The sequence below is a fragment of the Variovorax jilinensis genome (assembly GCF_030316885.1).
In the GTDB taxonomy this organism is placed as follows: domain Bacteria; phylum Pseudomonadota; class Gammaproteobacteria; order Burkholderiales; family Burkholderiaceae_C; genus Variovorax; species Variovorax jilinensis.
The window spans coordinates 1-57671 of sequence record NZ_JASZYQ010000008.1 but is presented as its reverse complement, the minus strand read 5'-3'; the positions used below and the strand labels follow the sequence as shown (position 1 = coordinate 57671).

The following is a 57671-nucleotide window of genomic DNA, read 5'->3' as shown; positions in this document are numbered from 1 at the left end:
GTCACCAGCCCGCCACCCGGGTTCAGCCTTGCCTGCGGCACGAGGTAAGCGCCTGGATGCATCAATCGATCGGCGCGCGCCAGGCCTGGCTTCAGCGGAGTCGCAAGGTCGCCGACATAGAGCGCCGCAAGGCGCGTCGCGTGCTGCGTCGGAACGGTGAATCCGGTGTCCGTCATGCCTGCAGGCCGGAACACATGGCGCTCGAAGTAGCGGTCCAGTGCCGATCCCGAGAGAACCTCGACCAGTCGCCCGACCACGTCGGTTGCGACGGAGTAATTCCAGCGGGTTCCTGGCTGGAACAACAAAGGGAGGTGCGCGAGTCGCGCGATCTGCTCTTCCAGGGAAACCGTCGGGTCGGCCATCCCGGCTTGAGCGTAGGCTTTCGCGATCGGCGCCGTTGGGTCGAGAAAGCCGTAAGTGAAGCCGGCTGTGTGCGTGAGAAGGTGCCGGATGCGAACAGGTTCACGGGCCGGCTCCGTGTCGTCCAGTGACACAGCGCCGGGTTTCAGCACCCGGAGTTCTTGCAGCGCCGGTAAGTAGTCGCCCACCGGATCGTCAAAGTCGAAGAGGCCCTGTTCGTGCAACTGCAATGCCGCGATGCTGGTCACGAGCTTGGTGTTCGAGAACGCGCGGAACAGGTGGTCCGAGCGAAGCAAGACGCCGGCTTCGCGGTCCGCATGGCCCACCCAATGGCGTGCTATGACCTTGCCTTCGAGAATTACTGCATACGATGCGCCCACCAGCGCCTGCGCATCAACGGCCTGCTGCAACACTGAATCCAGGACTTTGCAGTTCAAGAGGGTGTCTCCTTTTTTTTGGGGCATCAGTCCAACTTCCTTGAAGTTGCCTGACGGTCCTGATATGCGGCTGCCGTCATCGTATCGAACTGTCCTTGATGTCTGCCTCAGGACGAGCTCAGATCTCGCAACCCGAAGCTGGTGCACACCCCCTCAGCGTCAGGCAGGATTCGCATTCTGACCTAGGCGAAGGCTCGCGACGCTTTGGTCAACTCCTCCCGCCGAGCACCCGCCCGTTCCGCGCCTTGCGGCGGATTTGCCAAGCCGCAGGTTGGCCACCTGCATGCCGACCGCCGCCCTTGAAGTCGAAGGCGGCTTGAGAGAAGATGCCGAGGCGAAGCTGTCGAAAGGAGGCAGAAGCGTGGAATCCACACCGGCGCACGAAGCGGCTCGCCGAGCAACACTCATCGCGGACTCAATACGAGCCGGGACGCTCGTTGTACATGGAGCAGACCATGCGTGGGCAAAGGAGCTCGTCTCAGCTCCGCGAGGTCCGACGGGTCTGGTGCTGGTTTGGGCCCTGACTGCGCCTACTGCCAGAGCCGCCGCGGCCGCCTACGAGTATGTTGACACTCAACAAGCGAGCACCCCATCAGCCTCCGAGCCTCCAGCGAACGAGTCGTTTGACGCGCTTGCCGCGCAGACGGAACTCTTTCACCTTTTCGGTCGGCTGTTTTCCGCATTGACTGGCACCGCTCCTGAGTACACGACATTCGAGCAAATCGACCGACGAATGAGGGAGCTCAGCATTTCGGACCACGTGACCCTCGCTCGAGCTGTAAACAAGGCAGTTGACGAGCTCCTAGCCTTTTACAAGGGGAACGACCTTAACTTGGTGCGCGCCGCCACTTCGTTTGGAGGAATGAAGTCGGTGGTGGGGGGGCAGAGGCAGTTCAGCGCAGCGAGCCTTTCGGGTGTTCGCACTGCGGGTCTTTATGTGGATACGCAGCTAATTGCTGACCCGGTACATTCGATATTGACGGAAAGTCGCGACTTGATTGCACCTCATGTGCAGCTTGCCCACACCCTATACCATCTCCTTGCGCTAGAACCTTTGGTCAATGCCGGGCTGAAGACTCCCGTCGTTTTCGTCTTTCCTAGTTTTGAGAAGTCCTTCGAGCGCCACGATGTCGTCACGAAAGTTTGGCTCGCAGAACTCGGCCTGAAGGTTCTGGCGCCCGCTTGCGCTGGGACCATGGGATCCATCGACGATGTCGCGAGCTATGTCAGGGGGCACGAGGAGGCCTTCTTGCAGGCTGCCATGCAGAAGCGTCTATTCGTGCCTCTAGGAGGTGACCCTTCGGCAACGTACAGATGGCAGGACGCGATTAGCCTCCACCTGGCCAATTTGAAAGGCCATGAACACCCCGACCGTTGGACGGAAATGACCCGGATGCCGCCGGCAGCGTTGGTCCTGATGGACACCATCTCTCGGATTCGTCCGGTGTTTCACCTATTGGCGAACGCGCAAGGTCGCCAAGCGCAACCACTTTTGGTGTCACCCGTCCAATGGCACTACTTTGATATGTGCTCGAAAGCTCTCGCTCGCGACTTGGTCAACGAACAGGTGTTGCCGAAGCACGCCTTGTCGACCCTTCGTGCCTTGCAGGATGACAGCCTGGGCTGGCTGAGCAATATCCCGGTGGCTGGATTAGTTGAGCTTCGAACCAACATGGAACACACCATGTTCCGTGAAGAGCTCAAGAAGTTCACGGCCCAATTGGCCGCAGCTGACCTTATGAGCCTCGACGCAGTAGTCCGCGAACTAAATCATGGGCTCAAAACCATGGTTGACCGGCAGAAGAAGGCCATCCGGGACCTCCAGGACAAGTACGCGCCAAAGACCTGGGGCGCCGGTGTCGGCATGCTGGGGGGAGCAGCCGCTGGCGCCGCACTATTGTTCATGCCAACTCTCGCCGCAGCGCTTGGTCAATCGGCTTCCGTAGTGCCCCTTGTGGCCGCAGTGGGGGCAGGGGGTCTGGCGCTGGCCAAGGAAAAGACCGAGGAGCGTGTTGAGCAACGCAGAGCAAATCGGACTATGTTGGGCATGCTTGCAACGGCCTACGGAACTCGAATCCGCTGAGGCTCTGCGCCAGCCTCGCATGGGGTTCATGAAAGCGTCTTCGACCGGCAGTAGACCGTGGTGGCTATCCACGTCAACATCCTGGCCCCATCCTCGAATGACCAGTCCTGGCCGGGATCGCCATTTTTGAGGTGTCGCCAGGAAGCTGCCGTTCGGGTGCATCGCCAGGGGCCTTGCCAGGGGGCCGTACCATCCAACGGCTTTGAGATCCGCGATCGACCGGTACGTCCGATCGACCGCGGGGCGGATCAGATTTCAGTTTGCTCGGAGATCTCCAACGCATCATCCACTTCGATGCCGAGGTACCTCACCGTCGACTCGAGCTTGGCATGGCCGAGCAGCAACTGCACAGCGCGCAGGTTTTTGGTGCGTCGATAGATCAAGGTCGCCTTCGTTCGCCGCATCGATTGCGTACCGTACTCAGCTGGATCAAGACCCAGCTCCTCAACCCACCCCTCGAGAATACGAGCGTACTGGCGTGTGCCGAGATGTGGAGAAGCGTGGACACGGCTTGGGAACAGAAAATCTTCTGACTTCCGCTCCGATTGCTTGATCCACTTCTGCACAGCATCGCGCGTTACTGGCGTGATCTCGAACTGCACAGGACGCTGGGTCTTGTGCTGCATCACCACGGCGCGTGTCGCCACTTGGTCCCCGTGACAGATGTCCCGCACTTTGAGGCCGACTAGGTCGCAGCCGCGTAGCTTGCTGTCGATCCCGAGGTTGAAGAGCGCAAGCTCGCGCACCCGGTGCTCCATCTGAAGGCGAACCCGAAGCGCCCAGATGTCCTTAACCTTGAACGGCGCTTTTTGCCCGACGATCTTTCCCTTGTTTCCATGGCTCGCGATGAACGGCGCTGTGAGTAGCTTCCATGATGGACTCCCATCAAGTTGAGGGAGACAACCATGCGCCGACCAGCAATCAACCACCCTGACCGCGGTCAAAGCAGACGAAGCGGCTCCGACCGCCCCGAGGGCTGCTCTCGGACAACGACGCCACCGGGCGGTCCCGGCCAAAAGCGGTCACTCGTGCACAGCTCGTAATTCGCGCGCCGAGGCCCCCGGAGCCTCATCGGTTTGGCCGACCATTCGATCGCGTTTGTCACAGCTCCGGTGTTTTCCCCAGCGCGCGGCACGGCACTTGTGAGCAACGCCAGCGCCTGATTCGGGGCGGTATTGCGGGCCCAGCTGACTTTAGACGCTAGAGAACAGAACTGCCGTCAGGAATGCCTGGGGGAGTAGGCCACATGCGTTCAGAGCGAGCCATGGAGCTGCTCGACCACCTCGTTTACCTCACCGTGCTGATCAACGCGTACGCGGTGTGCATACTGTTGATGCTGCTGGTCACGACTCGTGCGCTGGCTCAGTGGTGCACGAGATGGCAGCGCCGGCGTCCATCTGGGGTTGAGGGGCCGGGCAGACGGGCGGGCGCCAGGTTGCCGAGCCAGTGCCCCAAGGCCTATCATTCGCCCCGGGCCACGCGACGAGCGCTGGAGAATTGCCCGCCTTGCTGCGCCGATCGGCTCGTGGTCTGCCCAGTCCTCTTTCCAAGGGGGTGCTTCATGTCGCATGCCTATCGAGGCGTGGCCTTCGCACTGGTAGCCCTCTGCGCGCATGCGATGCCTGCCCTGACCATGGCGCAAGGCGCCACGCCTGCATCCGCTCACCTCCCGCGCATCGGATTCGCCTCCGGCTACGGACGACCAGGCGCCATGGCCGGCGTAGAGCAGGAGCTCAACCGCCTCGGATGGGTCGATGGCAAGTCCGCCCGCTTCGAAGGGCGGTACTCCGCCAATGGCTCCGCGGATGCCTTGCCGACGATGGTTCAGGAGCTCGTCGACGCCAAGGTCGATGTGATGGTCGTGTTGGGAAACACCGCCGCGGTTGCCGCCAAGGCGGCAACCAAGTCGATACCCATCGTGGTCTACGCGTCGCATGACGGCGTGAAAGTCGGATTGTTCGAAAGCCTCGCTCGCCCCGGCGCAAATCTCACGGGATCCGAGAGCTTGGCCCCGCTGCTGGACGCCAAACGTCTTGAGACCTTCAAGGAGTTCGTCCCTACGCTCACTCGCGTAGCGGTGCTCTACAACCCCACCAACCCCGGCGCCGACCTGCATCTCCAATCGCTCAAGGATGCGGCGCGCAAGCACGCTGACGACAGTGGTGGTGAGGACGTCCAAGGACTTCGCGCCGGCGTTCGCGACGTTGGACGCGGCCGCGCTCGACGGCATCATCTTCTACACGGACGAGACCACGTTCACGATGCCGACCTCCGCCTACCAACTGCAACGGCGGCTGCCCGTCATCTGCGAGTTCGAGTTCCAAGTTGCACGAGGCTGCCTCTTTTCCTACGGGCCGCGACTGTCCGAGATTGCGACCGCCACAGCCGTGCAGGTTGACAAGATCTTACGCGGCGCCAAAGTGGCCGAACTACCAGTTCATCAGATGACTCGTTTCGAGTTGGTGGTGAACAAGAAGACAGCCGCAGCGCTCGGGATCCCCATTCTCAGTTCGATCCTTCTTCGCGCAGACAAGGCGATCGACTAGAGCCTAGACGCGCTCCGTCTTCCAAAGATCATCCGCATCAGCATCGGCGCAGGCCGCTGGCACGTGTCGTTCTGCAACGAGTATGGCGCCATCGCCCCCGAGGTGGAGGACACGCTGGCCTACCTGCTGTTGATTTCCATCTAGAAGTGACCCCCTGGGGATGCGGACGAAAACTTGGACTGGTTCTACGCCGCAAGTCCGAGGCTCTGCCGGTATTCGATTGGGCTGAACGAACCAAGAGAGATCTTGATCCGCCTTTCGTTGTACCAGCGGATGTAGGAATTAACTGCCTCAACGAACTGCTCGATGGTCGTTGCCTGCCAATCCCGGGATAAAACAGTTCCGTTTTCAGCCTACCGAAGAAGCTTTCGCAGGCTGCGTTGTCGGGTGAGTTGACGCCCGCCAAGGTCCGCTTCGTTCCAGTCTGGCTGACAGCACCGGGCCCTGACCACCATCTCGCGACGTTGAGAAGCGGCCGTTCAAAAAGCTGAGTGGCTCTGGTCCTTGGCAGCACCTAACAGCGAAGGGCAAGTTTCCGAGTAGACCGGCCGGTCGCACACAAAAGTGCGACCGTCAGGTATGCGCGACCTCCGACGCTCGCCGGCGGCAATCGACTGGCTGCAACCAGTCTATTTGAGACATTGTTCGACTGCCTCGACGTCGAGCGCAAGAAGCCAGCACGCGACCAATTCCGCTCAGCAGGCCCCTGCCGGAGAGCGAGAAGGTTGCAACACGCCCTTCGACAGTAAAGATCATGCACTCATGGCCTCTCGCCCCCTCAAACTACCACGCATGCGATTTGCGCATCGTGGGCGCGATGCAACTCCACGCCGTGCGGATTGTCTCGGTCGCCGCCATCGACGGCGTTCACAGAAATTAATTCAATCCCGCGCGCCGATGCGCGCGTGTCGAGCTTGTGCATCGATGTAGCAGATTCAGCGCCAATTCGAAATCGCCGCTTCGCGGCAGCCGTCGCGCGAGACAAGCCTACCTGCGAACTAAGAATATCGTAGCGGCGCGCAACGAGACTTAGCTCTCCGCTATCAACCAACTTCCCGGCAGCGTGGACGCGTGTTGTCTCGAGCAACCGAAAGACAAAAATGTTGGTTGAAACCATAGTGGAGACTAGAGATTTATCGACCAGGCTTGCAAGGGTGCTGGCCACGGTCGAAGGGGAAGTAGCGTCATCGCACACCACTGACTGTGCGTCCTCCAATGTGAAATGGCCCACGAAGACTGAAAGTCTTGCAAAGATTCGCCTTTCCATTGCTGACATGAGGTTGTAACTCCAGTCCACCATGGCGTGCAATGTCTGGTGTCGTGGAGGCGCGCTTCTTCTGCCACGCAACAGAAGCTTGAACCGGTCGTCCAGAAGCTTCGCGGCTCCGTGTACACCGTAAGTTCCGACGCAACCACCTGCCAGTTCAAGCGCTAGGGGGATGCCGTCAAGTCTCTCGCACAGCAAGGCGACGACTAGCGCATCTTGATCGAGCAGGCCAGAATGAAAGCCCCCTGCTTCGGCTCTGTCCATGAACAACTGCGCGGCGGGTGATTCAAGAACGAGCGAGGCCGTGAGTTCCCGATCGAGTGTTGGCGTTTCCAGCGGCGGCAGCAGGTAAACATGCTCGCCCTCGACCCGAAGCGGCTCTCGGCTTGTAGCAAGGATGTGTAGTCCCGGAAGAGCCGCATGCAGTTGCTCGACCAGCAAGGCAACGGAATCGATCTGGCGCTCGCAGTTATCCAGGACAAGAAGAGCCCTGTTACCTTCCAGGCGCGCGCGAAGACTCAATATCGGATCCTGCAAACCTGCAGTCATGCCGGTGGCAGAGCAAACTGCATCTACGACAAGTGAAGGGTCCTCGATCACGCTAAGGTCCACGAAATGCACGCCGCCATCGAAACGATTGAGCACTTCGTAGGTCACGGACACCGCGACCGTCGTCTTGCCTACACCCCCAACGCCTACAAGGCTTACAAATCGGCGCGACCGAAGTAGGCTCGACAGTACCTCCACCACCTCATCGCGGCCTACCATCCGGGAGAGCCGTTTGGGCAGGCCATTCGGCGTACGCGGCGACACGACGGGTGCCGAAGTGAACGAATCAACTTTGCTGCTCAGGCGACTGACCGGCACAACAAAGCAGTAGCCACGTCCAGCCACGTTCGTTATGTAGCGGTCGCCACTTCTGCCCTCACCCAGTGTCTTCCGCAAGCTTCCGATGTGAACCCTCAGATTAGCCTCCTCTACGACAAGGTCAGGCCAAGCGCGCCGCATGAGATCTCGCCGCGAAACCACTTCGCCCACGCGTTCCACGAGTGCAATGAGCAGGTCCATCGCCCGGCCGCCCAGAGCGACCGATTCTTCGCCACGCTGCAAGTGCCTAGTCGATGCACTGAGACGATAGGGGCCAAATACAGCAATCTCGTGGTCATCGTCCATGGGAGTCCTTTCTAGTCGCGAGATTCTCGAGAGCCACCGATGGGAACCGATACCTGCGGCGGTGAGGCGTGCGCCCGCAACTTGACCGGGCCGCTGGCAGACAGTGCGAGGGCAACTGAAGCGATAGCGAGCCCAGTGCCGAGTAGTATTGGGTTCTTGCTCATTGGATGCGCTCTCGTCAATGGCTTGGCATGCTCAAGGATCGCAACTGCCTGCATCACCACCATTGCATCCTGAGCCGGATGCATTGCACCTGTAACTTGCCGAGACTTGCTGGTCGCCCCAAAAGCCCGCAATATTCCTCCTCGCGTCCGTCGATACCGGCAAGCGTGCTCGCCCGGCCTCCCGGCCCGCCTCGTTCCGGCCGCAGGCGATGCATCCCAACGGCTCGTCGCCCGTCAGTTCGCACGAGTTGCACTCTCGTGACGCCCAGTTCCACTCCAGGCCAACCGTGAACTATTGCGTCCCGCGCGGTGCCAGCCTGCAGAATGACAGCCGATGGGGCCAGCGAGCGAACTTTGGCGAACCCAGTTGGCTCGTCGAGACCCCTGGAGGCAGAGACGCAACGCAGAAGTGGAGTTCGGTGCGTTCTATCACTCTACAATTCGAGGGGCAATGACCCAAATGGTCTTGATTGCGAAGGAGCTTGGCTGTTGGTCGCACGCGTTCGTACAAGGGCAAAGGCGAAAGCAGAATCCTCTGGCGGGACGGATGCCGACTTTGGTGAATTGATACACGGCCTGCCGGCGCTCGTCTGGACCGCCGGTCCCGATGGCCGTATCGACTTCCTAAACCAGCATTGGGTGGAATACACGGGCCTATCCGCCGACGCCGGGATCGGCACCGGGTGGGAAGCGACGATCCATCCCGACGACCGGCCCAGCCTGCTCGGACGACTGAGCGCCTCGATCGGAGCCGGGACGGCTTGCGACGCGCAGGCCCGGGTCCGCAGATTCGACGGCGCGTTCCGGTGGTTCCAATTTCGCGCGTCACCCCGGGTCAGCCGGTCGGGGAAGATCGTGAAATGGTTCGGAATCACCACCGACATCGACGATTTGAAGCGTTCTGGGGATGCGGCGGCTCAGAGTGAGCAGGATCTGGTCGACAGGATTCCGGCCTCGATCACGGTCGCCAGCGCGACTGGCGAGCACATCTACACGAGCAGTTGGGGCGTGACACGGCCGATTGCCCCACCGAGCGTCCTGCGCGGTCTCGGCTTCATGTCGCAGCTCCATTCCGACGAGCAGGATTGGGTCAATGCCGAATGGCTTCGGTGCGTGCGGACGGGCGAGACGATGGAACTGGAACACCGACTGCAGCGCGCCGACGGGACGTACCGGTGGCTCCATGTGCGGGTCGCGCCGTACCGGGACGACAGCGGCGCGATCGTGCGCTGGTACGGTCTGATCAGCGACATCGACGATCAGCGCAAGGCAGAGGAGGCGCTGCGTCGCAGCGAGCAGGGATTTCGCCTGCTGGTGGAAATGATCCCGGCGCTGGTCGCGCGCTGGACGCCCGACGGACAGCTTGACTACGTCAACCGGCGCCTTCTCGACTACTTCAGTGCGCCGTCTCTTGAGGCCGGGCTCAGCGCGAGCACCGACAGCTTCCGCCGACAGCGTCTTCGAATCGCCTCCGTACATCCGGAAGACTGGGACTCATGGCTTAGGAAACGCATCCGTTCGCTGGAAACCGGCGAGCCTCTGGAGAGCACGCACCGCGTGCGCCGCGCCGACGGTACTTACCGATGGTTCCACGAACGTGTGGAACCGATGCGGGACGAATCCGGAAAAATCTCCGGCTGGTATGCGGTAGGCATCGACATTCACGACGGCCGGGTGCTGGAAGACGCGTTGCGGGCAGCCAGGCACCGGCTGGACGTCGCTACCCAGATGGCGGCTATCGCCGAGTTGTCGGCCTCTATCGCGCACGAAGTCAACCAGCCGCTGACCAGCGTCATCACCAATGCCACCATGGGGCTGGAGATGCTCGATGCGGTTCCTCCGAACGTCAAGGGCGCGCGCGAGACCGCAAGGCGCACGGTGCGTGACGGGACTAGGGCGGCCGATGTGCTGCTTCGCTTACGTGCGCTGTTCATGAAGGAGAAGGACACCGGCACAGAACTTGTGGACCTGAACGACGCGGCGCGAGACGTGGTCGCGCTGTCGCGCGGCGAGCTCCAGCGCACTGGTGCGATCGTGCAGACCCTGTTCTCGTACGACTTGAGCCTTGTCAGAGGCGACAGGGTGCAGTTCCAGCAGGTGATCCTGAACCTTGTGCGCAACGCCGCGCAGGCCATGGAAGGCGTCCATGACCGGCCTCGCCGGCTGACGATTACGACGGAGCGGCAAGATGACAATTTCGTCTACCTGAGCGTCCAGGATGCGGGGACCGGTATTGCTCCGCAGTCCATTGAAAAGATCTTCGAGGCCTTCTACACGACCAAGAACTCAGGCATGGGCATCGGCCTGTCGGTGAGCCGCTCCATCATCGAAAAACATGGGGGCCGGCTATGGGCTGAAGCCAACCAAGGGCCGGGCTCAACGTTCCTGATCGCGTTGCCGGCGGGACCGAAGGCGTCGGACGCCGGCTAGAGGGCCGTAGCCGGGGAGCTTGGCAAACTAGTCCCGCGCGACCCTTGGTCCCGCAGCCGCGCACTCTCCAGAGCGCCGCCCAGCAGGGCGCCCACGATCTCCAGCGTGCGCAGGGCCGACGCGTCGATCGCATATTCGCGCTCGTCGTCTTCGGCTATCACCAAACCCAGGACACGCTGCACGCCAACGATGGGCGCCGACGCAATCGTTCGACTGCGCACGGTGCCGGGCATGCACGTGAGGCCGAGCGCTTCGTGCTCTGCCCAGTTGCTGGCTACGAACGACTTTTGGTCTACCAGCACCATGGGCGCGCACGGCCCCATGTCGGACACCGGGTAAGCCATTCCCGGATTCCCGTACTCCCCGCCGAAGTTCCAGTAGGCCAGGCGAATCTGGTCCTGATCCTGGTCCTGATTCCACCACCAGATGTGCAGCAAGGGCACGCCCAGCCCTTCCCACAAGCTGTCGCCGGCGACGCGGGTGATGCCTTCGATGTCCGGCTCTGTCGCCATCGCCCGCTGGATCTTGCTCACCAGGGCAAGTTCTGCGCTCCGGCGCCGCACCATCTCCTGTAGGCGGTCGTTTTCGTCCCGCAGCCGCGCGGTCTGCACCGCGACGCCCATCGCACCGGCGACCACGCGAAGGAGCCGCACGTCGGTGTCGCCGAAAGCATCTGCCCGCTCGAAGTTGTCGATGCTGATCAGTCCGATCACCCGCTCGCCGGCCAGCACCGGCGTGCGCAAGTACGATCGCGGCAGCCTCGTGCCGGGCACGGCGCCTTGCTTGCCCGGATCGACCCGGTTGACTAGGACAGGTGCGCGCTCGCGCAACATGCGCGCGTTGGCTTCTGTCGGCTGCGCGGTGAAAGGCGCGATGGCGGGCATCCGGACCCCGCTCTCGCACACGTAGACCGGCCGGACCTGCATGGTCTCCTCGTCGAACCAGGCGACAGCAACTCCGTCCGCATCGAACACCTCGGCCAGCTTCGCCCCGACCAACTCGACGATCGCGCCCAGGCCGAGATTCGCGTCCAGCCCTTGCTGTATGCCTGTGATGAGGTCGAGCTCTGCGTCGCGCTGCCCGGATCCCTGGCGATACTCCCTTGCGTCCCCAGCCAGGCGGCCTTTGTGGAGTGCAACGCCAAGACTGGCGGCGATGGCCTGCACGAGCCGCAGATCGTGCGGCCGAAAAGCCCCCGCGGGCATGCTGGCGACCGCGATGAACCCGATCGCTTCCATGCCGGACAAAACCGGCGCGCACAGTATGGACCGGGGCTGCGGCCCCTCGCCCGTCGGGCGCGCCCCGGCGGGGGTGCCAAAACGCGCCGCCTTGCCGGTGCGCAGCACTTGCGCGCCCAGGCCCATCGGAGCCCAAGGGGCCGGACTGGACCGTTGCCCATGCTCGACCAGATAAGGGGCGCTCAGCAGCTGCCGGTCCGGCTCCAGCAACGCGATGCCGACCAAGTCAGCCGACAGCAGCTCGCGCAGCCTGTCACCGGCGAGATCCACAAGCGCCTGAAACGCCCGCTCCTCGGCGAGCTCGAGCTGAAGGCGCTTGACTAGCGCCAAGTCGAACGCTCGGCGGACGGAGGGCGACGATGCCATTGAATCTCCATGTCAGACGTGACTTTCAATGCGAATTGAAACACGAATGCAACGTCCGCTGCCGAAAGTACCGGCGCGAAGGAGCGGCGGGCGCGGTAACCACTTCACGGACCGAGTTCAGTGACGGGCCAGCAACGCAGCGTCCATGAACAGCGTGTGCGAAGTGATCGTCGAGTAACCCATGCGCTCGTAGATAGGGCGGCCCGCTTCAGTTGCGTGCAGGACGCTGGGGCGTGGCCCCACCGCGGCCGCGGCGTTTTCAAGTGCCTGACGCATCGCTGCCTCGGCGTAGCCCTGGCGCCGATATGCCGGGAGTGTCGCGACCAGCGCGACGTAGCGGCAACCGTCCACGACCAGCACCGCCGAGCTGCTCGCCGGCGTCCCGTCCACCGTCCCCAGCACTGGGAACTGGTCGTTCCAGAACGTCTGCCGGCCGAGCATCGCGTTGGCCGGACCGAGATTCAAGTCGTACGCCGCCGAATTGATGTCCACTATCGACGCACACGCGGTATCGTCCGCGGGCACTGTGAGGCGCAGACCGGGAGGCGCGGCGGCGAGCGGGGCCACCTCCGTGGCAACCATGCCGGTAAGCGGAAACGCCGGCCCCAGTCCGAACTCGCCGAGAATCGCGGCGGCATCGACGCCTGACTCGAGCGCCTCGCCCGTGACCAGGAAGGACCACGGGTCGGTCGTGTTCTCGGTCCAGGCCCGCGCTTCCTCTGCAAACGATCGCAATGCCGCTGCCGAGATCGACGGCTGAGTTAGCACCACGAGGTTGAAGAAGGCGACCGGCAGGCCGCTGAAAATGTAAGTGACGCCGGCGGTGTCGCTGACCCGTCGCCCCGGCGCGTCGCGGCACATCAGCCGCCAAGCTCCGCAGATCTGGCGAATGCTGAGGTCAGCTTCGGCTTCTCGGGACTTTGTCACGGACTTCCCCTCGTCCCGGCATTTTAAGTCACATCTGTGACCCGGGCTGTCTTCGCCTGCCTGGACTTCAAAGTCAAACTTGGAAGCTTGAGCAGCCCCCCGGAGCACCGTGAACTTTTTGCCTTGCGAATCTCCAGCGGCATTGCCGCATGTCTTGGCAGTCGACGACGACCCGTCGATTCGCGAAGCCGTTGGCGACTATCTACGCGGGCATGACCTACGCGTCACGACCGTCGCCGACGGCGGGGAAATGCGGATGATTCTTGCCCGCGAGGTCGTAGACCTCGTGCTGCTGGACGTGAAGCTGCAAACGGAGGACGGGTTGGCCCTCGCGCGCCAATTGCGCGACGAGTCGGCGATCCCCATCGTCATGCTCACGGCGCGCGACGACGTAGCTGATCGGGTCATGGGCCTAGAGATGGGCGCAGACGACTACCTGACCAAGCCCTTCAGCCCGCGCGAGCTACTGGCGCGGATTCGCGCAGTGCTGCGCCGCCGCCAGCCGGAGCTCCCGCGGGGCCGGCCCGAAGGAATCCGCGCCTATCGCTTCGACGGTTGGGAACTCAACCTCAACACGCGGCGACTGAAGAACCGAGCCGGCGAAACCGTACCTCTGAGCAACGGGGAATTCAGCCTTTTGGTCGTGCTGCTCGGGGCGCCGCAACGGACGCTCGGGCGGGACCAGTTGCTGGACCTGTCCCGGCTGCATGGCGACGACGTCTTTAACCGGTCGGTCAACACGCAGATCATGCGGCTGCGCCGCAAGCTAGAAGACGATAGGCAGGAACACAAGTACATCCTCACCGAACGCGGCGCCGGGTACGCATTCGGCGTGCCGGTCGAGACCGTGCATTGACAGCCAGCTCGGCCGCCTGCCAGGTTTCAACCGTGACCCCGGCGAATCGGCCCAAAGCCATCCGGGGACCCATCGCGGAAAGATGCGGCATCAACTGGACCGCGCAGCCAATGCCGCTCTACCCGATCATCATCCGGGGCGGGACTCGGTCTATTGTGCGCGGCCCAACATGCTGTGCTGACGCACGTCGGCGCGCGCTCGTGCGATGAATAACGCCCCCTTCTCGGCGCCGGCCGACCGCGCGGATGAGGCCGCGACGGTCTCACTGCGCGCGTACATCACTGGGCTGATCTGGCTCTGCATGGGACCGCTCATCCTGCTCGCCGCCTACTTGGCCATCGATCGCGTGCGCGATCTTCGGGCGGAGCGCGACGCCGAGGCAACCAAGCTATCCCAGACGATCATGGGGCTGGTTGACAGCGAGCTCAATGCACGGATCATCGCGCTGCAGTTCCTGGGGACATCGCCTCTGGTCGATGACCCCACGCGCTGGGGGGAACTCTATGCCGACGCACAACGCTTCCGCCAGATCTTCGATTGTCACGTGATCTTCGGCGACCGGCGCATGGCGATGCTCTGGAATACCCGCGTGCCGTTCGGTACGGCCTTACCTCCGCTGCCTCGGCCGAAAGGGCGCAAGTCGGCGCCGCTGGCACTCGAAACCGGTCGACCGGCTGTAGGCGACATGTTCCAGGGTCCGGTGATCAATCAGCCCCTGGTCGCCATCACCGTCCCGGTGCTTCGCCCGGCGGGAACGAACTTTCTTCTGATCACGACTTTCGAATCGGCACGCTTTCGCAGGGAACTCGACAAGGTGGCTCTGCCACCCGGTTGGACGGTCGCCCTGCGCGATGGGCAGGGGGACTTAATCGCACGCTCGTCGGGGCATCGAGAGGCCATGGCCAACGGCGATAGCGACAGCGAGCAATTCGTTGCGCATTCGGCACTATCGCAATGGTCTGTCGCGATCGAGATTCCCACCGGCGATGACCGAGACTCCTTGCTGGGCGCGGCCGCCGTGCTCCTGGTCGCCATTGCCGGCGCGACGCTTGCCGGTTTCCTCGGCGGCAAGCGCGCCAGCCGCCGCATCGGTCCGCTCATCACCTCGATCGGCCAGACATTGCATCTGGAAGCCTCGTCCCGCGACATGGCCGAGTTCGCGCAAGTCCGGCGTCTGCTGGACGAAGCGGCAAAGCAACGTGGTGCGACGGAGGCCACGTTGCGGACCAGCGAGGCCCGCTTTCGACGGCTGTTCGACGAAGCGCCCATGCCTATGGCGCTGGTCGGCGAGGACGGTACCGTGGCGAGCCTTAACGCGCGGTTCATCGAAGTCCTCGGCTACACGAAAGCGGACGTGCCGACGATGGAGGCCTGGTGGCCGCTGGCCTATCCGGATGGTGAAAGACAGGCTGCGCTGCAAGGCGAATGGCACGCCGCCACCATCGCTGGCAACCTGGGCACCGCCGTCCCGTTTGAACGGCGGGTCATGTGCAAGGACGGAACCCCGCGCGACCTTGTGATCTCACGCATCCGGATCGACGAGGAGATGCTCTTCTCCTTCTTCGACGTCACCGAACGCAACCGCGCGCAGGCACGCCTGCATGCGCAGCTGGAGCGGCTGAGCCTCCTCGACCAGATCACGTCGGCGGTAGGGCAACGCCAGGAGATGCAGAGCATTTACCAGGTCGTGCTAGCGAGCGTCGAGGCCCGGCTGCCGATGGATTTTTGTTGCGTGTGCGAGCATGACCCCGCCGCTTCCTTATTGCGGGTCGCGTGCATCGGCCCGGACAGCGAGGGCCTGGCTGCCGAACTGGGATTGTCCGGTCACTCGACCATCGACATCGACGCCAATGGGCTGTCGCACTGCCTTCAAGGCGAGCTGGTCCACGAGCCCGACATCTCGGACAGCCCGTTTGCGTTTCCAGCGCGCTTGGCGGCCGTCGGGCTCCGCTCGCTGGTGTTGGCGCCGCTGCGCTCGGAAAGCCGCGTGTTCGGCCTACTGGTTACCGCTCGCCGACACGCCCATTCCGTGAGCAGCGGCGAATGCGAGTTTCTGCGTCAGCTCAGCGCCCATGTCGGGCTCGCCGTCCAGCAGGCCCGGCTCTATGGCGCGCTCCAGCTCGCCTACGACGAGCTGCGCCAAACCCAGCAGGCCGTCATGCAGCAGGAGCGCCTGCGCGCGCTCGGCGAGATGGCGAGCGGCATTGCACACGACATCAACAACGCGATCTCGCCTGTGCTGCTGTACGTCGAGACCCTGATCGAGGATGAAGCAGGCCTCAGCGCGAAGGGGCGCGGTCATCTGAGGACCATCGCCCGCTCGATCGACGACGTGGCAGCGTCTGTGGCGCGCCTGCGCGAGTTCTACCAGCAGCGCGAGCCGCAACTTAGTCTCTCGCGGCTGCGGCTGAACCTGCTGGCGGACCAAGTGGCTGAGATGACCCGTGCGCGCTGGAGTGACATGCCGCAGCGCAATGGCATCGTGATCCGCCTGGACCGAGCCTTCGAGGAAGGATTGCCCGACATCCGTGGCATCGAGAGCGAGGTTCGGGAAGCGCTCACCAACCTGGTCTTCAATGCAGTGGATGCCATGCCGGAAGGCGGAGTGTTGACCCTGCGCACCTGCAGCGAGCTCACTGCAGCTTCAGCGAAGAGCCCGTCGGCGACCCTGGTCCATCTAGAGGTGGTCGACACAGGCCTCGGCATGGACGAAGACACCTTGCGCCGCTGCCGCGAACCATTCTTCACCACCAAGGGACAGCGCGGCACCGGGCTCGGCCTCGCCATGGTCTACGGCTTCGCCCAACGACACGGTGCTGACCTACAGATCGCCAGCGCGCCCGGGCGCGGTACGACCGTGCGCATGAGCTTCCCTGTGCAAGCAGAGTCGTCCGCGGCGCTCAGCGCCCCCGGGGTGGCGGCGCCTGGACGAGCCCCCCGACTGCGCATCCTGATCGTCGACGACGATCCAATCGTCCTCACCTCTCTGCACGACGTGCTCGTGGGCGATGGTCACCATGTCATTTCCCGCGGGGGCGGCCGGGAAGGCATCGACGCCTTTCGGCAGACACACGGGACCCCGGATGCGTTCGACTTAGTGATCACCGACCTGGGCATGCCGCACACCGATGGTCGCCAAGTCGCGGGGGCCATCAAGCAGCTGAGCCCCTCCACACCGGTGATCATGCTGACAGGCTGGGGCCAGCGGCTGATCGCCGACAGCGAAATCCCGCCCAGCGTGGATCGGGTCCTGAGCAAGCCGCCGCGGCTGCCCGAGCTACGCCTCGTGCTGGCCCAACTGGCGTCGGCCCGCCGGGTCGATGCTTGAGGGCAGTTCAGGAACGCGGGAGCACTCTGCGAGCCGAGACCCTTCAGACGGGTAACGACCTTGCCTGAGCAGCGGGTCGAGAAGCCTGGTCACCGGGTCACAGTTGTAACCCGGCGATGGCGGCGCGCAACACGAACGGCTCCCGGGCGACGCATAGTGCGAGCTCACCAAGCCACAGGGGAAGCATCATGGCCATGACCTCAGTGTTCAACGACCTGTCGCGTCCGATTCATCCGCCCCACATCCTGGTGGTCGACGACGACCCCAACATCCGCGTTGCGCTGCAGGACTATCTGGCTCGCAACGGCATGCGCGTCACGACGCTGGCCAGCGGACACGCTCTGCTCGAAACCGTCGATCGAGAGGCAGCCGACCTGGTGCTCCTTGACGTGCGCATGCCTGGCGAGAACGGGATGATGCTTGTGCAGGCACTGCGGTCCCGCGCGAACGTGCCGGTGATGTTCGTCACCGGCATCGGCGAGGAAGCCGACCGAGTGATGGGCCTTGAACTGGGGGCGGACGACTACGTCACCAAGCCCTTCAACCCTAGCGAACTGCTGGCGCGCATCCACTCCGTGCTGCGCCGCTACCGCAAGCCGCTGGACCGCACGGGGCGCGCCGACGAGCGACGCGCCTACCGCTTCTCGGGTTGGGAGCTCAATATGCGCACCCGCAAGCTCTCTAGTCCCGACGGCCGAAAGGTCGAGCTGGCCAACCTCGAATTCAGCCTGCTGGCAGCGCTTTGCAGTGCGGCGCAGCGCGTCCTCTCTCGCTCCCAACTGATCAGCCTGTCCCGGCTGCACGACGTCGAGATCTACGACCGCGCCGTGGATGTCCAGATTCTGCGCCTGCGGCGCAAGATCGAATCGGATGCGACACGACCCCAATTGATCGTGACCGAGCGCGGGGCCGGGTACATCTTCGTGCCGGTGGTCGAAACGCTCTACTAGCACCGCGCGGCGGCGCAAGCCCTGCGCGGCGCTGAGGGCAGCGCGGCCACTGCCGACTGCCGCGCCCCCGGGCCATGTTGAACAGCGCGCTGGCCAGGGAGGCAGAGAACAATCATGTCGCGACTCCCGGCAATAGCAGTATGGCCAAACCCCAACCAGGAGATCTCATGGCCGCTCCACCGAACTGGCCCCGGTGCTGACACGATCACCGCTGCTGACAAAGCCGAACGTCTGCTCCTCGTGCTGGTAGTCGCGCCCGACGATCGAAAGCTTCTTCCACAAGAGGCTACGCCTGGTAGTCGAAACTTCGCACACGCCGGGACTAGTCAGGCGCAACCAATCGGGCAGGTGCACCGACACGGATGCGAACCCTTCCGCCTGAGCATCGCGCCGATACGTCAGCGGCTCAGCACACGATTTCAACCGGCATGCAAAAGACATAGCCTGCACCCCGCTCGGTGCGGATGTAGGCCGGCTGGCGCGAATCTCTCGTCAGCTTGCACCGCAGACGGTGGATCTGCGTGTTCACCGAACGGTTGTAGACGTCGTCTCCATGGAGGCGGGAAAGGTCGAGCAGCTGATCCCGCGACAGCACGCGGTTCGAAGCGCCGAGAAAGACGACCAGCAGGCTAAATTCACCATTGCTCAAGGGTACGATCTCCCCCTCGCGCGTGCACAATTTACGGGTATTGAGGTTTAACTCCCATCCGTCGAACCGGTACGCGCGTACTCCTTCCGGTCGGCCCTGTCGGACTTGCGGCTGCCGGCGTCGGAGTACCGCGCGTATACGGGCGAGCAATTCCCGCGGACTGAAGGGCTTGGTCACGTAGTCGTCGGCGCCAAACTCCAGGCCCATCACCCGGTCCGCCTCCTCTGTCTGGCCGGTGAGCATGATGATGGAAATCGCGGAGCTCTCACGCAGGCTGCGCGCTATGGCCATTCCCTCCTCGGCCTGCAACCTGACATCCAAGATAACGAGGTCGACAACTTCGCGGTTCAGCACGGCTCGCATCGAAAGCCCGTCGGGCACGACGGTGACGCGAAGATCGTTGCGAGCCAGGTAGTCCCCTATCGCCTCCCGGATTGCCGGATCGTCATCAACCGCAAGGACATGGGACAGCACCTGCGTGGACGGGCGGGTGGAGGCAATCATGCTTGACGTGAACTGGAGAAAAAGGAGCTTTCTTGCTGTGCCGAAAAGCCATGGGCGCTGGCGGCATGGAGGCCCTGCTCGGCGGACGGTTCAAGTGACCTATTCCAACCCGTAACGGCTCACTGGCCCATCCGTGGAATCACCATGGCCTATGCGCACCAGGGGGCAGCAGCCGCGGCTATTAGCGCGGACAGCCGAAAAGGCTCAGAGGGGCAAATCTGCCGCTCAAGGGGAGGCAATGCGATCTGCGCTCGCGTTCTGTTTCAGATGGCATGGGGCTTGTTTCACGCGTATCGCGCACGTTCGCGGCGCAATCACCAGGCAACGCGAGCCCGCGACAGTAGAGCCACCGAGACAGGCCAATAGCGATTCAAAGCGAAGGGCCAAGTCAAGGGAAACACTAACGAGGCAGTCGGATGCATCTGTCGGCCTGGCCTCTTTCACTTCCAGATGCGCAAAGGAAAAATCATGATCAAGCTCAACACTCGCATGGCCCTCGTGGCCGCCTCCCTTGTCCTCGCAGCCGCAACCGCTTCGGCGCAGGGCTTGTCCCGTGCCCAGGTTCAGGAACAGCTCAAGGCGGCCCAAGCCAGTGGACAGATCGCCGCGTTCGACGGCGAGGACAGCGGTTCCGCCTACTTGGCCGCGCACCTGCACTCCAGCGAGCCACGCAGTGAAGTGAAGGCCGAGGTTGCTCAGGCTCGCGCAGACGGCACGCTCAACATTCTGGATGGTACCGACAGCGGCTCGTTCTACCTCGCGAGCCATCGCACTTCGACCGTGCCCCGCTCAGAGGTCAAGTCTGAACTCGCAGCTGCCGAGAAAAGCGGCCAACTCGATGCACTTTACAACGAGGACAGCGGCTCGTTCGAGCTCACCGCGATGCGGGCACAGCAGCGCGCCGTGCGCCCTGCGGTCGCCAGCGCCCGCTGATCTCGCGTCGTGTCGGCTATCGACAATTCCAAGGCAGATGCCGACACGACCGCTCCCTCTATAGTCTCGTCGCGCGATCACCGTCGTATCTAGAACTGCCCGGCAAGCCCCGCATCCAGACGCGATACGGTGGAGGCGGCGAATCGCAGTTCATTCCACCTCACGGCTCAGTTGCTCCAGCAGGAAAACGAATGATTCGTAAGCTTGACCGGTCGCATGACGCATGCCCATCTCGCACGTGCGGTTCGCCGACAGATAGGCGTCCGCCGGATGCCTGTCCAGCACGGCCTTGACCTCCCGGGTTGCCGAGACCACCAGTTCGGGATGCAGCAAACCGCGGTCGCCGGCAGTCCCACAACAGGTGGTTCCAATCGGCACCTCGACATCGTCGGCCAGGGCCGCGGCAATCTCTTTCAATTGATTCGCAAGTCCCAGGTGCGTGATCGAGCAGGTCGGATGCACGACAACGCGCGACAGCTTGCCAGGGATGGAGAGCGCAGGAAGGAGTTCATGGCACCACGCAATCGAATCACGAATATCCAAGCGACGATGACGTTCCTGCCGCTCCGGATCGAGATGCCTACCTACATCGTCCAACAGACCCAAAGTGCACGAGGCGGCATCCACGATGATCGGAAGGTGGGCGCCATCGCTCCAACGCCAGAGCGCATCTGCGATCGCGGTGGCCATGAATGCATGGCCCGTGCGATAGCCTTTCGAGTGCCAAGGCGTCGAACAACACAGGCCGGCAACGTCCGGGGGAATCCAAAGTGAGCGTCCGGCTCGTGCCGACAGGGCCACCAAGACCTCGGGCAGCGACGGCGCTGGCGCGCGCCCAGGATCACGGCCGAACATGCGGTTGATGCAAGCGGGAAAGTAGACCGCGGTGGCGCCGTCGCGACGAGTTGCCGGAAGTCGTCTTGCCACGTGCGGCATCGGACCGGGCACTGCAGGTATCACGTCGCTGCTGACGATGGTTCGAACGCCGGCCATGATCCCTGTGAGTGCGTTGACACCGAGAACCTTCGCGGCGATCTCGCTCGCACGCAATCCCACACGTGACAGGCTCTCTACCTTGGACCAGTTCCTCGCAAGGAACAGCGCCACCGCTTCGGCAGCCTCGCTGTTCTCCGCCACGCGAAAAGACTTAATGAGTTCACCCGTGTTGATCCCGATCGGGCATTGGGTCGCACAGGTACCGTCGCCAGCGCAGGTCTCGATCCCATCGTACTGATACTCGACCTGCAGTTGGGCGAGCATCGGGGAGCCCGGGGCCTGACGTGCCATCTCCCGACGGACCACGATCCGCTGCCGCGGCGTCATGGAGACGTTCCTGCTTGGGCAAACCGGTTCGCAGAAGCCACACTCGATGCAATGCATCGAGCCGGTGACGTTCTCGATCGTCGGGACCGACTTGAGCGCTTGGAGATGCAAAAGAGGGTTGCGAGTCAGGATGACGTCGGGCGCCAGGATGCCATGGGGATCTGCGAGCGCCTTCAACCGCCACATGATGTCCGTTGCCTTTGGCCCCCACTCGCGCTCCAAGAACGGCGCCATGTTCATCCCTGTCCCGTGTTCTGCCTTGAGAGACCCGTCGTATTTATCCACGACAAGATCGACCAAGTCGGACATAAAGGCGGCGTATCTGTCGCGATCCTCCGGGTTGGTGAAGTCGGACATGAGATTGAAGTGGAGGTTGCCGTGGGCGGCATGCCCCGCTACGCCGCCCATGTATCCATGCCTGCTGAGCAGGGCCTGAATATCCCGGGCACCTTCCGCCATTCTCTCCGGCGGGAAGCAGACATCCTCGATGACCATGCTGGCACCCGCCGGTCGCACCTTTCCCACGAGGCCGAGAAGGCCTTCCCGGACATGCCAGGCCAGTTCGACCGCTTCGGCGACGCTCGTGAACTCGACCGGGTGCACTGGCTTCGCATTTGCCACCAGATCCCTGACCTCCTGCTCGAGCAGGTCGAGCGCCGATCGATTCGGCGCACCGTACTCGACCAACAGAGCAGCCGCATTCGGATCCAAAGTCCTCCAGTAGGCCGGTGTGCCCTCGAACGCTTGCGCCGCGGCCACCAAGGCCGGCGCGACCATCAGTTCGACCGCGGTAGCGCCGAGGGCCACAAGATCAGGCACCAGGCTGACGCACTCGTCAATCGATGCGAACGCAATCCATGCCACGCCAGTGACCTCGGGCATGGGAACAGTCTCGATGACGGCCTCGGCGACGAACGCGAGCGTCCCTTGGGAGCCGACCAGCAGTCGGCGAAAGATTTGAAGCGGCGTGTCACCATCGAGGAATGCGCAAAGCCGATAGCCGTGAGTATTTCGGATTGAGTACTTGCGCCGGATCCGGTTGACGAGCGCCGAATCCGCGCGGATCTCGCGCTGGAGATCCAGCAGGCCGCTCGCCAGGTCCGGCGCTGCGGCCGCGAATGCAGCCTCCGCATCCGCCGCCGATGAGTCAATGATGGCGCCCGAGGTCAACACGAAGGTAAGCGCCGCGACCGTGCTGTAAGCATCGCGCTGCACAGTGCAACGCATGCCCCCTGAGTTGTTGGCAATGACGCCGCCGACGGTGCAAGCGCCCTCACTCGCGGGGTCCGGGCCCAGCCTTCGCCCATAGCGCGCTAGCATGCCATTGCAATGTCCGAGGATCGTGCCTGTCCGCGCCCGGAGCCGCAGGCCGCCAGCCTCCACCTCGGCGCCGTACCAATGCCGACGTACATCGATCAGCACGTCGTCCGATTGCGATTGACCGTTGAGACTGGTCCCCGCCGCGCGGAACGTGGCATGATGGCCATGCTCCCGGCAATAAGCAAAGATGCGCGCGATCTCTTCGCAACTTCGAGGCATCACGACCACCTGAGGCATGAGCCTGTAGGCGCTCGCGTCCGAGGCATACCGAACCAGATCGATCGCCCGGTGAAGGACACGATCCTCGCCCAACAGCTTGGTAAGTTCGGTCCTCATGGCTTCCGGCGTTCCGCCGATCGATCGATCGGGCAAGGCATCCTTCTGTGATGCCCCCTCAGGCCGTCCGATGCGTGCGGGATCCGAGGCCAGAAGCTTCTTGAACATGGTCAGTTTCCATCGAAGTAAACCAGTGGTCCTTCCCCACACACGCGCGCGCTGGCAACACCACGTTCGTATGCATTCCGCACGGAGCTATCGGCCGCGTAGGCATTCGAGCGAATGCCTGTCCCGACGGGTCGGACCCCGCAGTTGAAAGTGCGGCCGCCAAACGCCCGGGCCTCGAACCACCGCACCGTGTGCGCATGCGGGGTGCCGCGTCTTTCGCATGACGAGGCGGGACAAGTTTTCAGTCGCCTCGAAGGAGCCCCTCTGATGCCGGCCCGTCGGCGCCAGGTTCTCCAAGGAACCTCCGACTTCGCTCATGGCGTCAGTCGATTCAGCATCGCGCGCTCCAGACCATGCCGCGCATAAGGCGGGTAACGCACGCGCGGATCGACGCGGGTGCTGTGATGGAAGACGCCGCGGGCGTTCGTGAAAGCCTCGAAGCCCCACTTTCCGTGGTACTTGCCCATTCCCGAATTGCCGACGCCCCCGAATGGAAGCTCGGGAAAGAGCGGGTGAATCGCACAGTCGTTGATTTCCACGTCGCCCGAGCGCGTCGCCGATAGGATCGCGTCGATCACCTGGCTATCCTCGGCAAAGACATAGAGGCTCAGCGGACTGGGGCGCGAATTGACCCATCTGATGACGGAGGAGACTGAATCGATCGCTAGCACCGGCAGGATAGGGCCGAAGATCTCCTCCTTCATGATGAGCGAATCTTCGGACACATCCACCAGCACCGTGGGTGCGATGTAGCGTTCATCCACGTCGGTCTGGCCGCCCACGACCGCCTTGCCGCTGTCGATCAGTGCGGCCAGCCGATCGAAGTTGCGCCTGTCGACCACCCGCCCGTAGTCGGGACTTTGCTGCGGGTCGTCGCCGTAGAACGCACGAATCGCGTCGTCCAGGTGCTGCACGAACTCATCCTTCACATCGGGCCACACGAGCACGTGGTCGGGCGCGGTGCAGATCTGGCCGGCGTTCAGGAATCGTCCGTAGGCAATGCGTCGCGCTGCTACTTCGAGATCGGCCGATGAATGGACGATGGTGGGGTTCTTGCCGCCGAGTTCGAGCACGCAGGGGGTCAAGTTTTGGGCGGCCGCCTGGTGGACGATCTTGCCGACTCTGGGGCTGCCGGTGAAGAAGATCATGTCCCATTGCTGCGCCAGCAATGCCGTGGTTTCCGGCACGCCACCTTCGACCACCGCAACGGCACGGGGATCGAAATACTTCGGCACCAACCGCGCAGCAGCAGCGGCGCAGTTCGTCGCGACTTCCGAAGGCTTGAGCACCGCCGTGTTGCCCGCCGCCAACGCCGCGACAAGTGGGCCAAAGAGCAGCATGAAGGGCTCGTTCCAGGCGCCAATGATGAGCGAGACGCCCAGAGGATCCCGGTTAACCCGGACGTCACCCGGCTCGAAGACCATGGGTGTCGGCTCGGCTGTCGGTTTTACCCATGCATCTATGTGCCTGAGGGCGTAGGCCGCCTCCCTCGCGCAGTAGCCGACGTCCATGAGATCGGCATCAATCACGTTGCGACGCAGATCCTTCCAGAGTGCATCGCATAGGTCGTCATGGTGATCGGTGAACATTGCCTGAATCGCTTCAAGCTGGCGTTTGCGCCATCCGATTGGGCGCGTGTGGCCATCCACGAAGAACGCGCGTTGCGCTGCGACCAGGGGCGCGTAGTCGGGGAAATTCATGGTGATCTACTCCAGAAGATGTGAGGCGACGGCTGTGCAGGTTCTAAGGTGCACGCTGCCAGTTCCCACCCCACGCGAATTCAAGCCGGTTCGCCACCCCAGTTCCATCACTTCAGGGCAACTGCAGCGCCCAGTGGGATCGGGTCGGACTTGCCGCGCGCGGCGGGTGCACGAATGAATCTCACTCGTTCAGTCCACCGGTTGCCGGGCGTAGGCATGCTCTGCCGCAGCGATGGCGGCCGCCACCCGCTGACGATGGGACTCAAACTCCGCATCGAGCGAGGTGGCCGACTGTTCTTCCAGCTTGTCTCCATAGCTCACCGTCTCGGCAAGCTCACGCCCCACCCTGTATTCCGTCGCGTCGAGGCTGCGTTGCGCGTAGCGAGCGGACGCGGCGAGCGCGGCGCCCGCTGCGGCCACCTGCTTTTCTCCCCATGCCTGCGTTGCTGCCGCGTAGTAGTGCCCCGCGAGCGAAGCATCGATCCACGCCACCTTGCGTTCCAGATGCCTCCGACGGACCTCCTGGCCCGCAGAAAGCTTGTCTGCGATCGTCCTCAGGCTGAGTGCGTCCTGCCGGAGTCGGACGCTCGTGGCGGCGCCCGATTGCGAGGCCTCGCGCTCCAGCGCGTCGGCAACCTGGCGCAGTTCGATGGCCGCCTCCTTGAAGTGGCGCATGGACATGCTCGCCTGCGCCTGATCCAGTTGCATGCCGGGCCACGAGATTGGAACAGCAGGCGTTGCCACCTGGGCGATGGTTGTCGCAACGCCAGCCTTCGCCACCACACCGCTGGCCGTTTGCGCATGCGCACGCTGCGACTGGTGGGCTAGAGCCGCTATGAGCAGTGCGACCGCGCCAATGCGAAGAACCCTGCGGGACCTCGAGGTCGCCTTCGACAGCGATGTCGCAGGCATGGGCGCGTTCACCAACGAAGGCGCTCTGGTGTTCTGACCTCCAATCAATGAATGACCTCTGTCCACGCGGTGCCTTCGAATGGTTTTTCTTAATGATCCGGAGCAGCCCTGGTGACTGCGATGCCCCAGCATGGGCGGGCGCAGTTTCACAACCGTTTCGTTTTCCTATTCTTCCGTCACGCCTGACATGCGTGGGCATGGCGACGCCCCGGCTTCACCCTGGAAGTTGCATCTTGCCGAAGTGAGTGCAGCGCTCGCCACATCCATGACGGGCGGCCGTCATGGAGGCTTCATCTGGAGCCGCACGGCGTGCGCGCGCTCACGAGCCTGGGGGCCGAAATGCCGCGCGTCAATCGGCAAGCTGCAAGCCAGCGTCGGAGGATTCGCCTGCGCGCGGCTCGCATCTCCTGACAAAGTTGTCATCGACCAAGGCACGCCGCTACACGAATGATGTGAAGGGTCCCTCCTAAGTATTCGTTGTTACGCCTCGGTGGGCAGTCGCTCTGTCTGGCACGAAGTCTGCGGCACATGAACCGCAGGCCGCCAAGCACTCCGAACCCATCAGTGCAGCGCAGCCGACAACTACAAGGAAAGCGATTCGTGGACCCAAAGAAACTCCCAGCCGGAACGATGCCCCGGCGCACAGCAATCCTCCTGAGCGGACTGGCTGTCGCCGTGACCCTGAGCGCCTGCGGCGGCTCCGGTTCCGGGTCCGCCTCGCCGACCATCGGCACGCCGCTGCCAGCCGCGGTCGATGCATCTGCCGCAGCACCTCGGGAAGATCGTGCGCCGGGGGAGCCGGAGAACATCGGCGGCGACATTGATGTACCCAATCCGGTACCGCCTTCGCCACCTCTGCCCGCGACGCAGCCCATCACGGTGGATGCGAGCCTCGGCGTCACGAGCTTCCATCCTCTCTTTGCAGCTGGATCGCCAGTCACTGAAAAAATCCAGTATCGCGAGCCAGACGGAACGCTCGTCACACGGATGGGGATGCGCCCCACCGAACGGCATGCGCGAGAAAGAGGCGAGGACTGGACCGTCCCGGATGCAGGACCCGGACGCTATCTGACCTTCCCGTCGGTGTACTTCCAGAACCGCACCTACGGCATCGAGATCCGGGATCACGTTCCGGCAGGCAAGGCCCTCATCGAGATGGTCCTGGTAGTCAATGATGGAACCTTCGACGGCACCACCTTCAGCCTGTTTCGCAACAGCAACGACGAAGGCGTGCGCGACTACGGCTGGTCCCTCAACACCGGCTTCAACAATCCGAAGCTCGGCGGCAAGTCGATCTGCATGGCGGGCAGCCGCGACTGCGTGATCAGCTTCGATTCCTACTGGGACGTGCCAAAAGGCCAGCCGCATCGCGCCCTCAAGCTCGGCGACGTGATCGAGCTGTCGCCGGCCCAGCGTCTGGAGCGCTACGGCGACGGGATGCACGCAGGCGAGCCGGTCGCCGACAGCCTCCGAGGCAGGGCGGTCATCGACGGCGCGGGCAGCCGCTACTACTCGTTCGAGCAACTCTACGTCGTCGGCCAGGGCCTGGTGCCATGGTACGGCGTGCCGCCGCGCCTGAATTCCGCGCCCCTGCCCGATTCGACCCTGCTGGGTGGCGCGACGAGTCTGTCCTACAACTACTCCGAAGAGCCGATGCGTGTTTTCCAACAGATGGCAAACAACATCGGCATCGTCAACGCCAAGCGCTTCGTGCAAGGCCGAAGGCTCTTTCACACGTCTTTCCTCAGCGGCAAGCACTCCGAGCATCCAGATGACAATCCGGTGTTCGCTGCGCACGTGAATCAGCTCGGTCCCCGCTACAACCAGGAGCGCTGCATCGCGTGCCACACAGCCAACGGCCGCAGCGTGATTCCAGGCATCGGCGCGCGGCTGGACTCGATGGCCGTGCTCACCGCGGCCGAGGCCTCGACAGGCGTCCGTCCCTTGCCCGATGCCACCTACGGCTTGAATGTGCAGCAGCGCAGCCGTGACGCCGGCGCTCCAGACCACTCGGTGACCGTGCAGTCCTATGCGACCACGCTCTACACGCTGCCAGACGGCGAAAGGGTCACTTTGCAGAAGCCAACCTATGCGTTCAAAGGCCCAGCGCCCGCACAATTCTCGGTGCGCCAAGCAGCCCAGATAGTCGGCATGGGACTGATTGAGGCGCTGGACGAAGCAACCATCCTGGCGCTGGCTGATCCCACCGACCGTGACGGCGACGGCGTAAAGGGCGTGCCCAATTGGATCGCCGATCCGGAGAGCGGCAAGGTCCACCTCGGGCGCTTCGGCTGGAAGGCCGCGAAGGGCACGCTACGTCACCAGATTGGAGACGCACTGCTGAAGGACATGGGTGTCACCAGCCCGGTCTATCGGTCCCGTGGCTGCCTGCAGTTTGACCCGGACTGCCGCGCCGCGAGCACCAGCCCGGCGATCTCCGACACCGAGCTGCAACGCCTTTCCGACTACCTTGCGCTCTTGGCCGTGCCAGCCCAACGCAGCTTGCGAAGCGGGTTTCCGGCCGATACACGCATCTCGCCCGAGCACAACATCGATCCTGGCCAGATCGTTCGGGGCGGCGCGCTGTTCGCCCAGGCGCACTGCGTGGCGTGCCACACCGCGCAATTGAAGACTGGGACGACCCATCCCTTTGCCGAGCTGCGGGACCAGACGATACGGCCCTACAGCAACCTGCTGCTGCACGACATGGGGCCGGGCCTTGCCGACACCTTGGCCGAAGGCAAGGCCACCGCCAGCATGTGGCGAACGGCTCCACTGTGGGGCCTGGGTTCGCTCCCATATGTGCAAGGCAGCGACGGCGCACGCTACCTCCACGATGGTCGCGCACGCACGCTGATGGAAGCCATCGTGTGGCATGCCGGCGAGGCCTCCGCGAGCCGTGCCCGTTTCGAAGCGATGTCGAGGGACGAAAGAGCAGACGTAATCGCATTCCTGAGTTCGCTGTGATGCACCTCGGCATAAAGGGGGAGCAAAGCCTGAGCCGTGGAAGCATTTGCTGCGTACCACCCGCGAGCCCCCCCTTCTTGCTCAGTGCCGCCCTTCACCTAGCACAGGCCGGGGCGGCGCATTGAAGTCGGACCAAGCGCTGAATGCCCCGAACCAGGACAGCGGCAAATCGGGCATCGATCGCCGAAGGTGCCATCAGCAGCGCGACTCGGTGCTCCAGGCCAGTGCCGGCACATGCAGCCCCATGTCATCGGTGACCCTGGACCCTCATGTCCGTAACCCGGACGAAACCACACCTGCGCAGACTAAGGCCCATGGCCGACTGCGCAACGGCGGGCCGAGCGATGCCCGTTACGCGACTCGCCGATGTCGACCTGTACGAGGAGAATGGTCATGCACCGCGTGCATCTCACGAACCTGAATGCCGCCGAAAGTTTCGGCACCTGTCGAGCATCCACTGGCTCGCGCGAACTGACAAGGCGTCCGGACGACCACGTTCAATTCCAACGGCTCACCTCCCGCAAGGTCATGCCGGCCTTCATACGAAGCGTGCCCCTGCTCGGCCTGCTGGTTGGGGGACTCTGGCTCTCGGCGCCGGACAGGGCCGAGGCCCGCGCGATGCACCTGCCTGCGAAGTTGGCCGTCCGATGGCATCCAGAGGGGGGCGGCCCCCAGACGGTGACCGAGGTGGTACAGCTGCTTGAACTTGCACGGGGCACCTCGGCCACTTTCGAAGTCTCACTTCTTTCGGTCGATTTGCCCGGGGGTCCCGATCCAGGGCTTCAGATGTTTAAGGTCGAGCGGTCGACTTCATCGGGGTGGCGTTCGACCTACGAGATCCGCGCCACCGAAGGCCATCAGAAGCGCGCTGCGTTCCAGCAATGGCGCTGCCCGCTGACTCCTGCGCGGCGCATCGATGTGAAACTTGACCTCGGCTGGGTTTCCGAAGGTGCGCCTGTCGTGGGTTACTTCCGAGGCTGCGACAGCAACAGCAGCGCCGCTCAGCCGTCCACCGCGCCACGTGCAACCACGAGCGCCGGATGCATGCGCACGGTCCAGCGGTGGACCTCGGGGCACGTCAAGGTGGAGCATTGGCGCATCCAACCCGGGATGGACGTCCTGGAAGTCTCGCTTGAAGCAAGCAGCAAGCCCGTCGCGGTTTCCGATTTCCGTGACCATGTCGTGCGGCCACTGCTTGACCAAGGAATTCAGCCGCTCGACCACAGCACCCTGGAACTGGCGAGTCGGTGCTGATGAGCGTCCGCCCATGCGGCCGGATGGCGTACACGGTTTCCCTGCTTGCGTGTCGCCTGCCTGACTGGCTGGCTACTTGCCGACCACACGGCGCGTCTCGCCGGTGTCACGCACCCAGCCGCCGCCGAGCGACCGGTACAGGTCCGCGAGGCTTTCCAGGCGGCGCTCCCGCACCATGACCAGAGTCAGGCTGGCGTTGTAGAAGTCCGTCTGGGCCGATAGCACATTGAGGTAGCCGTCCAGTCCACTCTCATATCGGACTTGCGCGATATGAACGCGCCGGGCCTGGGCGTCCGCAAGGCGCTGCGCTGCGATCAGTTGTTCATTGAATGCGGTCCGGGCCGCGAGCCCGTCGGCCACCTCCCGGAACGCGATCTGTATGACCTTCTCGTAGCGGGCCACCGCGACCGCCTCTCGAGATTTGGCTGCATCCAGGTTGGCGCGGTTCGCCCCGGCGTCGAAGATGGGCGCCACCATGGCGGGGACGAACGACCACGCCCCCGATCCCGCGCCGAAGAGCCCACCCAGCGCCGAGCTCGCCGACCCAAATGAGCCGGTCAGGGCGATGCGTGGAAAGAAGGCAGCGCGAGCCGCTCCGATGTCGGCGTTGTACGACCGGAGTTGCGCTTCAGCCTCGAGGATGTCGGGGCGCTGAGCCAGCAGATCCGAAGGCAGTCCAGCCGGCAGGTCGTCGCGCAACGCCTGCGCGGCGAGCGGTACGGGGTCCGGCAACGTCGACGGCAATGGCTGTCCAAGCAGCAGAACGAGCGCATTCCGTGCGGCGGCCAGCAGGCGCACCTGCTCGGCCTCGTTGCCGCGAGCCTGCTCCACGATCGTCTGCGCCTGACTCAGGTCGAGATCGGACGCTGTACCGACCTCGAACCTGCGCTGCACGAGTTCGAGAGCGCCCGACGATGCCTCGAACGTGTTGCGCGTGACGTCAAGTTGTTCGTCCAGCGACAGGACGGCGAAATACTGCTTCGCCACCTGGGAGACCAGAAGGATCTCGGCGGCCTGGCGTGCATGGGCGCTCGCCAGGTATTGCTCGAATGCCGCATCGCTGAGGCTTTGCAGCCGCCCGAAAAGATCAACCTCCCATGCCACGGACACGGACGCGGTGACCGATTGGGCGACGACCGGCTTGCCACTCTGCACCAGGCTGACGGGGGTACGCGATCGGGCGCCTTGCGCATCCACGGTGACCTGCGGGAACTGCTCGGATCGCTGGATGTGGAATTCCGCTTGTACCGTCGCCACGTTCAGTACGGCGATGCGTAGGTCTCGATTGTTGCGCAGGGCCATTTGGACCAGCTGCTGCAGGCGTTCGTCGGTGAAGAAATCCCGCCATCCTGTATCGGCCGCGGAGGGGCGAGCTGGCGTTGCCACCTGGCTTGGCTCTCCGATCACGGCGGGATAGCGGGCCGCCACGGGCGCCGGTGGCCGCTGGTAGAGCGGCTGCAACGAACAGCCCCCCAATAGGAGCGCCACCGCACTGATGAGGCCGACATGCTGCAGATTTCGCATCTCATGTTCCTTCGGGCAGCACGGGAACGCGCGGCGCGGGCGGCGCCGCATCGACGCGCAGTACCGGCTTGGCCGTTCTGCCGGCCACCTGCACGTAGAACATCGGGATCATGAAGACGGCGAGAAAGGTGGCCGTCACCATGCCGCCGAGCACGCAGACACCGATCGCGTTCTGGCTCGCTGAGCCAGCACCCCTGGCAATAGCCAGTGGCAGCACGCCTAGCCCGAACGCCAGCGACGTCATGAGGATCGGACGCAGTCGCATGTGCGCGGCCTCGACGGCGGCCTCCAACGGGCTCCGGCCCTTGGCCTGCAACTCCCGCGCAAACTCGACGATCAGGATGGCATTCTTTGCCGACAACCCGATCGTTGTGAGCAATCCCACCTGGAAGTAGACGTCATTGGACAGGCCGGTCATCGTGGTGGCGCACAGGGCGCCCAGGACGCCCAACGGGATGACCAGAAGCACGGAGACAGGAATCGACCAGCTTTCGTACAAGGCCGCCAGGCAAAGGAACACCACGGCGATCGACAGTGCGTAGAAGAACGGCGCCTGGGAGCCGGACTGCTGCTCCTGAAGCGAGATGCCTGTCCACTCGTAGCCGATGCCGGCCGGCATCTGCTTCATCAAGCGCTCCATGGCGGCAATGGCCTGCCCGGTGCTTCGACCCGGAGCGGCCTGACCCTGGATCTCGATAGCGGGAACCCCGTTGTAGCGCTGCAGTTGCGGCGGGCCATAGGTCCACGTCCCGGTTGCGAAGGCCGAGAACGGCGCCATTCGCCCTTCTACATTGCGAACGTAGAGTGCGTCGAGATCCTGTGGGTTCATCCGGTACGGTGCGTCGGCTTGCACGTACACCTTCTTGATCCGGCCATCGGTGTCGAGAAAGTTGTTGACGTACTTCGAGCCCCAGGCGATCGAGAAGGCTTGATCCGCATCGGCGACGGCGACGCCCAAGGCGCTCGCCTTCTCGCGATCCACGTCGACCTTGAACGTGGGGTTGTCGGGCAGTCCGTTGCGCCGGACCAGCGCGAGATCCGGGTCGTGCCTTGCGAGTTCGAGCAGCCTTTCCAAGGCCCTTGTCAGCTGCTCATGGCCGAGTCCCGCACGATCCTCGAGCTCGAAATCGAATCCCGACGCTGTACCGAGTCCCTGAATCGCAGGAGGCGTGATGGGGATGATGATGGCGTCCTTGTTCGATGCGAAATGCTTGGCCAGGCGTGCGCTCAGCGCGCCGGCGCTGAGCTCGGCCTTGGCCCTCAAACGCCAGTCTCTGAGCTGAACGTACACCAGTCCCTGGCTCTGGCCGCGGCCTGCGAAGTTGAAGCCATTGACCTGGAAGCTGCTTTCCACGGCCTCGGCTTCATGCTCTGAAAGGTAGGCCCCGACGGCATCGAGGATCAGGCCCGTGCGCTCCATCGTGGCGCCGGGCGGCGTCTGCACCTGCACATAGAAGAAGCCCTGATCCTCCGTCGGCAGGAACGAAGCAGGCAAGTGGATGAACAGCCCCGCCACGGCTGCGATGACGCCGATGTAAATGGCGAACCAGCATCCGGCGTGCAGGATCACATGGCGAACTCCTTGGACGTAGCGCGCGCGCGTGCGTTCGAAGGCGCGATTGAAAGATCCGAAGAGGCCTCTCTCCCCTGTATCTGAGCCGGCGGCCGGCTTGAGAATCAGGGCGCAGAGCGCGGGCGTCAGCGTCAGGGCCACGAACACGGACAGCAGCATGGCGGAGACGATAGTCAGCGAGAACTGCCGGTAGATGGCGCCTACCGTCCCACCCGAGAAAGCCACCGGCACGAAGACCGCACTCAGCACCATGGCCACGCCAATCAGCGCGCCCGACATCTGCGCCATGGCCTTGCGCGTGGCATCCCCCGCGGGCAGGCCCTCCTCGTGCATGACGCGCTGGACGTTCTCGACCACCACAATGGCATCGTCGACCAGCAAGCCGATCGCCAGAACGAGACCGAACATCGACAGGGTGTTGATGGTGAATCCGAGCGCCGACATTGCACCGAAGGTTCCCAGCAAAACGACTGGCACCGCCAAGGTCGGTATCAAGGTTGCGCGAAGGTTCTGCAGGAAGACGAACATGACCAAGAAGACCAGCGCGATGCCCTCGAGCAGGGTCTTCACGACTTCCCGGATCGACGCCTTGATGAAGGGTGTTGCGTCATTCGGGTAGACCACCTTCAGGCCCGGCGGAAAGTACGCCGACAACTCCGTGACCCGAGCACGCACGGCCGAGGCGATGGCGAGTGCGTTCGCGCCGGTGGCCAGCTGGATGGCAATGCCCGAGGCCGGCTTACCGTCGTATTTGGTATCCACACTGAAGTTCTCGGCCCCGAGCTCGATGCGTCCTACATCCCGCAGGAGCACCCGAGAGCCGTCGGGGAGGACCTTGAGCAGGATCGCGCCAAAGTCCGAAGGCGTGCGCAGCAGCGTGGCGGCCGTGATGGTGGCCGTCAGCTCCTGGCTCGGCACGGACGGTGCGCCCCCGAGTTGGCCGCCGGACACCTGCACGTTCTGACTGGTGATCGCCGCCGTCACATCCACGGGTGTGAGCGCATAGCTGTAGAGCTTTGCGGTGTCGAGCCACACCCGCATGGCGTATTGGGTCCCGTAGACGTCGAAGTTCCCGACGCCATTGATGCGGCTGACGGGATCCTGGACATGCGAGACCACGTAGTTTGCGATGTCGAACTTGTTCATGCCGCCGTCGGTCGACACAAAGCCAATCACGAGCAAGTTGGCGCTGCTGGACTTGGTGACGCGAATGCCGGCCTGCTGGACCTGCGCGGGCAGCAACGGCGTCGCGAGTTGCAGCTTGTTCTGCACCTGAACCTGCGCCACATCGGGGTTTGTTCCTGGCGCAAAGGTGAGCGTCGTCGTGGACTGACCCGTGTCATCGCTGACCGACGACAAGTACAGCAGGTGATCCAGCCCGCTCATCTGCTGCTCGATCACCTGAACGACCGTGTCCTGCACAGTCGTCGCGGAGGCCCCGGGATACATCGTTGCGACCTGCACGGTCGGTGGCGTGATCTGCGGATACTGCTCGACCGGCAGCGTGAGGATCGAAAGCGTCCCCGCCAGCATGATCAGGATCGCGACGACGATCGCAAAGATCGGTCGTTGAATGAAGAACCTGGTCATTCAATCCACCGTCTACCTGGATTGGCTCGTTGCGTCCGGTACGGTCGCCGGTGCCGCCACGCCCTCCACGACGCGTACTTGAGTGCCGGGCGTCACCTTCTGCAGGCCGGCCACGATGACCCTGTCGCCATCGACCAGGCCGCCGTCGACCACCCAATGGTTCCTGATGGTGCGGGTCGCCTGCACCGTGCGCTGCGCGACCGTGTCCTGCGGCCCGACGACCATCACGGTGGCGTGACCGGTCACGTCATGGGTCACACCAATCTCCGGCACCAGCGCGGCATTCACCTCGACACCGTGGTCGATGCTCGCGCGAACGAACATGCCCGGCAGCAGCGTGTGGTCCGGGTTTGGGAAGACTGCCCGGATCGTCACTGAGCCCGTGCCGGCATCGACGCTGACATCGGTGAACTCAAGCCGGCCCGGCACCGGATAGATGGATCCATCTTCGAGCGTGAGCTGGACCTTGGCGGCGTCGGCTCCGCTGAGCGTCAGCTTGCCCATGGCGATGTCACGACGCGCGCGTAGGCCGGCGACGCTGGAGCGGTTCAGGTCGACGTAGATCGGGTCGAGTTGCTGCACGGTGGCCATCAGCGTCGCCGCACTCGCCTGCACATACGCGCCCTCGGTGACCTGCGAGATCCCGATCCGGCCGCCGATCGGCGATGTCACCTCGGTGTAGGCCAGATTGATCCTGGCCGTCTCGACGGCTGCCTCACCCGCCGCGACGGCCGCCAGTGCCTGGCCCTGCGCGGCGACTGAGTTGTCGAGGTCCTGCCTGCTGACGGCATTCACCCCGATGAGCTGCCTGTCGCGGTCCGCCAATGCCGAGGCCGCCACGGCATTCGCGCGTGCGTTCTGCACCAATGCTTGCGCGCTGCGCAAGGCCGCGCGGAATGGTGCAGGGTCGATCCGGTAGAGCAGCTGGTTTGCCTTGACGTCGGTGCCCTCTTGGAATGCCCGCTGCAAAACGATTCCATCCACCCTGGCGCGGACCTGCGCCACGCGGTAGGCGGTGGTGCGGCCGGGCAGCTCGTCGTGAAGCGCGACAGGCATGCTGCGCACCGTGAACACTTCGACCTCAGGCCGCGGCGCCGCCGCGGGAGGCGACTTCGATTCGCTGCAGCCCGCGAGCAGCATGACGCCGCAGGCGCAGGCCACGCAGAGCCGGCGGACGACGTCGTTGAAGGCAGGAGAAGACATGACGCGGATCCATCAACTATTCGGCGCTGCAGACTGGCTCGGCTGGAGCCAATGGATTCCGCGGGAGACGCGACTTGGCGGGACCGCCATTCTCCGCGCCAGTTCTTGAGCGCCCTGCAGCCGGACGACCGCTGGGGCATGGAGTCGGGCGGCAACAGTACATGTCCTGTAGGTGGCTCGCATGCTGGTTCCTTATCAAGGAAGGTGGTGTGGCTGATCTTGCGCATGCATCGTCTCGCGCCGGTTTCACAAACGCACGGCCGGATTTCAGCCGTAGCGTTGCGCCAGCCTAGACGCCCGAGCGTTATTGCCTTGTGGCGTCAAGGCACAGGGCCCTACGGTCGCGCGGACTCGGCTCGTTGCTCAGCAAGCGATCCGATGGGCGCGCACAGGGGTAAGAAGGAAAGCAACCGCCTCGGGAGCCGAAACCGCTACAACGATTTTCAAGACTTTCCGGTGGAACGGTTGCGAGCGCAGTCAGGGCGATCGATATTCAGGGGCATGTCGCGGAGGCCGCGTGATCGCCAAGACCCGCATCTACTTCGATCCACTCAACTTCCCCTCGTCATGAACTCCCGCCTGCCACATATCCTGGTCGCCAATGAAGACCCCGCTGTCCAGGGCCTGCTGACCGAGTACCTGAGCGACAACGAGCTTCGCGTGAGCACCGCTACCACTGTAGAGCAGATGTTCATGGTGCTTAAGGAAGCGGCCGTCGACCTCGTCATGCTGGACCTGCGCATCGATGGACACGATGGCCTGCAGCTCGCCAGCGAGTTGCGCAGCTCGAGCGACATTCCCGTCATCTTCCTCACAGGCAAGTGCGATGAAGCCGATCGTGTCATGGGACTGGAGATCGCGGCCGACGACTACATCACCGAGCCGTTCAGCCGTCGAGAGCTGTTGGCTCGCATTCGTTCGGTGCTCCGACGCTATCGGCTGAGCGGCAACTGCGCGCATCTGAAGGAATCCACGCGACGCGCCTATCGCTTTGCCGGCTGGGAACTCAACCTGATGACGCGGCGACTTCGGGCTCCTGAAGGGCAGCGGGTCGCGCTCAGCAACGGGGAATTCAATCTCCTGCTCGCGATGTGCGAGGCGCCGGAACGCGTGCTGACGCGGGACCAGTTGCTGGACCTCTCGCGTCTGCACGGGGCAGAAGTCTATGTGCGTTCGGTCGACGTTCAGGTCATGCGGCTGCGCCGCAAGATCGAAGCCGACCCTTCGGAGCCCCGCTTCATCCTGACGGAGCGCGGCGCAGGCTACTTGTTCAACGCGAAGGTGAGCGCTCTTTCCTGATGCTGCCCGGTGCCGGTCCGGGAGCAGGTGTCGTCACCGGTAGGCTTGGTGGTACAGACCGCCGGCCACGGCACCGGCGCCAGGCCACATTCCCATGCTGCACGCGCAGCCCACCTCATCGTCCAGGCGAACCCTGCCAGCCTCCCCCCAGGGCCAGGAAGAGCGCCACCTGGTCAGCGGCAAGCCGCGTGTCCGCCGCCGCGACCGCCTGCGCCGTTTCGGTGCTGGTGCGCGCGGCTTCGAGGACAGCCGTGATGCCCTGACGCCCCGCAACAAACAGACGCTCCACGTCGGCAGCGGCGCGCTGCGCCTTTCGTTCGGCAGCATTCAACGCCACTCGAGCATCGATGTCCTTGGCATAGACGACCAAGGCACTCTCGGTCTCGCGCAGCGCAGTCAGCATGACGGCATCGAACCTCGCTGCGGCTGCGCGTTCGTCGGCCTCCTGCGCGGAGATTCGAGCCTTCGCACTCCTTCGATTGGGGAATTGCCACGTGATCAACGGCCCGATCGAGAACTTGTTCGTGCCCGCCTCGAATGCGTCCTTCATCAACCCTGCGGACCCGATCGAGGCGCCTATCGCGACCTTCGGATACAGGTCGGCGACGGCAGCGCCGGTGCGATAGTGGGCCGCCCGAAGGACATTCTCTGCCTGGCGTACGTCGGGGCGCCGTCGAAGAAGCGCACTGCCGTCGCCGACCGGAAACGCCTCGGCAAGCCGAGGCTCCTGCTGACAGCCTTCCACTTCAGGCGGCAGGCCAGTGGGGGCGCGGCCTACCAGCGTTGCCAGCCGATAGAGCGCCACCTGCTTGCGCGCGGCGAGCGGCGGCAGGCTGGCGCGGATCTGGTCCTCGTGTGCAGACAGGCGGGTCGTGTCCAGGTCGATGGCACGCCCGCCGCCCACCAGACGCTGCGCGAGTGCGACACGTCGCGCCTGAAGCTCCACAAGGCGTGAGGCCACAGCCTGCTCGCGCGCCATCGCGCACGCCTCGAGATAGGCGCGTGTGGTCTCCGCAATCACCGTGACACGGACCGCGTCGTAGGCGGCCTGACTGGCCGTGACGTCCGCATCCGCCGCCTCGATGGTCCGGGCAACCTGGCCGTACAGGTCGATCTGATAGGACACGGCCGCATTGAAGCCATACAGCCATACGCTGGGCAGCGGCTCGGTGCCCTTGAGTTCTTCCTCGGCGGATAGCCGTTCGAAACCCAGTCCCAGATCCAGTGCGGTGACCGGCTCGGCCGCAACTTGCGACAGCGACAGCGCCGCGCGGGACCTGGCAAGATTGGCGGCAGCGACCTTGAGGTCGGTGTTCGCCGCGATGGCCGCTTGAACCAACATATCGAGCACCGGATCCTGGTACAGGCGCCACCAGTCACCGGGCACCGCCGCCGCTGAAAAGACGGATTCGTCCGCACCGCGAAACGCGCCGACGGACGCTCCCAGCTCAATCGCAGAAGGCGGTGAAGGCCGCTCCGCTAGGCCCGAGCAGGCGGCGAGGGCCGCCGCTGCCGCTGCACATCCGAGGTTGGCAAGTGCGCGCATCAGTGGCCTCCCGCGGTCAGTGAACAGGGCCTGGACGGCGCAGGACCTGCGGACGGGCGGACGTCAACGGTCGCGGTCTGTCCCATGATCAGGCGGACATCCTCAGAAATCGGGTCCAGCCGCACGCGCACCGGGATGCGTTGCGCAAGGCGAACCCAGTTGAACGTCGGATTCACGTTGGCCAGCAGGCTGAGGCTGGCGACGCGGTCTCGGTCGTCAATGCCCGCTGCCACGCTGTCTACCCGACCGGCAAAGATGCGGCTGTCGCCCATGAGTCGCACCGCCACCGGATCGCAGACGTTGATGCGAGGAATCTTGGTTTCCTCGAAGTATCCGACAACGTGCAGGGAGTCCCTGTCGACGAGTGCCAGTACAGGGTGCCCGGCTGCCGCGTAGGTGCCGGGATAGAGATTCAGGTTGGTGACCAGGCCGCGGACCGAAGCCCTGACCTCCGTGCGGGCAAGGTTCAGGCGTGCGGTGTCGATCGCCACCTGCCCCTGCGCCAGGAGGGCGACGAGCTGCTCGACCTTCGCCCGCCCCTGTTCCTTCAGTTCGACGGCGACGAGGTCGCCAAGCTCGGCGTTGCGCCGATCCTCCCGGCGGGCCTGTGCCAGCTGGACGCGCACACTGTCATGCGCGGCCCTGGCGTGTGCCAATGCCTGGATGTAGCGCGGCTGGTCCAGGACGAACAGAATATCGCCGACTTCTACGGACGCATTGTCCCGGACCCGTACCTCGGTGACCAGCCCGGACACATCCGGCGCGATCTGTACCACGTTGGCGCGCACCCGTCCGTCGCGTGTCCAGGGCTCGACCCGGTATTCCACCCAGAGCCAGCGTCCCACGTAGACCGCCAGCGCTACCACGGCGAGAGTCAACGCCACCCTGCCAAGCGACGCGAGATCGATCTTGATCGTACGCATGATCTACGACAACAGCACGCCGAGCGCGGCGGAAGAGGATGAGACCGCGAAGCCCACGGCACCCCAGAGCACCACGAAGAGCGCGATGTCGAAGAGCCCGGTATGCCAGACGTGGCGGTAGACGCCCGCGGACATCAGCGCCCGCCTCAGCAGCATCTGGAGCAGGAGCGCCAAGGCTCCCGTGACGAGCGCACCGTTCACGAATACGCCGAACAGGTTGATGTCTTCGATCATGCATTTGCCTCCTGCGGACGAAAGGCGGGCGCCGAGGGAAAGAGATTCCGACGAAGGCCCACGCTGGCCACGATGGCCTGATCGTGCGAGCTGCTGCGGGGCACCCCCAGCATCGATCGGATCGATTCGTCGATGCGTCTGAGCAAGCGTGGGGGAAGGGTCGATTCATGGCCTCGCCCCAGGGCGTCGAAGTACGCCCCGAGTTCCGCCAGCAGGCATTCGAGGGGACTGCGCTCGGACCCCATCACCTCGCCCGCAGCCGCGCGCAGCGCGATGACATGAATGCCGATGCGCAAGTCGCCGAGCACATCCGCACCAAGCGCCCTGCCCTCCTGCATCGCACGCGCGAGCCGGGGCTGCACCAGTCCTTCCCGGTCCAGCATGACACTGACCCATGCATTGCGCTGCAAAGGCCGAATGCCAACCGCCAACCCTGCGATGTCCCGCCAGCCGGCACGCAGGATTCGCCTAACGGCAAGCTCCGGCGGAACCACGCGAATCAGGCGCGTCACGCACAGGGCGAACAAGGCGCCGATGACGACCGCCACCCCGACATTCACCACGGTCACCAGGTCCCCGCGTGCGCTAGGCTGAAGCGAGATCAGCGCCTGCGATGCAAGCCCGAAGCCCAGACCTGGCATCGCGAGCCTTGGCGTGGCCAGCAGCAAGCCCGTCAGCATCAGGATGGGGAACAGCGCGAACGCCAGCATGGCGAATCCGTCCAGGAGAGGAAATACGGCTAACTGATAGGCGGCGGCTACGGGCACCGCCACCAGGGTCAGCCCGGCCAGCATGCGCTGGGCTGGCGCGGGATCGTCAGCGACGGCCAGAACCATGGAAGCCGCTGCAGTAATCCCGACAGCTATCGCCCCCTGCGACCACCCGATCGTCATCGCAAACACGCCCGTCGCTGTCACGGCAACTCCGGCCGCGATGCCGGTATAAGCCGCCATGCCGCGGTCCAGGTGCAGCTTGCGCGGAAGATCGCAGCCCTGCGGAATGAGCACGAACGTTGGCGCCTTCGGGGATTCCAGAGAGTCGGACAACGCCAGGCTGCGCTGCCAAGCGGTCACCAGGCCTTCCAGTTGGGCAAGGAGATCCGCGGTGATGATCTCGGTCCACGACGCATCGGTACCCAGCGGCGGCGCCGCCGACCGGCAAGCGTCCAACAGTCGCGCGGCGTGCGCGGGATCAGGCTCTCCATCTGACAGGACCCACGCATGCACCTCCTCCACCACCCTCAAAGCCCGACCGGACGGCAAGCCCTGGCCGCGCAGGTCCGACACGAGCTCTTCCACCGCAGCCAACAACGGGAGGATCTCCACCAGGTGGGTTTCCAGCGCCCGCATGTGTGCCGCGCTGTCGCCTGCCGTCGCGTTCTCAAAGCGAAGGTTGTCGCTGAGCGCATGGATTTCGCCCAGATCCACTGCCATGCGCCGCCTGCGTGCACTCGCGTCCGGAAGGGGGACTCCAGACCCCAGCGAGTTGGCGATCAGCTTGCGCATCTCTTCAAGCGCGGCGCGCAACCTGTTGCGCAACATGCCACCGGCGTGACGCGGAAACAGCAGTGTCTGCACCATCGCGGCACACAGAACGCCAATGGCCACTTCCTCGGTCCGCGCCAGCGCAATGTCGAATATGCGCGACGGATCGGCAACGACAGGCAGTCCGACAAGCGCCGTGGTGTATCCCGCTAGCATGAAGGCGTAGCTGCGAGGCGACCGGTCGAGCAGCGACAGGTACGTGCAAATGGCGACCCACCCTCCGATCGAGAACACCATCAGAAACGGCGTGTCGACCAGGTTCGGGATGATCAGGATGGCGATCACGAGAGCCGAAGCGGTGCCGAGCAGCCGGTAGAACGCACGGCCCCACACCGCTCCGACTACGGCACTCAGGGGTTGGCTGGTGACATACACGGTCAAGGCCGCCCAGTAGGGATTCGGCAGGTCGAAGTAGAAGGCCACGGCCAGTGCCAGCATCGCCGCGATGTAGCAGTTCAACGCATACATGACATTGCGTGCAGCGAAGAACCTCATGCGCGCCTCCGTCGCGGACAGACCTGGTTGCTCAGTCGCAGCCCTCGCCCTTCGGGGTGAAGATGAATGGGGTGTCCGACCTCCCGCTCCCCCGGCCTGCGCACTACCGCGGCGGCCGTGCTCCCTGCCGCCTCCAGCGCATGGCAACCCGGGCCCCAGTTTGCAACGCGGCCGTCCGGCCGGCATGACCGCAGCACGGTCGCGTCTGCTTCGTCGAGAGCGGCATCCTGGATCATGGCGCCGATGATCAGCCTCCTCGATTCAAGGCGCCAGTCAAGCCGCGTCAATCGCTGTAAAGCGAGGTGCGCCGCAGCCGACGATTCCCAAGGGTCGGCCGTCGACGACGATCGCAGTCAACATGACCACCGGAAGATGAAGCACAGGATCGCCGGCCCAGACCAGACCCAGGGGGCCCGCCACCGCGCGCAGGCCGAACGCGACGATGAGCATGGCGCTGCGCGCGACACCCTCGCGCTGGACGCGGTCCACCCCATCCAGCCAAAGCGCCGTGACGTCCAAGACCATCTTCGTCAGGTTGCCGTTCATGGCTGTCGTGGATCCAGGTCTGGGCGCGGGAGGTTGAGGCTGGCACTCTGCAGGCCCATGGCTGCTGCACCCAGCACGGCTGCACAAACGGCCCATGCCGGGTCCACGTCCCCTTGCGGCTCTGCGAGCCAGACCACCGCGGCAAATCCCGCGATCAGGGCGGCCTCCAGGATCAGCAACGGACGCAGCACCTCACGCGCCCGTGCCCTGCGACGATGGGCAACGACCTGGGCACCCGCGATGGCAACGACGAAGGCGCCGGAAGCGAGCAGCTTCAGCGCGTATCCATCGGACGCGCGCGCTAGGAGGTCACCGATCAAAGGGAATTTGCCGGTGATATGTGCCGGAAAAATCCGAGGGAGACGAAGGCGACGCTGTCGACGAACCCTGCGACGAAGCCCAACGCCATTGCGACAAGCCCCCTTGCGCGTTCGTTGCGACCCCGATCTGCTTCGAGGCTTCGCATGTCAGGCCCGCGTCCACGCGCCCCGGCCGCCCTCGCTTTGCAACGGTTTAGAACGCTTTCCGGGGTACCACAGGACGCTGGAGGCGACCTTGCTTTTCCCTCCACGACGGTTGGGTCGTCCCGCTGCTCCTGTTGCGCCAGCCGTCGGGCATTCAGCCGCCTTGCCACCTCCGAAAGGGATCGCTTGGCCGTCACGAACAAGGCTGCCCCCGGCGGTCAGGCAAAGCCGAGCCAGGCGCGGGCGCCCTCGAGCGTCCTGAATTCCTCCAGCGACCGGGCCGCCAAGCCGGGGTATGCGGCCGTCACCATGGCGCTCAGCGCCGAGCCGGGGCCGAGTTCCAGGAACCTCGTTGCCCCGCCTTCCACGCAACCTTGCAGGCAATCCGACCATTGCACCGTCTGGCACAGCTGATCGGCCAACTTGTCGAGCCCCGTCTCTGCATCGCTGACGGGCGTGCCATCGACACCACTCAACAGGCGGTTGCCGTTGGGCACCGGGCGTGCGAGCGGGTACGTCTGGAGGATCCGGCGAAAGTCGGTACGCGCGCGGGCCAGTCGTGGCGTGTGGGAGGCCACTTCCACCGGGATGTCGACGACCCGTGCGGCGTTCATCCTCCGTGCATCATCGGCGGCGGCACGCAACGCCTTGCGGCTGCCGCCGAGCACGAAGGTATTCGCCGGGTTGACGATCGCGATCGCCACACCGTGCCGTTCGCAGAGCGCGTTCACCAATGACGCAGGAAGGCCGCGCACGGAAAGGAGCCCGTCGTCTGGCGCCGATGCGGCATCCATGGTCTCGGCCCGCAGGCGCACAAGATCGAGGACGACGCCCGCGTCCAGACAACCCGCGACACCCCAGGCCGCCATCTCGCCGACGCTGTAGCCCGCGATGATCACCCGGTCAGGCCACGCTTCCTGGAGCGCCGCCGCAGCAGCGAGTGCCTGCAGGACACAAAGCAGTTGACCCTCCCGGTTGCGATGCAATGCCTTTAAGCCCTCGGATCCGACGAAGGCCCGCGGATCTCGTCCATCGAACAGCCACTTTGCCTGCGTGAACAAGCCAGCTGCCTGCGGCGCATCCGCGGTCAGTGCGAACATGCCCGCATGCTGCCACCCTTGTCCCGAGCATAGGAGCGCAAGTGCCATGGTGCCGACTCACCGTGGAAAGAGCACAGCGATGGCGATCGCCATGGTTATGATGCTGAACACGGTACTGGCGATGACCATGGAGCCGGTGATGGCCGAATCGAGGCGATAGTTCACGGCGAAGAGAATGCCAAAGAAGCCGGACGGAACGGCGGACAGGAGAATCGCCACCTTCGCCATCTCCGATGGAACAGGCAAGATGAAGACTACTGCCGCGGTCGCCAGCGGGCGAATGATGTCCGCCATCCCTGTCGCAGCGACGATCTTCCAGTTCAGTCTGAAGGACTGCGCCGACAGGATCAGTCCCGTGAGGAACAGCGCGACGCCGGCGGACGCGTGTGCAATCAGCGCAAGGCTGGCCTCGACGACAGGACCTAGCTCCAGGCCGCACAGCGACATCACGATGCCCAGGATCGGCGCGAGAACGACCGGCTTTGTCAGCGCGCGACGCAAGGCCCTGAGCGTGCGCGCCGAAGGGGTCTCGCCGCTGCTGCTTTGGCCCTTGTCCAGCTCCAGCACGATCAAGGCAATAGGGCTCACCAGGATCGAACCAGCCGCCAACGCAACCGCCAGCTGAACCATTCCGGGCGGACCCATGACTGCCGAAACAATGGGAAGCCCGACACCCGCCAGGTTCGGGAACGCGATCGTCAAGGCTTCGATCGAGGCGTCCGCCCTGCTCGCCTTGGAAAGGATGCGCTGGATCGCATAGGTTGCGAAGTACATCAAGAGCATGACCCCGCCCAGAATGGCGAAGAGCGGCGCCTGCGCTGACATCTCGCTTCGGGAAGCAGAAGCGGTCGCCACGAACAACGATGCCGGCAAGGCGAAGTCCATGACAAGGGCATTGAATCCACCGACCTGGTGGTTGTCAACGACATGCAACCTCCCCGCTGCGAACCCGAGCGCCATCACAAAGAACACGGGCGCAAGCGCCAGCAGGATCGCGTTGCTCATGCTGGTAACTCCCCCTCGTGGTCATCAATGAAGAGCGTCATGGCCAGGAGATCGGCGGAACCGCCCGGACTGAGATGGCGGGCGACGAAACGCTGGTGAATCTCCCGGGCCCGATCACGCCACCCGAGAGATCGGACGCCGCCCTGATCCAGGAAGGCGCGCGCGCAGCGACGTGCAAACCGCAGCCCTACTGGCCCCCCGCGGTGAAGCAGATTGGTATCTTCGAGCGCCGCGATGAGCTCGAAGCAGACCTCGACGCGCGCCGCTTCCGCGTCCTCGGGTGCCTCCCGGAGACGTCTTCTCAAGACGGGCAGACCCAGTTGGTACACGGTGGGGAATCCCAGGGCGGCCTCGACGCGCGCGCCGCCGGCACCATAGCGGTGGCGCATCGAAGTCCCATGACTGTGAAGAAGAACCGGTCCCGAGAGAATGGCCGGGCCCCAAAGCCGGGTGACTACCGCTCCCAGGGTGCTTGAACCGTCGACGTGGCCGCTGCCCCTCGCGCCTGCGGCGGCGCACAGCAGACCGAGCCCGAAGATCGCCCCGCGGTGGGTATTGATACCCGAAGTCGCCCGGAGCATGGCGGCCTCCGCTTCCAACCCGATGACCCGCAGCCACCCCATGGCACCACCACGCGCGCCTGCATCGACCAGGGCTTCGAAATAGGGCGAGATCGCCAGCGCGCTGCGTCGGAAGGTCTCGGCGTCCATGTCGTCGTGGCTGCCCGAATCCATGTGGCTGACAAGACCCGGCTTCGGCCACGTCGCGACCTCCAGCAGCAGACAGCGCACCGCACTCGCCGCAATCGCCTCGGCCGCAAAGACCGGTGCGGGCGTCGCTGTAGCCGGAGGCACCGGCGCGAGCCTCCTGGTGGCATCGGGTCTCATGACAGTTCGCTCCCCGCCAAGAACTCGCGCGGCGCAATCAGTCTCACGCCCGCCATCGACTTCACCAGCACTTCGTCGCTGCCGCGACCGAACTCGCGCCAGTTCACGCCGGCGCCGTCTTCGCGAATCAGTTCACCATCCAGGCGCATGGGCGCCCCCGCTTCGATCTCCGAGAGCACTGCGGTCAGGCGATTCAGGTCCGTGTCCCGCGAGACCGGCATCAGAAAGTCGAGGTCGGATCTTCCGGTCAGGTACTCCAATCCTGTCAGGGCACCCCACGCCAGGCTGCCGAATACGCGCGCATGCACGCCATGGCGAGATCCGAGATCGCACAGTCGCTTCAGGGTCACCCGCCAGGGGTCGGGTGCCACGCGAGCCGCCCAGCTCAGCCTCGGTGCCGCACGCGTGGCGAGGATGTCCGCGGCTGAAATGACGAACGAGCGGCGGCGCTTCGCGGACGTTGGTGGCAGCGGCATGCCCACCGCGACGCCGTCGACGCCGAGAACCTTGCGCGTGCCGACCAGCGGCCAGCCCTGAGCGATCCAGCGATCGACTTCGGGATCGCCCAAGCCTTCGCGCGCTGCGAACTGTGCCGGCCATGCCGAACGGCGGACGTACACCAGATCGTGTCGCCTGATGCGACGATCAGGCGCTATTGACGGCGAGGCCATGAACGCGTTCCGCGATGTCTGCCGCCTTCAATCGGCCGCCGCGCTCCTTACCGAGCACATCCCTGCGATCGTCGGCGTCCGGCAGGTGCTGCAACAGTGCATCCAGTTGGTCGACGAGCGGTGCCGACTGAGTCCAGACGGCATGCACCGCACCCATCCTGACCAGGTTGTCCAAACCGGGTGCGAACACGGGCGTCGACTTCGCCTTCTCTTGCAGGACCTCTAGCGGCAGTTTGGTGACCTTCGCCATCGAAGGGAGATCCATGACGACCGGGTCGGCGCCCGGCAAGCCGACCAGCACGCGCGTTGCCATCGCGGTGGCAAGAAAGGCCCCTGCCGCGGTGTGTCCGTACAGGATGCCGATCGTCGGCCGGCCGTGAAGGTCGGCATGAATCAGAACCTTGGCCAGGTGCGCGAGAAACTCGTTCAATCCGAGGAGTTCGTCCCTCTTGCTCATCCGTTGGCTATCGCTGTCGACGATGACCAGGATCGGGCCACTTCCGTCTTCCATGCCCTTCAAAACCACGTCCGACAGGCGGACGGCCTCCTCTACGCCCACCGGGGTTCGATCTGCGATGCCGACGACGAGCGCGCGAACGCCTGACCTGAGGGGACCTGTGCCTGACACGATGCCCTTGGCATCCGACACTTCATGGCCATCCGGAAAGAGGGATGCAAGAATTTCAGCAAGCGTCATGGCGGATCCTCCCGGCTTCACCCGCCAGCGCGATGAACTGCTCGCCTTGCATCGAAGGGATCGCCGCTGGGTCATCGATGCCCTGCGCCCTCCACAGGTCGATGGCGTCCGGGGCGTCTCCAAATTGGTCCAATCGATCTTGAAGCCGGGTCTGCTCCGCACGCAGCGTGGCGAGCCCAAACGCATGGACGGACGCCAGGAGATCGATCGCCGCGGCGCGGAAATCGCGCACGGTGTCGTCGCAGAAAGCGTCGGCTCCGCCGATCAAGCGACGGTGCTTGCCGCCCATGGTGCGCCAAACCATCGCACGGTCCCGGGAGTCAAACTCCTCAACGCCGCGGTTCGTCTCGATGACCTCCGGCCCGGAGACCGAGATGCGTCCTTGTTCGGAGATAGCCAATGCCGAACAGCAGCCAGCGATCAATCCTCCTCCGCCGTAGCATCCAGCACGCCCCCCGATCAGCCCCACCACCTTCACGCCGGCCACGCGCGCCTCCATCACCGCTCGCATGATCTCCGCGATGGCGAGTTCTCCTGCGTTGGCTTCCTGCAGCCGCACGCCGCCGGTGTCGAAAAGGATCAGCAAGGGAATCGACCGCAAGTCACGGGCCGCCCGGATCAGGCCGGTCAACTTTGCGCCGTGGATTTCGCCGAACGCTCCGCCCATGAACCGGCCCTCTTGCGCAGCGACAAAGACAGGCGAGCCGGCGAGACATCCGCGGCCGATCACGATGCCGTCATCGAACTGCTCTGGCAGGTCGAAGATCTTCAGATGGGGGCTCACCTCTCTCACCTCGGGCCCCAGGAACTCGACGAAACTGCCCGCGTCTAGCAGCAGGCGCACTCGCGCCCGCGCCGAGACCTCATACCAGCTCGTGCTCTCGCGGCGCGACGCATCGATTCGAACTGGGTTGTCATTCATGGTTCACTCCTCTCGATCAATCGGGCGGCCTGCGCCAGACGCAGCAGCACCGTGTCCGGTCGTGCGCCACCATCGTTGATGGAGAAGCGCAACCCGCCGGTGGCGTACCGGTCCACAAAATCGGCCACCACCGCAGCCCAGACTTCCCCGAAGCCTTTCGCGGCCGTCTGGATCTGGAGCTCGCATTCCAGATCAGGCAGCAGGCGCTCCACCATCACCTCAAGGTTGCCGGAGGCAACGACGCCGACAATGGCCATGCGATTGGAGCCAGGGGCGCGCTCGCGAGCCTCGTGACGGAAGCTCAGGTTCTCCATTTCGTATCTCCCTTCACCAGTTGCGGAACTTCGAGGGTGGTGCGTACAGGCCGCCCGACCACCTAACAAGGTCCTTGATGGAGCGCGCAGCAAGCATGCTGCGATCGGCATCCATCGGATCGATTCCCAGGTCTTCGGGGCGCCGGATGACGCCCCGCTCCCGCAAGCGTTGAACCGCCTTCGAATCCCGGGCGCGGCCGACGTCGGTGTATCCCGCGATACCCCGGATGGCCTGTTCGCGCTCATCGGGGCTTCGGCACAGCAACAGGTTGGCAATGCCTTCCTCCGTGATGATGTGCGTGACGTCATCGCCGTAGATCATCACCGGTGCAAGCTCCAGTCGCAGCCTCTCCGCCAGCGCCAAGGCATCGAGCCTCTCGACGAACAGGGGCACGTTCTTCTCGCCGAACGTTTCCCCGATCTGGACCACCAGCTTGCGGCCCCGACGCAGCGGCGCGGGGCCGTCCGGATCGGCTTCCCGGCCTGCCTGGATCCAGGGATCGCTCGGATGTCGCCTTCCGCGTGCGTCGGCGCCCATGTTGGGCGCCCCGCCGAAGCCGGCGATGCGGGACGTCGTGACAGTCGAAGAGTTTCCTTGCAGATCGATCTGCAATGTGGACCCGATGAACATGTCACAGGCGTAGTGGCCCGCGACCTGGCTGAAGGCCCGATTGGATCGCAATGAGCCATCCTGCCCGGTGAAATAGACATCAGGCCGGGCACGGATGTAGTCTTCCATCCCGACCTCGGACCCGAACGAGTGGATCTGCCTGACCCAGCCGGACTCGATGGCCGGGATCAAGGCAGGATGGGGATTCAACGCAAAGTGCGAGGCGATCTTTCCCTTCAGTCCGAGCTTCTCGCCATAGGTCGGCAGCAGGAGTTCGATAGCCGCCGTGCTGAACCCGATCCCATGATTTAGGCGCTGGACGCCGTAGGGCGCGTACACGCCCTTGAGCGCCAGCATGGCAGTCAGTATTTGCGTCTCCGTGATGTCGGCGGGGTCCCGCGTGAACAGTGGCTCGACAAAGAACGGCTTGTCCGATCTCACGACGTAGTGGACCCGATCGGCAGGAATATCCACACGCGGCACCGTTTCCACGACCTCGTTGACCTGCGCAATGACGACGCCATCTTTGAAGGCCGTCGCTTCCACGATTGTGGGGGTGTCCTCGGTGTTCGGACCGGTGTACAGATTACCTTCGCGGTCTGCGCTCACTGCCACGATCAGAGCGACGTTCGGCGTGAGATCGATGAAGTACCGCGCAAACAGTTCCAGGTAGGTGTGAACCGCACCGAGCTGGATCTTGCCGCCGAACAGCATGGTCGCGATGCGTGCCGCCTGAGGACCCGAATACGCGTAGTCGAGTCTCTTGGCAATGCCGCGCTCGAACACATCGAGGTGCTCCGGGAGCACCACGCCCGACTGCACCATGTGCAGGTCGTTCACCTTACCGACATCGACTGCCAGCAGCGCCGCGCTGAGCAAATCCGCCTGCTTCTGATTGTCACCTTCTAAGCACACCCGATCGCCGGGCCGAAGGACGGCTTCCAACAGCCGCGTGGCGTCGCGCGCGGCGACCATCTTCCCATTGGCAAGGCTTGCCCCTGCTTCCAATCGGGCGTTGCGCGCCTCCCGCCCCTGCTGCCAATTTGTCATCGCCGCTTCTCCGTTTGATCGCTTCAGACGGCTGGCTACTGACGTGGCACTTTCCGCGCGGCCTCGGCGATGATCTGGGCGACCTCCTTCGGGTGCGACTCGTACACCGAGTGGCTGGCGCCCTTGATCTCGGTGGTCTGGCTCTTCGCCCGGCTGTAGTACCAGCGCTCGAGATCGGGATTGATGATCTGGTCGTTCCCGGCAACGATGCCCCAGCTCGGCTTCGTCTTCCAGGCAGCGGCAGTGAGCGGGGTACTGAACACGCTGGCAGCGGCCAGCACCTGAGAGCGCGCAGCGAACTCGGCACGCTCACGAGGCAGGTCCGGGGCGAAGAGCTTCGGGAACATCGACGGATTCAGGTAGGTGTAGCCGTCGGGCGTCTTCATGATTGCGCCTTCGGTCTTCGCAAGCACGCTGGGCGTCTTCCTTCCAAGCGCTCCTTCGTCCTCACCTACATCCGGCGCATGCGCGGCCACATAGACGAGCCCGACCACCTTCGGATGCACACCCGCCTCGGTAATGATCGAGCCCCCATAGCTGTGCCCGACCAGGAGTGTCGGCCCGTCCTGCAGATCCAGGACGCGCTTGGCGGCAGCAACGTCGTCCTGGAACGACGTCTCCGGCTCCTGCACCATCGTGACATTGAAGCCATCCTTGATGAGGTATTCCGCCACCGGCTTCCAGCCGGACGCATCGACCCACGCACCGTGGACCAGGACAACGTTCTTGACAGCCTGTGCGGACGCTGGCACGGCCGTGAGGAAGAGACTTGCGGCCGCCGCGATCGTCAGGAAGGACTTGAAGAAGTTCATTTGCATTGCTCCGTGCTGGCTGGTGTTGCCGGGTTGTTCAACCAATCACCGGAAGGCGATCGGCCTCGTTCATGGCATGCAGGTCATCGAACTTTCACTTTGCAGCGCCGACTGCTCGGCGCTCTTCGACGTCGCGGGGGCAGTCCCTTGGAGAATCCGAACTGCAAGCGCTGCGCGGCTTGATCGAAGGAATCGGACTCCCCGGAGACGGCGATCGACCTGAATTCCACGGGGGCCAGTTTTCTCTCATCCTTCCTGCCTGGCGAGTTCAGCGGTGCAAATCGTTGTAAACCGACTCAATCACGCTCGCACATCGCACACCGCGCGTCGCAGTCCGGCGGCGACAACTCGATGTGCATGCGAGACATCCGTCTCGCGCGCCTGAGGGCTCTTGCGAAAGCGCTGCACCCGACCGAGATCGGCATGACAAGCGCAGCGATCGACGGCAGGCCTGCTCCCCAGCCCCATCGTTGCAGCCGTAATGAGTGATCAAACGCTTTGGAAGCAAGCGGCCTCGACAGTTGTGCGGTCGGGGACTCGAGGCCCCTTCACGAGACTGTCGCCGTCATGCGTCGTCTGCGGGCGGTCGTTCCGGCGGAGGTCATCCATCGTATGAACCTGTGCACCTCCACCGTCCACCGATACGGCGAAGCTGCCCGTCCGAGGCGCCAACCTTCCGCGTGCCTCGGCGTTGCGACCAGCCCCTGGCCCTGTGGCACACCGACAGGGCGTGCGGCCCCTCGTTGCCGCGCATTCCCATGGCATGGGCTGCGCTTCGTCGATGGCCAGTCTTCTGGCCTCATCCCGACGCCAATGGCGTGCGGGCCGGGGCCCTCCCGCAGCGAGGTGTGTTCCGCCCACGACGCGTAACGCGAGCAAGCCGATCTACATCAGGCGGGCACCTCCGACGTGGGCCTGCCCTGGCCGCTCGCTCAGCTCGAGGCCGATCCGTCCATGGCGCGATTCGCTTCGACCCCAGAAGAGGCGGGCTGAAAATTGCATGTGCAACCTGAGGACGCGCTTCCGACATCGACTGGTGAGACTGCGCACTCAACATCGACATCGATGCGCCAGATGGCCATCGCAATCGAACCACTCGTGAACACCTAACCGATATGAGGTTCCCAATGATCAAGTCTTCCAGCGTCGCGCTGCTCGCTCTCGCGTCTGTTCTCGCCCATGCGCAGCCCAGCGGCGATGCATCCTCCAACCGGTCGCCGATTCTCAACAGCAAGCCTCAACTGCGCGCAGAGCAGGAGAAGGATGCGCGCCCTTCTGGCAAGGTGAAAGCGATCGGTGGCGACGAACTCAAGTCGCCAGAGGACGACAGCATCGGCAGCGACAAGAGCGCGGCGGCCGGCCAGCAGCGCGTGACGACACGGGAGGCGCGCCATCCCGATCGTCGCCCTCCTGCGCAAGCTGGAACGCCGGACCTGCCCGGCGCCAAATGAGGGGGTGGACAGCCCTGGTAACCTGCCTGCCGAGATGCGGCTTCCCGCATTCGGCCGCGGGGCTCAGACCCCGTCGTCCGAATCGTCGGCATCCACCAGCGCATCTCCCGGTGCATCCGGGCGAAGAATGAATGCCGAGTCCCGTAAATCCATCCGGACCGAAGAAGACCAATCCGACCTCGCCGTCGCGGCAAGCCTTGCCACGGTTGCGGCATCGGTGGTCTCGATCGCCAGTTCGCGGCGGTGATCAAAGCTTCCAGGCGAGAAGTTGATCGATCCGACCAGTGCGGACCGGTGATCGGCGACCATCATCTTGGCATGAAGCCTCATATGTCTTGCCGCATGGACCTTGGCCCCCACATCCCGAAGGATGCGAAGCCCCCCGAGACTCTCGGCGAGCTTTGCAGGCTTGAGCCGATGCAGCGGGTTGGCCAGGACGTGAACTTTGACCCCGCGCAGGGCTGCGCGCGCGAGTCGTTCGATAATGACGGAGTCTTGGTAGCGTTCATTCTGGACCCAGAGAGAGCGGCGCGCTGCGTCAATGAACGCCGACACACGCGCCCGGCCGTTGTCGGGACACCAGATCAGCGAGGAACCCGCGCGAGGCGCGAAAAGTCTCCGCTCCCAGTCCGCGTCAAAGCCCGCGATCATCTCCCCAAGCTCGAGCGCGTCCTCTGTCACCACCGCATAGTCGCGTGCCGGATGGATGCCTGATTCACGCCAGTTCATCGACTGCACAAATCCAATCCGGTCATCCAGGACGAGCGACTTCTCATGCGTGAGCTCGAACCGCGGATGCCCCGCGCGCACCTCGACGCCCGCCGCGCTCAGCATATGCGCGGCGGATGCGTTCTGGCTGGAACCATCACGGCGCTGATTGTTGAGCATGACGCGGACATGCAGGCCTCGCGCCTTTGCCCTGACCAACGCAGCGAGTAGCTCCTTGTTCTCGAAGACGAACATCCGCACGTTGATCGACCGGTGGGCCGTCTCGATCGACTCGAGCACTGGTCTTAGCGTGTCGTCTGGGAGGACGATGAGCCAGTGCTTTGCGTGCAGATGGCTGGCTGCAGGCTGGACCGGCATTCCCGCGGGTCTTGCGTTCATTAATTCTCCTTTTGAGCGCTTCGTCGGACTCGGGGGTCGACCGATTGGCGTTGCACCGGGTGCTGCGAGTCCGGGTTTCGACATTCCACATTGCCGAGTCTCCGTCTCCGGCGGATGTCAGCACGATCGATGCAGATTGCAGCTGAAACCGGTGGTGCGGCACGCAGCGGCCACGCCTTCGGATGGGCGAACCTTTTATGCGGCCACGGCGTCAGCGGGATTTCAAGTGCAACGGGGAACGCGCTTGCTGAAACGTCGATGAAATCAGGCACACAGAGACTCGGGCCTCCACTTCGGAACTTCGAGCTGCCCTAGGCATTTGACTGACCGACATCCATGCAAACCACCACTGGAGAACCGCATGCTCTTAGGCTATTCACTTCCGCGAACCCCTCTTGGACTCGCCGCGATCACACCCTCGCCCCCTTGGCACTACTCCAGCGACATCGTGGGCGTCGAGTACTGGACGGACCCCTCCATGACCGCATCGCTGCTGCCGCCGGGTCTGACGCCAGATCCTGAGATGAATGGTCACGCCGCGCTGCTCTTTCTCGACTGGCAGTTCACTGCGCAGAACGACGAGTTTCTCGATCCATCGCGTTTCCAATACCGGGAAGCCTTCGTGCTCATCGACGCCATGTGGCGGGATACGCGGGTCTCGTTCTGCCCCTTCATCTACGTGGACAACGATGCTGCGCTGGCACGCGGCTGGGCGCAAGGGTTTCCCAAGCGACTCGGCAGCATCTTCCAGACCCGCAGCTTTGCTGCCCCGAGTCTGGCGGCCGCTCCTGTTGCGCGCGGGAGCCGCTTCGCCGGCAGCCTGTCCACCCACGGCGTGCGCCTGGCGGAGGCGACCGTCACGCTGCAGCAGCCCGAGCCCGACATCGGGAAGATCTTCAACCGGCCGACGGTCAACCTGCGTTACTTCCCTCGTCTCGAAGCCAAAGAGCAGCACCGTCCGGCGGTCAACGAGCTCGTGCTCTCACTGACCGACGACCTGAAGATCGTCGACCTCTGGACAGGAGACGGCGAGGTCCGGCTGCCGCCCGTCGCTGGCGAAGAGCTCCACATGCTTGCGCCTGTGCGAATGGGTCAGGGCTTCCGCTGCTCGATGTCCTACTCCGTGACCGACCTGAAGACGCTCGAGCGCTTCGATGCGCCGAGCGCCTTCTGACCGCCCTTCCAACCCTTCGGAGAGCAGCTCATGTTCAAGACGGCAGCCGGCTACATGGCCAAGGCCTTGCAACACGCGGGCGTCCAGCGCGTTTACGGCGTCGTGGGCGATTCGCTCAACGGCTTCACCGACGCGCTGCGGCGCCTGCAATCAATCGAATGGGTCCATGTGCGCCATGAAGAGTGCGCCGCTTTTGCCGCCGGCGCTGAAGCCCACCTCACCGGGGAACTGGCTGTGTGCGCGGGCAGTTGCGGACCCGGCAACCTGCACCTGATCAACGGGCTGTTCGACTGCCAGCGCAGCGGTGTCCCGGTGCTCGCCATCGCCGCGCACATCCCGAGCACGGAGATCGGCATTGATTTCTTCCAGGCCACCCATCCCGAGAGCCTCTTTAAGGACTGCAGCCACTACGTGGAACTGGTCTCCCGGGCCGACCAACTTCCCCAGGTGCTGCATCGCGCGATGCGTGTCGCGGTGGCCCGACGCGGAGTCGCCGTGATTGTGATTCCTGGCGACGTCGCCTTGCAGCGGCTAGAGGCCAAGGTTCCTCGTTGGCTCCTACCGGCGCGGCCCGTACTGCAACCCGCCGAGAGCGAAATCCTGACGCTCGCCACCATGCTCAACGAGGGCGAACGCGTGACCCTGATGTGCGGCGCGGGTTGCGCAGGCGCGCATGCCGAGATCGTGGCGCTCGCGGAGCGGCTGAAGGCGCCCATCGTCCATGCCCTCCGAGGCAAGGAGTTCGTCGAGTACGACAACCCCTACGACGTCGGAATGACGGGGCTAGTCGGATTCTCGTCCGGCTACGAAGCCATGAAGCAATGCGACACGCTGCTTCTGCTGGGCACGGATTTTCCTTACAGGCCGTTCTATCCCGAGAAAGCGCGGATCGCGCAGATCGACGTGCGTGCGGAGGCACTCGGCAACCGCTGCCCACTCGACCTGGGATTGCTGGGGAATGTCAAGGAATCGATTGCCGCGCTGCTTCCCGCGCTGGTCGAGAAGAACGATCGAACGCATCTGGACATTGCGCTGGCCCTCTACCGTCGTGCGCGCGAGGGCTTCGACGCACTGGCTGAAAGCAGTCCTGCCAGCGAGCTCATCCATCCACAGTACGTTACTCGTCTGGTCAGCGAATTGGCCGAAGAGGATGCCATCCTCACATGTGATGTGGGCACGCCGATTATCTGGGCAGCGCGCTACCTCCAGATGAACGGCAAGCGCCGACTCGTGGGCTCATTCAATCACGGGTCGATGGCCAACGCATTGCTGCAGGCCATCGGCGCCCAATCGGCGTTCCCGGACAGGCAGGTGATCTCGCTTTCGGGCGATGGCGGCTTCACCATGATGATGGGCGAGTTCGTAACGCTCATCCAGGAGGGGCTGGACGTCAAGGTCATCGTTCTGAACAACGGAACGCTTGGCTTTGTGGAGATGGAGATGAAGGCCAACGGCTTCCTCGACGCGGGCTGCGATCTCGAGAACCCGAACTTCGCCGCGATGGCGGCGGCGATGGGGGTCAAGGGCATCCGGGTCGAATGCCCCCAGCAGCTGAAAGCGGCCTTGTCCGAGGCGTTCGCGCACAAGGGCCCGGTGCTCGTGGATGTCGTCAGTGCCCGGCAGGAGCTCGCGATGCCCCCGAAGACAACCCTGGACGAAGCCCAGCACTTTGGAATGTTTCTGATGAAGGCCGTTCTGGACGGACGCGGATCCGAACTCATTGATCTGGCCAAGACCAACGTTGTGCGCTGAATCCTGCAAGGAGAATTCCGTGCCCCTCTACACCATCGCCACCCAAGCAGGATCGCTGCCGAGCAGCGCAAAGGAAGCGCTCGCTGCCCGCATCACCGAGCTCCATGTCACCATGGCGAAGCTGCCTGCCAGCTGGGTCCACATCCTGTTCGAGGACTACCCGACTGGAAATGGCTTCAGCGCAGGCAAACCCGCCGCCATGGTGGCATTGACCCTGACCATCCGCACGGGCCGCTCGACCGAGTACAAGCGGGCCCTGCTCGCTGCGCTCTGGGGCCTGCTTCAAACCGCCACCGGCGCGGCCGACGACCAGATCGTCATCGGCATCCAGGAGGTTGCGCCCAGCCAGGCCATGGAGATGGGGTCGGTGATGCCTGACGTGTCTTGAGACAGTGCGGCACTCCACCTTCGCCACTGTCCGATGGGTTGGGCGTTGCGGCTCGGAGGCGGCGCTGCCCACACGTTTCGGGTCGCCACAACCAAACCGCCCAGGGCGCGGGCTTCACGCGCCGGCCGGACTTCATCGCTTCACATGTCTCACGCGCGACGCATTCCACGTAAGCGCGCACGCATTTTCATGGACTCGGTGGTCCCGAGGCCGATTGCGCGGCCCGCACCCGCACCGGCACCGACTTGTAGGAGGGTGTTCCGCTTTGTGGGTCGCGATGCGACATGGCCACGAGCACGTTGGCCTCGGGGTAGTAGGCTCCCGCCGAGCCCCTCGGGATGTCGTACGCCACCGCCGTCAGGTTCCTGAGCACCGCCCCCGGCACCGCTGCCTCGCCGTCGAAGGGCACTGCCTCCAGGTCGACGCGATCACCGGCGGCGAGGCCCTGCGCAGCCAAGTCATCGGCATGCAGGAAGACCACGTCCCGGCGACCGAAGACGCCGCGGTAACGGTCGTCGAAGCCGTAGATCGTCGTGTTGTACTGGTCGTGGCTGCGCAGCGTGGTCAGCGTGAGCACCTCGGGGTCTGCGGCCCGCGGGTCCTCGGCGATGCCGGGCATGACGATGAACTGCGCCTTGCCCGAGGGCGTGCGCCAGATG

41 protein-coding genes and 3 pseudogenes (1 of these 44 running past the window's edge) are annotated in these 57671 nt (G+C 64.2%); 14 read left to right on the top strand and 30 right to left on the bottom strand.

From position 1 onward, the window contains the following. Window positions 1-797: the 5' portion of a serine hydrolase domain-containing protein gene (locus QTH87_RS22605; protein WP_286612318.1), read on the bottom strand. 373 nt of this gene lie to the left of the window's left edge; only the first 797 of its 1170 coding nucleotides appear in the window; the start codon lies at window positions 795-797; its stop codon lies off the left edge, out of view. A 283-nt stretch (window positions 798-1080) separates the two neighbouring features. Between QTH87_RS22605 and QTH87_RS22600 the strand changes: the two genes are divergently transcribed. Further along, the gene (locus QTH87_RS22600; protein ID WP_286612317.1) at window positions 1081-2880 is read left to right on the top strand and encodes a hypothetical protein; all 1800 of its coding nucleotides are present in this window, start codon (window positions 1081-1083) and stop codon (window positions 2878-2880) included. A gap of 248 nt (window positions 2881-3128) precedes the next feature. Here the strand turns inward: QTH87_RS22600 and QTH87_RS22595 are convergent. Then, window positions 3129-3753, bottom strand: a pseudogene (locus tag QTH87_RS22595) (tyrosine-type recombinase/integrase). Between the two features lie 352 nt (window positions 3754-4105). Here QTH87_RS22595 and QTH87_RS26220 point away from each other — a divergent pair. Next, window positions 4106-5426, top strand: a pseudogene (locus QTH87_RS26220) (ABC transporter substrate-binding protein). Between the two features lie 185 nt (window positions 5427-5611). Here QTH87_RS26220 and QTH87_RS22585 read toward each other — a convergent pair. Together QTH87_RS22585 and QTH87_RS22580 are read right to left on the bottom strand one after the other, a co-directional pair. Continuing rightward, a pseudogene (locus tag QTH87_RS22585) lies at window positions 5612-5817 on the bottom strand (IS3 family transposase); the annotation flags it as partial. Window positions 5818-6204: 387 nt separating this feature from the next. After that, a complete protein-coding gene (locus tag QTH87_RS22580) occupies window positions 6205-7866 on the bottom strand; it encodes an ATP-binding protein (protein WP_286612315.1) in 1662 nt (553 codons plus the stop codon). Between the two features lie 653 nt (window positions 7867-8519). Here QTH87_RS22580 and QTH87_RS22575 point away from each other — a divergent pair. After that, window positions 8520-10460 carry a PAS domain-containing protein gene (locus QTH87_RS22575; RefSeq protein WP_286612314.1) on the top strand — a complete coding sequence of 647 codons (1941 nt, stop codon included), beginning with the start codon at window positions 8520-8522 and terminating at the stop codon, window positions 10458-10460. On the opposite strand, the gene QTH87_RS22570 is transcribed toward QTH87_RS22575, so the two are convergent. Continuing rightward, window positions 10457-12064 (bottom strand): GAF domain-containing protein, encoded by a 1608-nt coding sequence (locus QTH87_RS22570; protein ID WP_286612313.1) that lies wholly within the window; start codon window positions 12062-12064, stop codon window positions 10457-10459. The two genes, QTH87_RS22575 and QTH87_RS22570, sit on opposite strands and share 4 nt — an antisense overlap. Before the next feature lie 117 nt (window positions 12065-12181). After that, entirely contained in the window at window positions 12182-12991 is an 810-nt protein-coding gene (locus QTH87_RS22565; RefSeq protein WP_286612312.1) for a GNAT family N-acetyltransferase, read from the bottom strand. A gap of 154 nt (window positions 12992-13145) precedes the next feature. Here QTH87_RS22565 and QTH87_RS22560 point away from each other — a divergent pair, with 154 nt between their 5' ends. The 3 genes from QTH87_RS22560 to QTH87_RS22550 all read left to right on the top strand — a co-directional run bounded on the left by QTH87_RS22560 (window position 13146) and on the right by QTH87_RS22550 (window position 18125). Beyond that, window positions 13146-13847: a response regulator gene (locus tag QTH87_RS22560; RefSeq protein ID WP_286612311.1), complete on the top strand. Its 702-nt coding sequence runs from the start codon at window positions 13146-13148 to the stop codon at window positions 13845-13847. A gap of 205 nt (window positions 13848-14052) precedes the next feature. Next, window positions 14053-17175, top strand: coding sequence for a hybrid sensor histidine kinase/response regulator (locus QTH87_RS22555; RefSeq protein WP_286612310.1), 3123 nt, complete (start codon window positions 14053-14055; stop codon window positions 17173-17175). 194 nt (window positions 17176-17369) lie between these two features. Beyond that, window positions 17370-18125: a response regulator transcription factor gene (locus QTH87_RS22550; RefSeq protein WP_286612309.1), complete on the top strand. Its 756-nt coding sequence runs from the start codon at window positions 17370-17372 to the stop codon at window positions 18123-18125. Window positions 18126-18531: 406 nt separating this feature from the next. Here QTH87_RS22550 and QTH87_RS22545 read toward each other — a convergent pair whose 3' ends face one another. Further along, window positions 18532-19278, bottom strand: a complete 747-nt coding sequence (locus tag QTH87_RS22545) for a response regulator (RefSeq protein ID WP_286612308.1) — start codon at window positions 19276-19278, stop codon at window positions 18532-18534. Between the two features lie 468 nt (window positions 19279-19746). Between QTH87_RS22545 and QTH87_RS22540 the strand changes: the two genes are divergently transcribed. Beyond that, window positions 19747-20211: a hypothetical protein gene (locus QTH87_RS22540; protein WP_286612307.1), complete on the top strand. Its 465-nt coding sequence runs from the start codon at window positions 19747-19749 to the stop codon at window positions 20209-20211. 150 nt (window positions 20212-20361) lie between these two features. Here the strand turns inward: QTH87_RS22540 and QTH87_RS22535 are convergent, their stop codons facing one another. The 3 genes from QTH87_RS22535 to QTH87_RS22525 form a co-directional block, all read right to left on the bottom strand. Further along, window positions 20362-23298, bottom strand: coding sequence for an FAD-binding and (Fe-S)-binding domain-containing protein (locus tag QTH87_RS22535; protein ID WP_286612306.1), 2937 nt, complete (start codon window positions 23296-23298; stop codon window positions 20362-20364). Window positions 23299-23612: 314 nt separating this feature from the next. Further along, window positions 23613-24998: an aldehyde dehydrogenase family protein gene (locus tag QTH87_RS22530; protein WP_286612305.1), complete on the bottom strand. Its 1386-nt coding sequence runs from the start codon at window positions 24996-24998 to the stop codon at window positions 23613-23615. Window positions 24999-25187: 189 nt separating this feature from the next. After that, entirely contained in the window at window positions 25188-25706 is a 519-nt protein-coding gene (locus QTH87_RS22525; RefSeq protein WP_286612304.1) for a hypothetical protein, read from the bottom strand. An 804-nt stretch (window positions 25707-26510) separates the two neighbouring features. Between QTH87_RS22525 and QTH87_RS22520 the strand changes: the two genes are divergently transcribed. Together QTH87_RS22520 and QTH87_RS22515 are read left to right on the top strand one after the other, a co-directional pair. Beyond that, window positions 26511-28877, top strand: coding sequence for a di-heme oxidoreductase family protein (locus QTH87_RS22520; protein ID WP_286612303.1), 2367 nt, complete (start codon window positions 26511-26513; stop codon window positions 28875-28877). A gap of 393 nt (window positions 28878-29270) precedes the next feature. Continuing rightward, on the top strand, window positions 29271-30131 hold the full coding sequence (locus tag QTH87_RS22515; protein ID WP_286612302.1) for a hypothetical protein: 861 nt from the start codon (window positions 29271-29273) through the stop codon (window positions 30129-30131). Window positions 30132-30203: 72 nt separating this feature from the next. Here QTH87_RS22515 and QTH87_RS22510 read toward each other — a convergent pair whose 3' ends face one another. Genes QTH87_RS22510 through QTH87_RS22500 form a run of 3 tightly spaced genes read right to left on the bottom strand, consistent with a single transcriptional unit; the run spans window position 30204 to window position 35958 of the window. Continuing rightward, the gene (locus QTH87_RS22510; protein ID WP_286612301.1) at window positions 30204-31655 is read right to left on the bottom strand and encodes an efflux transporter outer membrane subunit; all 1452 of its coding nucleotides are present in this window, start codon (window positions 31653-31655) and stop codon (window positions 30204-30206) included. A gap of 1 nt (window position 31656) precedes the next feature. Further along, complete coding sequence (locus QTH87_RS22505) at window positions 31657-34818, bottom strand: efflux RND transporter permease subunit (RefSeq protein ID WP_286612300.1); 3162 nt, start codon at window positions 34816-34818, stop codon at window positions 31657-31659. Window positions 34819-34830: 12 nt separating this feature from the next. Further along, a complete protein-coding gene (locus tag QTH87_RS22500) occupies window positions 34831-35958 on the bottom strand; it encodes an efflux RND transporter periplasmic adaptor subunit (protein ID WP_286612428.1) in 1128 nt (375 codons plus the stop codon). Window positions 35959-36588: 630 nt separating this feature from the next. Between QTH87_RS22500 and QTH87_RS22495 the strand changes: the two genes are divergently transcribed. Then, the gene (locus QTH87_RS22495) at window positions 36589-37320 is read left to right on the top strand and encodes a response regulator (RefSeq protein ID WP_286612299.1); all 732 of its coding nucleotides are present in this window, start codon (window positions 36589-36591) and stop codon (window positions 37318-37320) included. A 115-nt stretch (window positions 37321-37435) separates the two neighbouring features. Here the strand turns inward: QTH87_RS22495 and QTH87_RS22490 are convergent, their stop codons facing one another. The 15 genes from QTH87_RS22490 to QTH87_RS22420 form a co-directional block, all read right to left on the bottom strand. After that, a complete protein-coding gene (locus QTH87_RS22490) occupies window positions 37436-38866 on the bottom strand; it encodes a TolC family protein (RefSeq protein ID WP_286612298.1) in 1431 nt (476 codons plus the stop codon). Next, window positions 38866-39789 carry an HlyD family secretion protein gene (locus tag QTH87_RS22485; protein WP_286612297.1) on the bottom strand — a complete coding sequence of 308 codons (924 nt, stop codon included), beginning with the start codon at window positions 39787-39789 and terminating at the stop codon, window positions 38866-38868. The genes QTH87_RS22490 and QTH87_RS22485 overlap by 1 nt, the downstream gene beginning before the upstream one ends. Before the next feature lie 3 nt (window positions 39790-39792). After that, window positions 39793-40023, bottom strand: coding sequence for a DUF1656 domain-containing protein (locus QTH87_RS22480; RefSeq protein WP_286612296.1), 231 nt, complete (start codon window positions 40021-40023; stop codon window positions 39793-39795). Continuing rightward, complete coding sequence (locus QTH87_RS22475) at window positions 40020-42062, bottom strand: FUSC family protein (protein WP_286612295.1); 2043 nt, start codon at window positions 42060-42062, stop codon at window positions 40020-40022. The genes QTH87_RS22480 and QTH87_RS22475 overlap by 4 nt, the downstream gene beginning before the upstream one ends. Window positions 42063-42335: 273 nt before the next feature. Beyond that, the gene (locus QTH87_RS22470; protein WP_286612294.1) at window positions 42336-42608 is read right to left on the bottom strand and encodes a hypothetical protein; all 273 of its coding nucleotides are present in this window, start codon (window positions 42606-42608) and stop codon (window positions 42336-42338) included. Then, the gene (locus QTH87_RS22465; RefSeq protein ID WP_286612427.1) at window positions 42605-42961 is read right to left on the bottom strand and encodes a DUF1275 family protein; all 357 of its coding nucleotides are present in this window, start codon (window positions 42959-42961) and stop codon (window positions 42605-42607) included. The genes QTH87_RS22470 and QTH87_RS22465 overlap by 4 nt, the downstream gene beginning before the upstream one ends. 329 nt (window positions 42962-43290) lie before the next feature. Then, window positions 43291-44220 (bottom strand): acyltransferase domain-containing protein, encoded by a 930-nt coding sequence (locus tag QTH87_RS22460; RefSeq protein WP_286612293.1) that lies wholly within the window; start codon window positions 44218-44220, stop codon window positions 43291-43293. 9 nt (window positions 44221-44229) lie between these two features. Further along, a complete protein-coding gene (locus QTH87_RS22455) occupies window positions 44230-45177 on the bottom strand; it encodes an AEC family transporter (RefSeq protein ID WP_286612292.1) in 948 nt (315 codons plus the stop codon). Then, entirely contained in the window at window positions 45174-46064 is an 891-nt protein-coding gene (gene mdcB, locus QTH87_RS22450) for a triphosphoribosyl-dephospho-CoA synthase MdcB (protein WP_286612291.1), read from the bottom strand. Before mdcB ends, QTH87_RS22455 begins: the two co-directional genes overlap by 4 nt. Further along, window positions 46061-46735, bottom strand: a complete 675-nt coding sequence (gene mdcG / locus QTH87_RS22445; protein ID WP_286612290.1) for a malonate decarboxylase holo-[acyl-carrier-protein] synthase — start codon at window positions 46733-46735, stop codon at window positions 46061-46063. Before mdcG ends, mdcB begins: the two co-directional genes overlap by 4 nt. After that, a complete protein-coding gene (gene mdcE / locus QTH87_RS22440; RefSeq protein ID WP_286612289.1) occupies window positions 46710-47432 on the bottom strand; it encodes a biotin-independent malonate decarboxylase subunit gamma in 723 nt (240 codons plus the stop codon). The genes mdcG and mdcE overlap by 26 nt, the downstream gene beginning before the upstream one ends. Beyond that, window positions 47419-48354, bottom strand: a complete 936-nt coding sequence (locus QTH87_RS22435; protein WP_286612288.1) for a biotin-independent malonate decarboxylase subunit beta — start codon at window positions 48352-48354, stop codon at window positions 47419-47421. Before QTH87_RS22435 ends, mdcE begins: the two co-directional genes overlap by 14 nt. Beyond that, window positions 48351-48668, bottom strand: a complete 318-nt coding sequence (gene mdcC, locus QTH87_RS22430) for a malonate decarboxylase acyl carrier protein (protein ID WP_286612287.1) — start codon at window positions 48666-48668, stop codon at window positions 48351-48353. Before mdcC ends, QTH87_RS22435 begins: the two co-directional genes overlap by 4 nt. A gap of 13 nt (window positions 48669-48681) precedes the next feature. Next, window positions 48682-50328 (bottom strand): malonate decarboxylase subunit alpha, encoded by a 1647-nt coding sequence (gene mdcA / locus QTH87_RS22425; protein ID WP_286612286.1) that lies wholly within the window; start codon window positions 50326-50328, stop codon window positions 48682-48684. Between the two features lie 35 nt (window positions 50329-50363). Next, window positions 50364-51140, bottom strand: coding sequence for an alpha/beta hydrolase (locus tag QTH87_RS22420; RefSeq protein ID WP_286612285.1), 777 nt, complete (start codon window positions 51138-51140; stop codon window positions 50364-50366). 1127 nt (window positions 51141-52267) lie between these two features. Here QTH87_RS22420 and QTH87_RS22415 point away from each other — a divergent pair. Further along, on the top strand, window positions 52268-52591 hold the full coding sequence (locus tag QTH87_RS22415) for a cell envelope biogenesis protein TolA (protein ID WP_286612284.1): 324 nt from the start codon (window positions 52268-52270) through the stop codon (window positions 52589-52591). A gap of 63 nt (window positions 52592-52654) precedes the next feature. Here QTH87_RS22415 and QTH87_RS22410 read toward each other — a convergent pair whose 3' ends face one another. Beyond that, window positions 52655-53698 carry a phospholipase D-like domain-containing protein gene (locus tag QTH87_RS22410; RefSeq protein WP_286612283.1) on the bottom strand — a complete coding sequence of 348 codons (1044 nt, stop codon included), beginning with the start codon at window positions 53696-53698 and terminating at the stop codon, window positions 52655-52657. A gap of 361 nt (window positions 53699-54059) precedes the next feature. On the opposite strand from QTH87_RS22410, the gene QTH87_RS22405 reads away from it, so the two are divergent. Genes QTH87_RS22405 through QTH87_RS22395 form a run of 3 tightly spaced genes read left to right on the top strand, consistent with a single transcriptional unit; the run spans window position 54060 to window position 57012 of the window. Beyond that, entirely contained in the window at window positions 54060-54872 is an 813-nt protein-coding gene (locus QTH87_RS22405; protein WP_286612282.1) for an acetoacetate decarboxylase family protein, read from the top strand. A gap of 30 nt (window positions 54873-54902) precedes the next feature. After that, the gene (gene poxB / locus QTH87_RS22400; protein ID WP_286612281.1) at window positions 54903-56624 is read left to right on the top strand and encodes a ubiquinone-dependent pyruvate dehydrogenase; all 1722 of its coding nucleotides are present in this window, start codon (window positions 54903-54905) and stop codon (window positions 56622-56624) included. A gap of 19 nt (window positions 56625-56643) precedes the next feature. Next, entirely contained in the window at window positions 56644-57012 is a 369-nt protein-coding gene (locus tag QTH87_RS22395; protein WP_286612280.1) for a tautomerase family protein, read from the top strand. 187 nt (window positions 57013-57199) lie between these two features. Here the strand turns inward: QTH87_RS22395 and QTH87_RS22390 are convergent. Beyond that, a partial coding sequence (locus QTH87_RS22390) for a molybdopterin dinucleotide binding domain-containing protein (RefSeq protein WP_286612279.1) occupies window positions 57200-57671 on the bottom strand: 472 nt, incomplete at its 5' end.

What these genes read in the sequence shown, in the direction of transcription:
- QTH87_RS22570 (WP_286612313.1), bottom strand. Translation starts at nt 12,064, where the DNA reads ATGGCATCGTCGCCCTCCGTCCGCCGAGCGTTCGACTTGGCGCTAGTC.
- QTH87_RS22510 (WP_286612301.1), bottom strand. Translation starts at nt 31,655, where the DNA reads ATGCGAAATCTGCAGCATGTCGGCCTCATCAGTGCGGTGGCGCTCCTA.
- mdcA (WP_286612286.1), bottom strand. Translation starts at nt 50,328, where the DNA reads ATGACAAATTGGCAGCAGGGGCGGGAGGCGCGCAACGCCCGATTGGAA.
- QTH87_RS22490 (WP_286612298.1), bottom strand. Translation starts at nt 38,866, where the DNA reads ATGCGCGCACTTGCCAACCTCGGATGTGCAGCGGCAGCGGCGGCCCTC.
- QTH87_RS22540 (WP_286612307.1), top strand. Translation starts at nt 19,747, where the DNA reads ATGATCAAGCTCAACACTCGCATGGCCCTCGTGGCCGCCTCCCTTGTC.
- QTH87_RS22515 (WP_286612302.1), top strand. Translation starts at nt 29,271, where the DNA reads ATGCACCGCGTGCATCTCACGAACCTGAATGCCGCCGAAAGTTTCGGC.
- mdcE (WP_286612289.1), bottom strand. Translation starts at nt 47,432, where the DNA reads ATGACGCTTGCTGAAATTCTTGCATCCCTCTTTCCGGATGGCCATGAA.
- QTH87_RS22415 (WP_286612284.1), top strand. Translation starts at nt 52,268, where the DNA reads ATGATCAAGTCTTCCAGCGTCGCGCTGCTCGCTCTCGCGTCTGTTCTC.
- QTH87_RS22480 (WP_286612296.1), bottom strand. Translation starts at nt 40,023, where the DNA reads ATGATCGAAGACATCAACCTGTTCGGCGTATTCGTGAACGGTGCGCTC.
- QTH87_RS22435 (WP_286612288.1), bottom strand. Translation starts at nt 48,354, where the DNA reads ATGAATGACAACCCAGTTCGAATCGATGCGTCGCGCCGCGAGAGCACG.
- QTH87_RS22470 (WP_286612294.1), bottom strand. Translation starts at nt 42,608, where the DNA reads ATGAACGGCAACCTGACGAAGATGGTCTTGGACGTCACGGCGCTTTGG.
- mdcB (WP_286612291.1), bottom strand. Translation starts at nt 46,064, where the DNA reads ATGAGACCCGATGCCACCAGGAGGCTCGCGCCGGTGCCTCCGGCTACA.
- mdcC (WP_286612287.1), bottom strand. Translation starts at nt 48,668, where the DNA reads ATGGAGAACCTGAGCTTCCGTCACGAGGCTCGCGAGCGCGCCCCTGGC.
- QTH87_RS22495 (WP_286612299.1), top strand. Translation starts at nt 36,589, where the DNA reads ATGAACTCCCGCCTGCCACATATCCTGGTCGCCAATGAAGACCCCGCT.
- QTH87_RS22405 (WP_286612282.1), top strand. Translation starts at nt 54,060, where the DNA reads ATGCTCTTAGGCTATTCACTTCCGCGAACCCCTCTTGGACTCGCCGCG.
- QTH87_RS22530 (WP_286612305.1), bottom strand. Translation starts at nt 24,998, where the DNA reads ATGAATTTCCCCGACTACGCGCCCCTGGTCGCAGCGCAACGCGCGTTC.
- QTH87_RS22580 (WP_286612315.1), bottom strand. Translation starts at nt 7,866, where the DNA reads ATGGACGATGACCACGAGATTGCTGTATTTGGCCCCTATCGTCTCAGT.
- QTH87_RS22410 (WP_286612283.1), bottom strand. Translation starts at nt 53,698, where the DNA reads ATGAACGCAAGACCCGCGGGAATGCCGGTCCAGCCTGCAGCCAGCCAT.
- QTH87_RS22505 (WP_286612300.1), bottom strand. Translation starts at nt 34,818, where the DNA reads ATGACCAGGTTCTTCATTCAACGACCGATCTTTGCGATCGTCGTCGCG.
- QTH87_RS22535 (WP_286612306.1), bottom strand. Translation starts at nt 23,298, where the DNA reads ATGTTCAAGAAGCTTCTGGCCTCGGATCCCGCACGCATCGGACGGCCT.
- mdcG (WP_286612290.1), bottom strand. Translation starts at nt 46,735, where the DNA reads ATGGCCTCGCCGTCAATAGCGCCTGATCGTCGCATCAGGCGACACGAT.
- QTH87_RS22545 (WP_286612308.1), bottom strand. Translation starts at nt 19,278, where the DNA reads ATGATTGCCTCCACCCGCCCGTCCACGCAGGTGCTGTCCCATGTCCTT.
- QTH87_RS22500 (WP_286612428.1), bottom strand. Translation starts at nt 35,958, where the DNA reads ATGCTGCTCGCGGGCTGCAGCGAATCGAAGTCGCCTCCCGCGGCGGCG.
- QTH87_RS22475 (WP_286612295.1), bottom strand. Translation starts at nt 42,062, where the DNA reads ATGAGGTTCTTCGCTGCACGCAATGTCATGTATGCGTTGAACTGCTAC.
- QTH87_RS22600 (WP_286612317.1), top strand. Translation starts at nt 1,081, where the DNA reads ATGCCGACCGCCGCCCTTGAAGTCGAAGGCGGCTTGAGAGAAGATGCC.
- QTH87_RS22420 (WP_286612285.1), bottom strand. Translation starts at nt 51,140, where the DNA reads ATGAACTTCTTCAAGTCCTTCCTGACGATCGCGGCGGCCGCAAGTCTC.
- QTH87_RS22460 (WP_286612293.1), bottom strand. Translation starts at nt 44,220, where the DNA reads ATGGCACTTGCGCTCCTATGCTCGGGACAAGGGTGGCAGCATGCGGGC.
- QTH87_RS22485 (WP_286612297.1), bottom strand. Translation starts at nt 39,789, where the DNA reads ATGCGTACGATCAAGATCGATCTCGCGTCGCTTGGCAGGGTGGCGTTG.
- QTH87_RS22555 (WP_286612310.1), top strand. Translation starts at nt 14,053, where the DNA reads ATGAATAACGCCCCCTTCTCGGCGCCGGCCGACCGCGCGGATGAGGCC.
- QTH87_RS22455 (WP_286612292.1), bottom strand. Translation starts at nt 45,177, where the DNA reads ATGAGCAACGCGATCCTGCTGGCGCTTGCGCCCGTGTTCTTTGTGATG.
- poxB (WP_286612281.1), top strand. Translation starts at nt 54,903, where the DNA reads ATGTTCAAGACGGCAGCCGGCTACATGGCCAAGGCCTTGCAACACGCG.
- QTH87_RS22525 (WP_286612304.1), bottom strand. Translation starts at nt 25,706, where the DNA reads ATGCAACTGGATCAGGCGCAGGCGAGCATGTCCATGCGCCACTTCAAG.
- QTH87_RS22550 (WP_286612309.1), top strand. Translation starts at nt 17,370, where the DNA reads ATGACCTCAGTGTTCAACGACCTGTCGCGTCCGATTCATCCGCCCCAC.